Origin of the sequence: Neobacillus vireti (genome assembly GCF_036962465.1) — a bacterium.
Taxonomy (GTDB): Bacteria; Bacillota; Bacilli; order Bacillales; family Cytobacillaceae; genus Neobacillus; species Neobacillus vireti_B.
In genome coordinates this window covers 203,514-261,184 of sequence record NZ_JBALNF010000025.1, presented here as the reverse complement: position 1 = coordinate 261,184, position 57,671 = coordinate 203,514, and the positions used below count along the sequence as shown (strand labels likewise).

51 protein-coding genes and 1 pseudogene (2 of these 52 cut by a window edge) are annotated in these 57,671 nt (G+C 40.2%); 22 read left to right on the top strand and 30 right to left on the bottom strand.

The window, feature by feature from the left end; translation table 11 throughout:
• From V7077_RS11735 to leuD, 11 genes are all read left to right on the top strand, one after another.
• Positions 1-959, top strand: the 3' portion of a protein-coding gene (locus tag V7077_RS11735; RefSeq protein ID WP_335501619.1) for an ammonium transporter. The gene continues 304 nt to the left of window position 1, outside the view; 959 of the gene's 1,263 nt are visible here — the last part of the coding sequence; its start codon lies beyond the left edge, outside the window; the stop codon is at positions 957-959.
• Positions 960-1,026: 67 nt separating this feature from the next.
• On the top strand, positions 1,027-2,016 hold the full coding sequence (locus V7077_RS11730; RefSeq protein ID WP_335501617.1) for a DUF294 nucleotidyltransferase-like domain-containing protein: 990 nt from the start codon (positions 1,027-1,029) through the stop codon (positions 2,014-2,016).
• Positions 2,003-2,737, top strand: a complete 735-nt coding sequence (locus V7077_RS11725) for an exonuclease domain-containing protein (RefSeq protein WP_335501615.1) — start codon at positions 2,003-2,005, stop codon at positions 2,735-2,737. The genes V7077_RS11730 and V7077_RS11725 overlap by 14 nt, the downstream gene beginning before the upstream one ends.
• 364 nt (positions 2,738-3,101) lie before the next feature.
• Positions 3,102-4,772 (top strand): dihydroxy-acid dehydratase, encoded by a 1,671-nt coding sequence (ilvD, locus tag V7077_RS11720; protein ID WP_335501613.1) that lies wholly within the window; start codon positions 3,102-3,104, stop codon positions 4,770-4,772.
• Positions 4,773-5,460: 688 nt separating this feature from the next.
• On the top strand, positions 5,461-7,188 hold the full coding sequence (gene ilvB / locus V7077_RS11715) for a biosynthetic-type acetolactate synthase large subunit (RefSeq protein WP_335501611.1): 1,728 nt from the start codon (positions 5,461-5,463) through the stop codon (positions 7,186-7,188).
• Entirely contained in the window at positions 7,185-7,706 is a 522-nt protein-coding gene (gene ilvN, locus V7077_RS11710) for an acetolactate synthase small subunit (protein ID WP_335501609.1), read from the top strand. The genes ilvB and ilvN overlap by 4 nt, the downstream gene beginning before the upstream one ends.
• Positions 7,707-7,732: 26 nt before the next feature.
• Positions 7,733-8,764: a ketol-acid reductoisomerase gene (gene ilvC, locus V7077_RS11705; protein ID WP_335501607.1), complete on the top strand. Its 1,032-nt coding sequence runs from the start codon at positions 7,733-7,735 to the stop codon at positions 8,762-8,764.
• Positions 8,751-10,295, top strand: a complete 1,545-nt coding sequence (locus V7077_RS11700; RefSeq protein ID WP_335501605.1) for a 2-isopropylmalate synthase — start codon at positions 8,751-8,753, stop codon at positions 10,293-10,295. Before ilvC ends, V7077_RS11700 begins: the two co-directional genes overlap by 14 nt.
• A 190-nt stretch (positions 10,296-10,485) precedes the next feature.
• On the top strand, positions 10,486-11,592 hold the full coding sequence (gene leuB, locus V7077_RS11695) for a 3-isopropylmalate dehydrogenase (protein ID WP_335501602.1): 1,107 nt from the start codon (positions 10,486-10,488) through the stop codon (positions 11,590-11,592).
• Positions 11,593-11,682: 90 nt separating this feature from the next.
• Positions 11,683-13,101, top strand: a complete 1,419-nt coding sequence (gene leuC / locus V7077_RS11690) for a 3-isopropylmalate dehydratase large subunit (RefSeq protein ID WP_335501600.1) — start codon at positions 11,683-11,685, stop codon at positions 13,099-13,101.
• A 1-nt stretch (position 13,102) separates the two neighbouring features.
• Entirely contained in the window at positions 13,103-13,687 is a 585-nt protein-coding gene (gene leuD / locus V7077_RS11685; protein WP_335501598.1) for a 3-isopropylmalate dehydratase small subunit, read from the top strand.
• Positions 13,688-13,726: 39 nt separating this feature from the next.
• On the opposite strand, the gene V7077_RS11680 is transcribed toward leuD, so the two are convergent.
• A complete protein-coding gene (locus V7077_RS11680; RefSeq protein ID WP_335501706.1) occupies positions 13,727-14,041 on the bottom strand; it encodes a DUF3892 domain-containing protein in 315 nt (104 codons plus the stop codon).
• A 153-nt stretch (positions 14,042-14,194) separates the two neighbouring features.
• Here V7077_RS11680 and V7077_RS11675 point away from each other — a divergent pair, with 153 nt between their 5' ends.
• A complete protein-coding gene (locus V7077_RS11675; protein ID WP_335501596.1) occupies positions 14,195-14,941 on the top strand; it encodes an RDD family protein in 747 nt (248 codons plus the stop codon).
• Between the two features lie 45 nt (positions 14,942-14,986).
• On the opposite strand, the pseudogene V7077_RS11670 reads toward V7077_RS11675, so the two are convergent.
• Positions 14,987-15,550, bottom strand: a pseudogene (locus V7077_RS11670) (substrate-binding domain-containing protein); the annotation flags it as partial.
• A gap of 56 nt (positions 15,551-15,606) precedes the next feature.
• Complete coding sequence (locus V7077_RS27720; protein WP_420489640.1) at positions 15,607-15,735, bottom strand: hypothetical protein; 129 nt, start codon at positions 15,733-15,735, stop codon at positions 15,607-15,609.
• Positions 15,736-15,779: 44 nt separating this feature from the next.
• Here V7077_RS27720 and V7077_RS11665 point away from each other — a divergent pair, with 44 nt between their 5' ends.
• Complete coding sequence (locus V7077_RS11665) at positions 15,780-16,298, top strand: mannonate dehydratase (RefSeq protein ID WP_335501594.1); 519 nt, start codon at positions 15,780-15,782, stop codon at positions 16,296-16,298.
• Between the two features lie 192 nt (positions 16,299-16,490).
• Here the strand turns inward: V7077_RS11665 and V7077_RS11660 are convergent, their stop codons facing one another.
• Positions 16,491-17,369, bottom strand: coding sequence for a hypothetical protein (locus V7077_RS11660; RefSeq protein WP_335501592.1), 879 nt, complete (start codon positions 17,367-17,369; stop codon positions 16,491-16,493).
• Between the two features lie 193 nt (positions 17,370-17,562).
• Between V7077_RS11660 and V7077_RS11655 the strand changes: the two genes are divergently transcribed.
• The gene (locus V7077_RS11655; protein WP_335501590.1) at positions 17,563-19,107 is read left to right on the top strand and encodes a glycosyl hydrolase family 28-related protein; all 1,545 of its coding nucleotides are present in this window, start codon (positions 17,563-17,565) and stop codon (positions 19,105-19,107) included.
• Positions 19,108-19,146: 39 nt separating this feature from the next.
• Here the strand turns inward: V7077_RS11655 and V7077_RS11650 are convergent, their stop codons facing one another.
• Positions 19,147-19,737 (bottom strand): DUF1836 domain-containing protein, encoded by a 591-nt coding sequence (locus V7077_RS11650; RefSeq protein ID WP_335501589.1) that lies wholly within the window; start codon positions 19,735-19,737, stop codon positions 19,147-19,149.
• A 131-nt stretch (positions 19,738-19,868) separates the two neighbouring features.
• On the opposite strand from V7077_RS11650, the gene trhA reads away from it, so the two are divergent.
• Together trhA and V7077_RS11640 are read left to right on the top strand one after the other, a co-directional pair.
• Positions 19,869-20,516 (top strand): PAQR family membrane homeostasis protein TrhA, encoded by a 648-nt coding sequence (gene trhA, locus V7077_RS11645; RefSeq protein WP_335501587.1) that lies wholly within the window; start codon positions 19,869-19,871, stop codon positions 20,514-20,516.
• 217 nt (positions 20,517-20,733) lie between these two features.
• Entirely contained in the window at positions 20,734-21,555 is an 822-nt protein-coding gene (locus V7077_RS11640) for a YitT family protein (protein ID WP_335501585.1), read from the top strand.
• Between the two features lie 151 nt (positions 21,556-21,706).
• On the opposite strand, the gene V7077_RS11635 is transcribed toward V7077_RS11640, so the two are convergent.
• The 4 genes from V7077_RS11635 to V7077_RS11620 all read right to left on the bottom strand — a co-directional run bounded on the left by V7077_RS11635 (position 21,707) and on the right by V7077_RS11620 (position 23,924).
• Positions 21,707-22,084 carry a DUF488 domain-containing protein gene (locus tag V7077_RS11635; RefSeq protein WP_335501583.1) on the bottom strand — a complete coding sequence of 126 codons (378 nt, stop codon included), beginning with the start codon at positions 22,082-22,084 and terminating at the stop codon, positions 21,707-21,709.
• Between the two features lie 121 nt (positions 22,085-22,205).
• Positions 22,206-22,436 carry an excisionase family DNA-binding protein gene (locus V7077_RS11630; protein WP_215041323.1) on the bottom strand — a complete coding sequence of 77 codons (231 nt, stop codon included), beginning with the start codon at positions 22,434-22,436 and terminating at the stop codon, positions 22,206-22,208.
• 24 nt (positions 22,437-22,460) lie between these two features.
• The gene (locus V7077_RS11625) at positions 22,461-23,396 is read right to left on the bottom strand and encodes a dipeptidase (RefSeq protein ID WP_335501579.1); all 936 of its coding nucleotides are present in this window, start codon (positions 23,394-23,396) and stop codon (positions 22,461-22,463) included.
• A gap of 72 nt (positions 23,397-23,468) precedes the next feature.
• Positions 23,469-23,924, bottom strand: a complete 456-nt coding sequence (locus tag V7077_RS11620) for an SRPBCC family protein (RefSeq protein ID WP_335501577.1) — start codon at positions 23,922-23,924, stop codon at positions 23,469-23,471.
• 394 nt (positions 23,925-24,318) lie between these two features.
• Between V7077_RS11620 and V7077_RS11615 the strand changes: the two genes are divergently transcribed.
• Together V7077_RS11615 and ade are read left to right on the top strand one after the other, a co-directional pair.
• The gene (locus V7077_RS11615; RefSeq protein WP_335501575.1) at positions 24,319-24,789 is read left to right on the top strand and encodes a nucleoside deaminase; all 471 of its coding nucleotides are present in this window, start codon (positions 24,319-24,321) and stop codon (positions 24,787-24,789) included.
• An 18-nt stretch (positions 24,790-24,807) separates the two neighbouring features.
• Positions 24,808-26,550, top strand: coding sequence for an adenine deaminase (ade, locus tag V7077_RS11610; protein WP_420489639.1), 1,743 nt, complete (start codon positions 24,808-24,810; stop codon positions 26,548-26,550).
• A gap of 35 nt (positions 26,551-26,585) precedes the next feature.
• On the opposite strand, the gene V7077_RS11605 is transcribed toward ade, so the two are convergent.
• Positions 26,586-27,557 (bottom strand): bile acid:sodium symporter family protein, encoded by a 972-nt coding sequence (locus V7077_RS11605; RefSeq protein WP_335501571.1) that lies wholly within the window; start codon positions 27,555-27,557, stop codon positions 26,586-26,588.
• A gap of 83 nt (positions 27,558-27,640) precedes the next feature.
• Positions 27,641-28,003 carry a YnfA family protein gene (locus V7077_RS11600; RefSeq protein WP_335501569.1) on the bottom strand — a complete coding sequence of 121 codons (363 nt, stop codon included), beginning with the start codon at positions 28,001-28,003 and terminating at the stop codon, positions 27,641-27,643.
• A gap of 170 nt (positions 28,004-28,173) precedes the next feature.
• Here V7077_RS11600 and V7077_RS11595 point away from each other — a divergent pair, with 170 nt between their 5' ends.
• From V7077_RS11595 to V7077_RS11585, 3 genes are all read left to right on the top strand, one after another.
• Complete coding sequence (locus V7077_RS11595; protein WP_335501567.1) at positions 28,174-28,563, top strand: hypothetical protein; 390 nt, start codon at positions 28,174-28,176, stop codon at positions 28,561-28,563.
• A 194-nt stretch (positions 28,564-28,757) separates the two neighbouring features.
• Positions 28,758-30,119, top strand: coding sequence for an MATE family efflux transporter (locus V7077_RS11590; RefSeq protein ID WP_335501564.1), 1,362 nt, complete (start codon positions 28,758-28,760; stop codon positions 30,117-30,119).
• Between the two features lie 192 nt (positions 30,120-30,311).
• A complete protein-coding gene (locus tag V7077_RS11585; protein ID WP_335501562.1) occupies positions 30,312-30,830 on the top strand; it encodes a DoxX family protein in 519 nt (172 codons plus the stop codon).
• A 69-nt stretch (positions 30,831-30,899) separates the two neighbouring features.
• Here V7077_RS11585 and V7077_RS11580 read toward each other — a convergent pair whose 3' ends face one another.
• From V7077_RS11580 to V7077_RS11560, 5 genes are all read right to left on the bottom strand, one after another.
• Complete coding sequence (locus V7077_RS11580) at positions 30,900-32,570, bottom strand: glycoside hydrolase family 13 protein (protein ID WP_335501560.1); 1,671 nt, start codon at positions 32,568-32,570, stop codon at positions 30,900-30,902.
• A 36-nt stretch (positions 32,571-32,606) separates the two neighbouring features.
• A complete protein-coding gene (locus V7077_RS11575; protein ID WP_335501558.1) occupies positions 32,607-33,575 on the bottom strand; it encodes a sugar phosphate isomerase/epimerase family protein in 969 nt (322 codons plus the stop codon).
• A 94-nt stretch (positions 33,576-33,669) separates the two neighbouring features.
• A complete protein-coding gene (locus tag V7077_RS11570) occupies positions 33,670-34,695 on the bottom strand; it encodes a Gfo/Idh/MocA family protein (RefSeq protein ID WP_335501555.1) in 1,026 nt (341 codons plus the stop codon).
• 1 nt (position 34,696) lies between these two features.
• Complete coding sequence (locus tag V7077_RS11565) at positions 34,697-35,422, bottom strand: ThuA domain-containing protein (protein WP_335501553.1); 726 nt, start codon at positions 35,420-35,422, stop codon at positions 34,697-34,699.
• A 101-nt stretch (positions 35,423-35,523) separates the two neighbouring features.
• The gene (locus V7077_RS11560) at positions 35,524-36,294 is read right to left on the bottom strand and encodes a sugar phosphate isomerase/epimerase family protein (RefSeq protein ID WP_335501551.1); all 771 of its coding nucleotides are present in this window, start codon (positions 36,292-36,294) and stop codon (positions 35,524-35,526) included.
• A gap of 126 nt (positions 36,295-36,420) precedes the next feature.
• On the opposite strand from V7077_RS11560, the gene V7077_RS11555 reads away from it, so the two are divergent.
• Entirely contained in the window at positions 36,421-37,194 is a 774-nt protein-coding gene (locus tag V7077_RS11555) for an AraC family transcriptional regulator (RefSeq protein WP_335501549.1), read from the top strand.
• Positions 37,195-37,247: 53 nt separating this feature from the next.
• Here the strand turns inward: V7077_RS11555 and V7077_RS11550 are convergent, their stop codons facing one another.
• The 14 genes from V7077_RS11550 to V7077_RS11485 all read right to left on the bottom strand — a co-directional run.
• Positions 37,248-38,324 (bottom strand): Gfo/Idh/MocA family protein, encoded by a 1,077-nt coding sequence (locus tag V7077_RS11550; protein ID WP_335501546.1) that lies wholly within the window; start codon positions 38,322-38,324, stop codon positions 37,248-37,250.
• 150 nt (positions 38,325-38,474) lie between these two features.
• Positions 38,475-39,302 carry a carbohydrate ABC transporter permease gene (locus V7077_RS11545; protein WP_335501544.1) on the bottom strand — a complete coding sequence of 276 codons (828 nt, stop codon included), beginning with the start codon at positions 39,300-39,302 and terminating at the stop codon, positions 38,475-38,477.
• A 42-nt stretch (positions 39,303-39,344) separates the two neighbouring features.
• Positions 39,345-40,574: a carbohydrate ABC transporter permease gene (locus V7077_RS11540; protein ID WP_335501704.1), complete on the bottom strand. Its 1,230-nt coding sequence runs from the start codon at positions 40,572-40,574 to the stop codon at positions 39,345-39,347.
• A gap of 207 nt (positions 40,575-40,781) precedes the next feature.
• A complete protein-coding gene (locus tag V7077_RS11535; RefSeq protein WP_335501541.1) occupies positions 40,782-42,095 on the bottom strand; it encodes an ABC transporter substrate-binding protein in 1,314 nt (437 codons plus the stop codon).
• Between the two features lie 10 nt (positions 42,096-42,105).
• Complete coding sequence (locus tag V7077_RS11530; protein WP_335501539.1) at positions 42,106-43,119, bottom strand: LacI family DNA-binding transcriptional regulator; 1,014 nt, start codon at positions 43,117-43,119, stop codon at positions 42,106-42,108.
• A gap of 395 nt (positions 43,120-43,514) precedes the next feature.
• On the bottom strand, positions 43,515-47,306 hold the full coding sequence (locus tag V7077_RS11525) for a GH32 C-terminal domain-containing protein (protein ID WP_335501537.1): 3,792 nt from the start codon (positions 47,304-47,306) through the stop codon (positions 43,515-43,517).
• 59 nt (positions 47,307-47,365) lie between these two features.
• Positions 47,366-48,490 (bottom strand): Gfo/Idh/MocA family protein, encoded by a 1,125-nt coding sequence (locus tag V7077_RS11520; RefSeq protein WP_335501535.1) that lies wholly within the window; start codon positions 48,488-48,490, stop codon positions 47,366-47,368.
• A gap of 154 nt (positions 48,491-48,644) precedes the next feature.
• On the bottom strand, positions 48,645-50,120 hold the full coding sequence (locus V7077_RS11515) for a glycoside hydrolase family 32 protein (protein ID WP_335501533.1): 1,476 nt from the start codon (positions 50,118-50,120) through the stop codon (positions 48,645-48,647).
• A gap of 6 nt (positions 50,121-50,126) precedes the next feature.
• Entirely contained in the window at positions 50,127-51,107 is a 981-nt protein-coding gene (locus V7077_RS11510) for a carbohydrate kinase family protein (protein ID WP_335501531.1), read from the bottom strand.
• Positions 51,108-51,201: 94 nt separating this feature from the next.
• Entirely contained in the window at positions 51,202-52,836 is a 1,635-nt protein-coding gene (locus tag V7077_RS11505; RefSeq protein ID WP_335501529.1) for an ABC transporter substrate-binding protein, read from the bottom strand.
• A gap of 119 nt (positions 52,837-52,955) precedes the next feature.
• The gene (locus V7077_RS11500; RefSeq protein ID WP_222429641.1) at positions 52,956-53,840 is read right to left on the bottom strand and encodes a carbohydrate ABC transporter permease; all 885 of its coding nucleotides are present in this window, start codon (positions 53,838-53,840) and stop codon (positions 52,956-52,958) included.
• Between the two features lie 24 nt (positions 53,841-53,864).
• Positions 53,865-54,767, bottom strand: coding sequence for an ABC transporter permease (locus V7077_RS11495; protein ID WP_235744243.1), 903 nt, complete (start codon positions 54,765-54,767; stop codon positions 53,865-53,867).
• A gap of 396 nt (positions 54,768-55,163) precedes the next feature.
• Complete coding sequence (locus V7077_RS11490; protein ID WP_335501524.1) at positions 55,164-56,495, bottom strand: ABC transporter substrate-binding protein; 1,332 nt, start codon at positions 56,493-56,495, stop codon at positions 55,164-55,166.
• Positions 56,496-56,531: 36 nt separating this feature from the next.
• Positions 56,532-57,671, bottom strand: partial view of a response regulator transcription factor gene (locus V7077_RS11485; protein ID WP_335501522.1) — the 3' portion only. It continues 453 nt past the right edge of the window; the window shows 1,140 of its 1,593 coding nt (coding positions 454-1,593); the start codon falls outside the window, past its right edge; the stop codon is at positions 56,532-56,534.

Here is a 57,671-nt window from a genome sequence, read left to right as displayed (position 1 = left end):
TTGCGGGTATTTCATTAACGATTGCGTTTGGCGGGTTCGCCGAGCGGGCTAAATTAAGTGCTTACCTCGTATTTGCCGTTCTTTTCTCAGTTATTGTGTATCCGCCTATCGCCCACTGGATTTGGGGCGGCGGCTGGTTAGCTGAGCATGGTAAACAAGACTTTGCAGGATCAACGGTTGTTCACTTAACCGGTGCGATGGCAGCACTTGCTGCTACCATTCTATTAAAGCCGCGGATTGGAAAATATAACAAAGATGGTTCCGCTAATAATCTCGCAGGACACAACCAAGTGTTCACAGCTTTAAGCGTCTTACTATTATGGGTTGGCTGGTTTGGATTCAATGCAGGCAGTACGTTATCTGTTGACAAAGGGTTCTTTGGATTTGTTGCCATGAATACAAATCTTGCCGCTGCAGCTGGAACCATCGCAGCCATGATTGTTTCTTGGGCCGTATTAGGGAAAGCAGATGTTCCCATGATGTTAAACGGTGCTTTAGCAGGTCTTGTAGCCATAACAGCATCTTGTGCTTTCGTAGAAACCTGGGCAGCCGTACTTATCGGATTTATCGCTGGATTATTAGTGTTTTATAGTATCAGATTTTTTGAGAAAGTAAAAATTGATGATCCGATTGCAGCTCTATCTGTTCACGGAACCGCCGGGGTTTGGGGAACCTTATCGAACGGGTTCTTCGCAACAAAAGAATTAGCCACTGTTGGTAAACCGGGTTTATTTTACGGCGGCGGATTACATCAGCTTGGCGTTCAAGCATTAGGAGTTTTCACCTGTGCCGCCTTCGCTTTTATCGTCTCCTTTATTCTTCTAGCTGTAATGAAGAAAGTAATGAACGGTTTACGTGTCACAGAAGAAGAAGAAATCATCGGTCTAGATATGAGTGAGCACGGCAGCTACGGTTACCCTGAATTAGTAAAAGCAGAACAGCAATTTAAAGTTCAATAATCGAAGGAATCAACAGCGGTCATTCCTTTTTACAGGTATGACTGCTATTTGAATTTAGGGGGTGCACATGTTGCAGCATGATCCATATTCAGCATTAATTCAGATTAGAGACGAAAAACTGAGGAATGTTTGTTATAACCATTTTGAACTTAACGAACTGCATGATGATTTAATTCACCGGGCAACCGCTATTGCTATGAAACAGGTTTCGAGCCAACACGGACCTCCCCCATCACCATTTACATTCTTCGTCATGGGTAGCGCTGGCAGGATGGAACAATCGGTATGGAGCGACCAAGACCATGGATTGATTTATCTTGATTCATCGGACGATGTCAAATCATACTTTTTAACATTAGGAAAAGAAATTTCCAAAGGGCTCTATCATGCAGGATACAGATATTGTGACGGGGGCGTAATGGCCAGCAACCCGTTCTGGTGTAAATCGCTTAGTGAGTGGGAGCAGCAATTATCAAACTGGATGATGGAATCCACTTGGGAATCAATCCGTTATCTCCTTATATTTCTAGACGGAAGATCGATCTACGGAGAGGATGGCTATGTTGGAAAGCTAAAAAACTATATTTATCAAAACATGAATCAACATCATTTACTAAATAAATCACTAAGCAATACTCTCCATCTCAAAAAAGGAACAAACATATTAGGTCAGTTTCTAACAGAAACACACGGAATGCATGCCGGTAAACTAAATATCAAAGAAATTGGTCTTTTTCCATATGTAAATGCCATCCGCCTCCTTTCGATGAAAGAAAGATTGCACGAAACCTCATCACTCTTGCGTCTTGACAAAATACCAAAGGTGTATTTCCCTGCAAGTGACAAAGCTTTTTTTAAAAAGCAATTCTTAAAGCTGCTATCCTACCGATTATTATTTTCTGACCATAAAGACTATGATTCAGGCCATTATTTATCTGTCAGCCAACTGACAAAAGAACAGTCTAGAGAGGTAAAGGAAATCATTAAAAATGGTGCAGCTCTCTTTCATCATATGAAAAGGTTACTAGAAAAGGATGATTCAGATGAGAATAAATAATATGATCCAATTTTTCCGCCAATTATCTGGAAGAGCAAATTCAAACCTATTCGCAAGTTTACCGAATCAATCCTCGCTGCAGCAAATGGCTTTTCTTAGAGAAATACAAAGAGAAATGAAAGAAAAGAACAGCTTAGACGTTCCACTGAAAGAATTAAGGGTGGTTGTCTTTGATCTAGAAACTACCGGTTTTTACCCCGAAAAAGGTGACCAAATCATTTCGATTGGTGCTGTCAAAATGACAGGCGACCAACTAAAGGAACAGGACACCTTTTATACATTAGTAAAATCAGACTTTCAACTATCGAATGAAATTTCTGCCTTAACCAATATTTACGATGAAGATTTAAGCACTGCCCCGATAGCTCAAGAAGCACTAATGCAATTCTATCAATTCATCAAAAGTGATCTTCTAGTTGCGCACCATGCCAGTCACGAGCAGGCCTTTATGAAAAAAATCACTAGCGACGTATTACGAACAAGATTCGACCATCGAATTGTCGATACTTCTTTTCTCATCCGCCTTTCAAACCCTAATATGAAATCTGCTCCACTAGAAGAGGTTTGCGAGATTTGCGGTATTGAGATAGAGAATCGACACCACGCTTTAAGCGATGCCATCATGACAGCAAAGGTTTGGAGATATTATTTACGGCTGGCGGAAGAAAAAGGCTTCCACTATCTACGTCAGGTTTATGAATATTTGGCAAAAATTGGTTGATAAACTACTATACTAGTCTAATATTTTCACCTGGCAGCATAGTAGTTTACAACTGGTCTTTTATTCCCCTCTCCCCTACTTACTACTGAAATTTCTCCGAATTTCCTCTACTCACTAGTAACGAATAAAAAATTTTTTAAAAATTTTTTATTTACAAATTCCTTATCAGACCAATGATGAAAACGCTATCAGCTAATTTAATTTGTTAGAATTGTCAGATTTCTATATTGACCATGTTTTCAATTGGTTGTATGATTATCGAAAATAAATCATCAATCATTTACAGACGATTTGTAACAATCGACGGAATGACTTGTTACCCAGAAGGGGCAAACCATGCTATTGTCAGTTAGGAGCTAAAAAAATGCGAAGCGATATGATTAAAAAGGGAATTGATCGTGCTCCCCACCGAAGTTTATTATATGCAACAGGGGTAAAAACGAGTGATCTAGAAAAACCATTTATCGGAGTTTGTAACTCGTATATTGACATTATCCCAGGACATAAACATCTTAATCATTTCGGGGAAATTGTGAAAGAGGCGATTCGGGAAGCCGGTGGTATTCCATTTGAGTTTAATACAATCGGCGTTGATGATGGAATTGCGATGGGTCATATTGGGATGCGCTACTCCCTTCCCAGCCGTGAAATTATCGCCGACAGTGCTGAAACAGTCATAAACGCACACTGGTTCGATGGTGTTTTTTATATCCCAAACTGTGACAAAATCACCCCAGGGATGTTAATGGCTGCCGCAAGAACAAACGTGCCATCTGTTTTTGTATCTGGAGGTCCAATGGAAGCTGGCGTTTCACCATCAACAGGAAAAAATCTTTCCCTTACTTCAGTTTTTGAAGGCGTTGGTGCTTACCACAACGGTACAATCAGCCAACAGCAGCTGCTTGAAATTGAAACCAATGCTTGTCCTACCTGCGGCTCCTGTTCCGGAATGTTTACAGCAAACTCCATGAACTGTTTAATGGAAGTTTTAGGAATGACGGTTCCTGGTAACGGTACAATGGTTGCTACATCCGAGGAAAGACATGAACTCATTAGGCAAGCTGCCAGACATCTGATTGAATTAGTTAAAAATGATATTAAACCACGTGACATCATTACTCGAGAAGCCATCGATAATGCCTTTGCACTAGATATGGCCATGGGCGGCTCCACTAATACCGTGTTACACACATTAGCAATCGCCCATGAAGCCGGGATTGATTATGATCTTCGCGATATTAACAAAATTGCGGAAAGAGTCCCTTATCTAGCAAAGATTATGCCAGCATCTGACTATTCTATGGACGATGTACATCGTGCCGGAGGCGTTAGTGCTATCATTAATGAGCTTTATAAAGTGGAAGGTGCCTTACACGATAACTGCTTGACTATTACAGGAAAAACTCTTCATGAAAATGTGAAGGAAGCAACAATCACAAATGAAGCGGTTATCCGGACAAAAGATAATCCATATAGCCCAGTTGGTGGACTATCCATCCTATATGGAAACATTGCTCCAGATGGTGCCGTCATCAAGGTTGGTGCAGTTGATCCTTCGATTAAAACATTCTTGGGTGAGGCGATTGTCTTTGATTCCCAGGAAGAGGCTCAAGAAAACATTAATAACGGCAATGTGAAGGCAGGACACGTCGTGGTTATTCGCTATGAAGGACCAAAAGGCGGACCAGGAATGCCGGAAATGCTCGCTCCAACCTCAGCCATTATGGGCCGGGGCTTAGGAAAAGAAGTTGCCCTAATAACAGACGGCCGCTTCTCAGGTGCAAGCCGCGGGATTTCAATCGGACATATCTCACCAGAAGCAGCAGAAGGCGGACCAATCGCCCTTGTTGAAAATGGTGACAAAATTTTAATCGACCTTGAAGCTCGTTCAATTGAACTTGTTGTTGATGATGAAATACTTTCTCAAAGACGTACGGCATGGGTAAAACCTGAGCCGAAAATTAAAACTGGTTATCTAGCAAAATATGCAAAGCTTGTTACATCTGCCAATACTGGCGGAATTATGAAAATATAAAGTTTAGCAATCGTACTGGTTCTGCGGTTTACCGCTGAGGTACCAAGCTAAACGGGAAAAGTTAGTGCCCCTCCCCTTCCCTAAGGAAGCTAAGGTACTAGAAGTGTTAAGAGAAGATCATTTGACAAAATAATAGTTAAATCGATGACGGGAATAAAGGAATAAGAACTTGTATTTTCAGAGAGCTGGGGTTGCTGGAAGCCCAGTAATACAACTTATTCTGACATCATCCCTGAGTGTTGGGCTGAAATAGGTTAAAAGTAGGCTCAATCAGGTGTATTTTAAGCACCTGTTACCAAAAGAAGCGGCTCTATTTAGTTGTCGCTTCCTAAGACAGTATTCGTAAGGATACTGTAAAAACCGGGTGGTACCGAGAAATGAAAGGCCTTTTCTCCCCGATTATTCTGCTATGCTTTCTTGATTGCAGTTAATTCGAGGAGAATAGGCCTTTTTTACTATGGTAAAGCAGATCAAATGGTAGGCTGGATTTGGGTTCTACAAATTACTTTTGAATTCTACAAATTATTAAAAGATTCTATAAATTTTGTAGATTATTCTAGAAAAATAAGATATGATTCTACAAAATAGAGATTATTCCAAAATAAGAACAAGCATCAAACAAAATAAAAGACAACGTTCTACCGTGAATTTTTCAAATTTTCAAATACCCTTAAGGAGGGATTATGACGTGAAAGTAGAAGCAAAAAAGCTTGAGGTCCAAACAACTACAGAGCCGAGAACCGGTGCAGACCTTCTCATCGACTTACTGAAAGAAGAAGGTGTAGAAACCCTGTTTGGATATCCCGGTGGTGCAGTGCTTCCAATATATGATGCCATTTACCGCGCACAGGATAGAATCAAGCATGTTCTCTTCCGACATGAACAAGGAATGATCCATGCAGCTGAAGGGTATGCCCGGGTTACCGGCAAACCTGGAGTCGTCATTGCCACTTCTGGACCAGGAGCAACCAACCTTGTAACAGGTATAACCGATGCAATGATGGATTCTCTGCCACTTGTTATTTTCACTGGGCAGGTTGCAAGAAACATCATCGGAACAGACGCCTTCCAAGAAGCGGATATTATGGCGATCACTACGCCGATTACAAAACATAACTATCAGGTACAATCGATCAAAGACCTACCGCGTATTGTCAAGGAAGCCTTTCATATTGCTTCCACCGGAAGGCCAGGGCCTGTCTTAGTCGATGTCCCTAAAGATATCTCCGCCGGATTTTTAACAGAAGAACCTGAAGAAGCGAGCATTAATTTGCCTGGATACCAGCCGACAACAAAGCCAAATCCATTACAAATTAAAAAACTTGCCGAATCTATTTCAAAGGCAATCAAGCCTGTTATTCTTTCAGGTGCCGGTGTTCTCCATGGAAGAGCATCAGCTGAATTAACTGCTTTTGCGGAAAAACATCAAATCCCAGTAGTCACTACTTTACTTGGACTTGGTACTTTTCCTGCAGATAATCCCCTTTCGTTAGGAATGGGAGGAATGCACGGAACATATGCAGCTAACATGGCTATTTACGAGTGTGACCTGCTTATCAACTTCGGGGCCCGATTCGATGACAGACTAACAGGAAATCTTAAACACTTCGCCCCATTTGCGAAGGTTGCTCATATTGACATCGATCCAGCTGAAATTGGTAAAAATGTTCCCACACAGCTTCCTATCGTTTCTGATACGAAAGAGGCACTTAACGAACTGCTTAATCAGGAAATTGAATCACCAAAAGCTGCTGAATGGCTGGAAAAACTGAGCCAGAACAAACAGGAGTATCCGCTTTGGTATAAACATGATCCGAATGGAATGTGCCCGCAATGGGTGATTGAAGCAGTCCATAAAGTAACCAATGGTAATGCCATTGTCGCAACTGATGTCGGACAGCACCAAATGTGGGCCGCACAATATTACACCTTTAAACAGCCGCATCGCTGGATTACTTCAGGTGGACTTGGAACAATGGGCTTTGGCTTCCCAGCTGCAATTGGCGCACAAATCGCCGATCCGGATAGTACAGTCGTAGCGATTGTGGGTGATGGCGGCTTCCAAATGACACTACAGGAATTATCGATTATTTATGAAAGAAATCTTCCGGTAAAAATTATTATTGTCAATAACGGTGCACTAGGAATGGTTCGCCAATGGCAGGAATTATTACACGGAAACAGGATTTCTGAATCGATTCTTCATACACAGCCTGATTTTGTCAAACTGGCTGACAGCTATTCGATTAAGGGTTATCGGGTGAACAATCAGGAAGAATTAATTACCGTTTTACCGGAAGTATTTGCTCATAATGGTCCGGTATTAGTTGATTGCCGTGTTCTTCAGCAAGAAAAGGTATTCCCGATGATTGCCCCTGGTAAAGGAATTCATGAAATGTTAGGGGTGAAACCATGAAACGGATCATAACAGCAACCGTTCAAGACCGGAGCGGTGTCTTAAACCGGGTCACCGGCCTCTTGCAAAGACGCCAGTTCAATATTGAAAGCATTTCAGTTGGTCCATCCGAAACTGAGGGTATTTCAAAAATGACCTTGGTGGTTGAAGTGGAAGACGAACAACGTCTTGAACAGGTAACGAAACAATTAAACAAGCAAATTGATGTTTTAAAAGTTTCTGATATTACTGATAAGGCAATTGTTGCTCGTGAACTGGCCTTAATTAAAGTAGCTTCAAGCAGCCATTTGCGCAGTGAAATCAACGGGATTATTGATCCGTTCCGTGCCTTAATTATTGATGTAAGTAAGGATAGTCTTGCTGTTCAAATTACAGGTCGTCCTGATAAAATTGATGCCCTGATTGAAATGCTCCGCCCTTACGGTATTAAAGAAATTGCCAGAACCGGACTGACTGCCCTCCAACGCGGGCACCAGCCACAAGTAAACGAACTAGCAACATATTCACTATTAAAATAACACTATATTTGAGAGGATGATTCATAATGGTAAAAGTACTTTATAACGGAGATATTCAAGAGGCAGTTTTACAAGGAAAGAAAATCGCAATAATCGGATATGGCTCACAAGGTCATGCTCACGCACTAAACTTAAAAGAAAGCGGCTTTGATGTTGTTGTCGGTTTACGTGAAGGAAAATCTTGGGATAAAGCAGTTGAAGATGGATTAGACGTTCGCACTGTTGCAGAAGCAACTGCAGCTGCAGAGGTAGTAATGGTTCTTCTTCCAGATGAAATGCAGCCAAAAGTATATGAAGAAAGCATCAAAGCAAACCTTGAAGCAGGAAATGCTCTAGTTTTCGCTCATGGCTTCAACATTCATTTTAGCCAAATCGTCCCTCCTGCTGATGTTGACGTATTCTTAGTAGCACCAAAAGGCCCAGGACATTTAGTACGCCGTACTTACACTGAAGGTGCTGGAGTTCCTGCGCTATATGCGGTTTACCAAGACTACACTGGGCAAGCTCGTGATGTTGCACTAGCTTATGCAAAAGGAATCGGTTCTGCTCGTGCCGGAGTATTAGAAACTTCTTTCCAAGAAGAGACAGAAACAGATTTATTCGGAGAACAAGCGGTTCTTTGCGGTGGTGCCACTGCCCTAATCAAAGCTGGCTTCGAAACCTTAGTAGAAGCAGGTTATCAGCCAGAAGTAGCTTATTTCGAGTGTTTACATGAGTTGAAATTAATCGTTGACCTTTTATATGAAGGTGGATTAGAAAACATGCGTTATTCTATCTCTGACACTGCACAATGGGGAGATTTCGTTTCTGGACCACGTGTAGTTAACGAAGAAACTAAAGCACGCATGAAAGAAGTACTAAAAGATATCCAAACTGGTAAATTTGCTCAGGGATGGATCTTAGAGAATCAAACGAACCGCCCACAATTCAATGCAATTAACCGTGCAGAAAATAACCACCAAATCGAGGTTGTTGGCCGCGAGCTTCGTGCATTAATGCCATTTATTAAAAAGCCAGTAAATGCAAAGAAAGAAGTGGTGGTAAATGGTTCACGTTAACATCTTTGATACAACCTTACGTGATGGAGAACAGTCACCTGGTGTAAATTTAAACCAGCTTGAGAAATTAGAAATTGCCAGACAGCTAGAGCGGTTTGGGGTTGACATTATGGAGGCCGGCTTTCCGGCTTCCTCTCAAGGCGATTTTGACGCAGTAAGAGCCATTGCTCAGACGATTAAAAATTCATCTGTTACAGGCTTGGCACGTGCAACTAAATCGGACATTGACATTGCGTGGGATGCGTTAAAAGATGCAGCCGAACCAAGATTGCATGTATTTCTTGCTACCTCCCCTATCCATATGCAATATAAGCTGATGAAAACTCCAGAGGAAGTCGTTAATACTGCAGTAGACATGGTTAGATATGCGAAACAGAGATTCCCGCAGATTGAATGGTCTGCAGAAGATGCCTCCCGCTCAGATCTGGATTTTCTAGTTAAAATTATTACCAAGGTCATTGATGCCGGAGCAACAGTTATTAATCTTCCGGATACGGTAGGATATACCACACCTGAAGAATATGGCCGGATGTTCCGCTACATCAGAGAAAATGTACCTAATATTCATAAAGCCGCCCTCTCCTGTCATTGTCATGATGATTTAGGTATGGCTGTTGCCAATTCTTTGGCGGCAATTGAAAACGGCGTAACGCAAATAGAAGGTACTATTAACGGTATTGGTGAACGTGCCGGTAATGCCTCTTTAGAAGAGGTTGCCGTTGCCTTGAATATCCGTAAAGATAAGTATCCATTTACTACGAATCTAGTATTAAAAGAAATCAAACGCACAAGCGATCTGGTCAGCCGTTTAACAGGCATGATTGTTCCGCCTAATAAAGCAGTCGTAGGAAGAAATGCCTTCGCACATGAATCAGGAATCCATCAGGACGGCGTATTAAAAAATACGTTAACTTATGAGATTATTACCCCTGAATTAGTCGGGGTTAAATCCAATGATTTAGTCTTGGGAAAACATTCCGGCCGCCATGCTTTTAAAGATAAGATTGAGCAAATGGGCTATTCCCTATCTCCTGAAAAATTAGCTGAAGCATTTACTGCCTTTAAACAATTGACTGATCGTAAAAAAGAAGTGACAGATGAGGATCTTTTTACCATTCTGACTGATATTCAAACTACCACGATCGATGTGAAAAAATATGAATTGGTCGCCTTCCAAGTACAGTATGGTTCCGCAAACCTTCCTACCGCAACCGTTGCGCTAACGACTCCAGATGGAAACCGGGTTGAAACAGCAAGGACGGGGTCTGGAAGTGTTGAGGCATTGATGAACACTCTTGAGGCACTCATTACAGAAGAAATTCATTTGACTGATTTCAGGCTAAGCTCTGTCGGTCAAGGACGTGATGCACTTGCTGAAGTCCATGTAAAAATGACTGTTAACGGAACTTCTTTCTCGGGCCGTGGATCTGCACAGGACGTATTAGAAGCCTCAGCAAAGTCTTTCTTAAATGCAGTCAATCGCGTATTTTTTAACCAATCAGCCGTCGTTCAAGAACCAGCAACCATATGAGAAAAGCGGAAGCACCCATTAGCGCATTGACAGAACTGGAGCCCATCGACTGAGATAAAGAAAGCACGAAGAACAACAGCGATTCAATGTTTACTTATCGTAGGGAGATGGGCAAAGTACACTAATCGCTGGGTGCTGGAGCTGGATAATTATATACTTATTACCTAAAAAAATGAGGAGGTTGCTTCTAATGAAAAAACATATTGTCTTACTTCCCGGGGATGGGATTGGCAAGGAAGTTATTAATTCTGCAAGAGATGTGTTACATGCGATTGCGGAAGAATTTAACCACAGTTTTAGCTTTGAAACCCATGAAATCGGAGGAGCAGCCATTGACCAGTATGGCACTCCCCTTCCGGATTCAACAGTAGATGCCTGTAAACAAGCAGATGCAGTTTTACTAGGAGCGGTAGGCGGCCCCAAGTGGGATCAAAATCCCTCTCATCTTCGCCCCGAACGTGGTTTACTAGGTATCCGAAAGGCACTGGACTTATATGCAAATTTAAGGCCAATTAAAGGATTTAAGAACCTGCTCCATGCCTCCCCTCTAAAAGAAGAAGTGGTGTCAGGAAGCGATCTCCTCATTGTACGTGAATTAACAGGCGGGCTTTATTTTGGTACACCAAGTGAACGGCGTGATAATGGAAGCTCCGTTGTCGACACCCTTTCCTATACTCGTAAGGAAATTGAACGAATTGTAGATAAAGGCTTTCAGGCTGCCCAGCAGCGCCGCGGTCATCTTACTTCAGTTGATAAGGCCAACGTCCTTGAATCCAGCAAGATGTGGCGTGAAGTCGTGGAGGAGAAAAAAGCTCAATATCCTGATGTTGTGGTTGAACATCTGTTAGTTGATGCAGCTGCAATGAAATTAATCACAAACCCAACACAGTTTGATGTAATTGTGACCGAGAACCTATTTGGGGATATTTTAAGTGATGAAGCTTCCGTTTTAACTGGCTCGATTGGTATGCTCCCTTCGGCGAGCTTACGTGAAGACGGTGTTGGTCTGTACGAACCGGTTCACGGTTCGGCACCTGATATTGCCGGTAAAGGGATTGCCAATCCAGCTGCCATGATTTTATCAGCTGCCATGATGTTAAGATACTCCTTTGATTTAAATACCGAAGCAAAAGTGATTGAAGATGCTGTTCAGTCAGTGCTCGATGCCGGATTCCATACAGGGGACCTTCAAATCTCAGAAGGACGCCAAGTAGGAACCGCAGAAATGACGAAATTGATTGTTGATTATATTAAATCACAGCATGCATCCAAGTGTATCGCCAGCTGTTATTATTAATTCAATTACGGGGTAAACCATTGTCTTAATGGTTTACCCACAATTTTTCTATCTTAAAAAAATAAATCTATTATCGTGAGGAAGTGTGCTATGCAAACGCCAAAAACGATTATCCAAAAAATTTGGGAACAACATGTCGTTCATCAAGAAGAAGGAAAACCAGATTTACTATATATTGATTTACATTTAGTTCATGAGGTAACTTCCCCTCAAGCGTTTGAGGGCTTACGGATGAACGGGCGCAAGGTTCGCCGCCCTGACCTTACATTTGCAACAATGGATCATAACGTACCAACCCGTCAGAGGCTGACTATTAACGACCCTGTTTCAAAAAATCAGATCGATACCTTACAAACAAATTGTCAGGAATTCGGAGTAACACTTGCTGACATTCATCATCCCGACAATGGTATTGTCCACGTTATCGGACCAGAGCTTGGTCTTACACAGCCTGGTAAAACGATTGTCTGCGGCGATAGTCATACTTCTACTCACGGTGCATTTGGGGCTCTTGCCTTTGGAATTGGAACCAGCGAAGTGGAACATGTTCTTGCAACTCAAACGCTTTGGCAGGCAAAACCTAAGACCCTTAATGTAAAAGTAAACGGAAAACTTGGGACAGGTGTTACCGCGAAGGATCTAATTCTAGCGATTATTGGTAAATTTGGTGTTCAATTTGGCACTGGTTATGTAATTGAATACACTGGTGAAGCCATCCGCTCTCTTTCCATGGATGAGCGCATGACAGTCTGCAACATGTCGATTGAAGCTGGTGCTAGAGCAGGATTAATTACGCCGGATGAAACTACTTTTGAATATTTACGCGGCCGCAGACATGCCCCTCAAGGCGAAGAGTTTGAGAAAGCTGTCGCAAAATGGCGTGCCCTAGCAACCGATGAAGGTGCAGTCTATGATACAGTCGTCGAAATAGATGCAGCTGAAGTTGAACCCCAAGTTACATGGGGAACCAACCCTGGTATGTGTATCCCGGTTACAGCAAACGTACCAAGCCCTGATGATAGCGATAAGCCAAGTGAGAAAGACGAAATTAATCGTGCCCTTGAATATATGGGACTTGAAGCTGGACAGCCTCTTTCAAGTGTGGTTATCGATCACGTATTTATTGGTTCTTGTACAAATTCAAGATTAAGCGATTTACGTAAAGCTGCTGAAGTTATTCGCGGCCGCAAAGTAAATCCTGGTGTTAAAGCGATTGTTGTTCCAGGATCATTTAGTATTAAACTTGTCGCTGAAAAAGAAGGTATTGATCAGGTGTTTATCGAAGCTGGTTTTGAATGGCGTGAAGCTGGCTGCAGTATGTGTCTTGCAATGAATGATGATATTGTTCCTCCAGGTGGACGCTGTGCTTCTACCTCTAACCGTAACTTTGAAGGACGCCAAGGAAATGGTGCCCGCACCCACCTTGTAAGTCCAGAGATGGCAGCTGCTGCAGCGGTAGCTGGTCATTTTGTAGATGTCCGTCAATTTACTGCACAGGAGGTAATTTAAAATGGAACCGTTACGCGTCCATCAAGGCCTTGTTTATCCACTAAATCGTTCTAATATTGATACTGACCAGATTATCCCTAAGCAATTTTTAAAACGGATAGAACGCAGTGGTTTCGGCCAATTTCTATTTTATAACTGGCGTTTTGATGACAACGGGAATCCACGTCCTGATTTTTCATTGAATGAGCCGAAATATAAAGGCGCATCAATCATTGTTGCCGGAGAGAATTTTGGCTGTGGCTCATCTCGTGAGCATGCCCCATGGGCAGTTCAGGATTATGGCTTTAAAGTCATTATTGCTCCCAGTTATGCCGATATTTTTAAAAACAACTGTGTAAAAAATGGTATACTCGCAATTGTAGCCAGTGAGGATCAGGTTCAGACCATTATTAAAAAGGCAGAGTCCACTGAATATACATTAACAGTAGACCTTGAGGAACAAAAAGTATACGACAATGAAGGTTTTGAGCTATCCTTCGATATCGCCCCATACCCGAAGCAAATGCTGCTTAATGGCTGGGATGAAATTGGCGTTACTTTAACTTACGAGGATAAAATTAAGCAATATGAAGCTGCAAGCAAATAAAATGCGCTGGGCATTGCCCTAGCGCATTTTTTCTGCCTATTAAAATTCTGGCAGATGATCCAGATTGTTCTCCTTAATGCCGTCCGGCTCACTCCGAATAATGTCCCGGCCATATTTATGAAATACATCTACATGGGCGAGTTTACCTGCCTTCGCTTCATCTAAAGCCGTTAGATAATCTAATTCCCGCCCAGAACTGGTTCTGAACGCGATAATGTCGCCATCATTATTTTTCCTAACTGCAACAAATTCCTCTTTTCCCGAACTATTCCCTTGATCTGCCTCAACGTGTGCCTGCTGTTCTCCTTGTGCCTTGTACTCTTCATAAATTTTTTGAAAGTCCTTCTGTTCCATCATTCCCACCTCCGAACATTTGTTAGTATTTTTCATTTTCTGTAATTTATCCTTTAGTAAAAAAGTGTCAAAAAGTTTTCAAAATTACTTAAAATGATTAAAATCCTTTTGGGAATCTGACATGGTATAATTTACCTGATTAGGGGTGATGACATGGAATTACCAAAAGAAAATGCTTGGTTTTACATCCGCGATCATCAACAACAAGGGCCTGTTGGTTTTTTTGAATTACGGAAACTATTTGAACAGGGCATCTTACCTGCTGAAACTTACATTTGGAACAAGGATCTGGATGATTGGCAGATGGCTAATCGTCTATATTTGCTTCCTGAATCCTCTTTTAAATATAAGCTTGCCGATTCAACGGTAAATTTAACTGGCACTTGGAGGGAACTGCATAAGGATACGTATCCAACTGGAAGACCTTTTGTCCGCTATCTGGCTAGATTTTTTGATTTATCGTTATTTTCTTTCTTCCTTATTACCTTTGTCTCGATCTTTTCCCCATCGTTTCTATTTGAATCATCTGGTTTATTTATCTTTATTCTTAATCTGATTCTCTATATTTCAGTAGAAGCTGTCATCCTCTCAATCTTTGGAAACACCATAGGTAAAGCTATTTTAAATCTTCGATTATATAAAATAAATGGAGACCGACTTGACTTTTTAACAGCCATAAAAAGAAGTATTTATGTAACTGGCGCTGGAATGGGCTTTGGTGTACCAATTATTAATTTAGTTTGCTTTTATTTCTCATACCTTGATCTTAAAAAGAATGGAAAATCGACTTGGGATAGGGAAATTGAAACCATCGTATTATATGGACAAGTTAGTACTGCCCGGATCTTATTTGCATGTTTCTTACCCATGGCCTTGTTTATTGCAGGTTTTGTTGTATAGAATAAATAAATTGACGCTCCCTTATAAATTCTTAAGTAAGGTTATTTAGATTCGGTCCATTATGAATCGAATAAATTCTCTTACCACTGATAGTGCTACTGTGGATTCCCGGTAATTCATCCAGCTTTCCATGATAAATTCCTCATTTGTCATTCCATCTAGTTCGAGAATATGGACTGGATCAGTTGGTTCTAAGCAAAAACCTGGAACAAAGGCTACACCTAATCCATTCATAACCATCCTTTTACACGTTTCAACATAATCCGTTTCCATCGTGATAACTGGCGCGGTTTTAAACATGACAGGCCACCAGTTGGTGAACACCTTTTTGATGGCTGGGGTAGCAATATAGATTATGTTTTTTCCAGGCAGCTCTTCCCAGGTAATTTTCTCCTTAGAGATTAAGCAAATCTTACTCTTATCAATTAATACCTTCTGCTCGGTCCATTTATGCCCCGCACTTTCAATCCCAATATGGATGTCCCCTTCTTCCAACAATTTCATAATTTCGATTCCTAAACCAGTTTTAAGCTGGATTTTTACCTTTGGGAAGGTCTTGTTAAAACTGGCTATAATCGGTGGGAACTTTGAAATAGCAAAGTTATTCGAGACCCCAAGCCTTCAAGTACCTTGCACATCTTCCGCTAGATTTTGAACCTGTTCAATCATGATATCCTGTCGTGTATAAGCCTTTTTGTACTTTCGACTAGAAATTCTCCCTGCAGCGTGAATTGAACTCCCTTATTCCCCCTAATTAGAATGGAAATGTCTAAATCCTTTTCTAATTGATTAATCCGATAAGTTACAGCGGCAGCGCTTCTGTGATGCCTATCGTGAAATGGTTCCAGTGGCGGAAGATGCTAATGTGTTACTCGGCATGCATCTATCTGATGCCCCGCACCCTGAAACACTGTTTGGCGGGCTTGGCTACCATCGGTTGATGGATGCTTTTCCAAGTAAAAACGTTGGCTATATTTACTGTATTGGCACAAGGGCTGAAGAGGGCGGGAGCCCGCTTGTCCTCAATGAAATCAATCATTATGGAAGAAAGGGGAAGATTTTCTTAGTTCATTTCCGAAATGTGAGAGGCAGTCTCCCTACCACTAAAGCGTTTGAGGAAGCGCTCCTCGATGATGGAGATTTAAATATGTTTAAGATTTTATTAGAGTTAGATAAAGTCGGATATGACGGCTGTTTAAATCCGGACCATGTGCCAATACTTGAAGGAGTCCAAATCGCAGATAACCCGAGCTGGCCAAACACTTGCATCAAATGGAATTACAACAACATCGGATATGCCTACTCAGTTGGATACATTAAAGCACTCCTTGCTGCACTTGTTGAATTTAAAGGGTAAAGCCGTTAATAGGGCCCTTATGGAAAGTGGATTTGTGGCATCAATGATTTACATCGGTGCGTTATCCTATATCTTTATCGTAAATAAACCAAAACGAATCGAACTCCCACAGACCTTACACCACACAAAAAACAGTCTAGGCCAAGTTACATAAGCGACAACTTGGCTTATCATTATTTTAACTATCACAATTCACTTATTGGTGCCTGACACCTCTTTTACGTTTTTCAAGATGAGAACCATGGTATAGAGGAATACGATGTTGATGAGAAGGACGATTACGATCATGACAGGACTGATATTTATCCCTGTTAGGTATTGCAGAATGACCATGGCCGAAATGGCGGTTAAAAGGGTCACATCTTTAAAGGTGATTACTGCTGCAAGGAGATAGCCAAATGGTCTTCGTTTGATGAGTAATATGGCAGCTAAGAATCCAACTGGAATAACAAAGCCTAGATCTAGTGCCTGTATAATAAGGGTTGTGTAATGTTCCAAGCCGTCAGGTTGAGTACCGTACATCACCCCGGACACTACTTTACCGAGCCACATCAAGCCAAACACAGATGAAACAACGAGTAAGAAGCTGCTGATGAATGTAACAGGAAGTGTCTCGTTAAATAAATATGGTAACTTAGGAATATCAAAGGTCATCATCATAAGTATAAACGCAAAGAAACTAGCTGACATGATAATGACATAAACTAGGAACATGGAGTTGTACATCGAAAGGAACGAATATGAGGCGTAGGTGTATAAGAAGTAGCCAAGCGTTCCTGTAAGAAGCAGCTTCCCCTTTACCAATCCTTTTGCGGTTAGAACAAGTGAAATAATGAGCAATGGTATTCCTAAAAATAAGGTCACATAATCTTGTGCAAGTGCTTGTGTTGCCATTGAAACGGAATCATGCTGATAGAGTCCTCTTCCATAAATGTCCACATTTTCACTAAATATTGATTTATATACGTATGGACCCTTACCTTGATTTGAAACAAATGCATATGCCGTCGCAGCAAAAGAAAAGATCGAAATTAGTACAGTCAAAAAGCTAATCGACTTTTGATTTTTCATGTTCTTTACTCCTCCTTATGAAAAGTGTTTTTCAATCCCCTCTTTATCGTAAACTAATTAGTTCCAATAACCTACATACATTATCTCGGTTCACAAAAGATTCAGAAATTAAACCACGTTTGAATGACCCATGCTTTTTGACAAAGGCTGAACAGGGTATACTAGTTTCATAAGCTTTTACGGAGTGAAAAATATGCTGAATTTTGATAAAACACATGATCCGCGTCAGAATAAGATGCTGATTGACCAGATCACAGGAAACAAACTACCTATAAAAGAGCTGATCCAAGAAACCGAAACCCTTTTTCAGCAATCACTAAACCTTTCAAGTGACTCCCAACCCAAAGCAAGTACACCCCCTTCTAATTCTAAAAAAGTGGAAGGCGGGGTTTTTCGTCTTACAGCAGAGCGGTCTCAGATACTAGAACCCACCCGCGTTTTACTGGACCAGGATGATGGAAATGTCGTTCCAGATTGGAAAGACAAGCTTGATGCAGAGTACAAGCGATTACTATCCACTATCACAAAGGAAATAAACGTGGTAGATTGTGGTGCGGTTGGGGATGGAAAAACGGATTGCACCACTGCTTTTAAAAAAGCACTCGGCAACGGTCGCGTAAAAGTAATCGTTCCTCCCGGGATTTATGTCACGAAGGGAATCAAACTACCGTCTTGGACATGGCTTGTTGGCTCAGGCCCCGGTATGACCACGATAAAATTACATGATAAAGCCCCAAGGGGTACAAGATTACTCACAAACGCTAACCACTGGAAAGGCAATCATCACCTGCTCGTCCAAGGCTTAAGTTTGGATTGGAATGTCGAAAGGCTCGGTAATATTCCAAAAACAAGTACATGGGGCAACCATTCAAGCTGTTTAACCTACGCCAATGTTACCTACGGATGGGTGAAAGAGGTGGAAGGAATTAATCCTGGGCTTCATTGTTTTGATATTTCTTCAACCCTTTACAATTATGCGGGTGACGGATTTCGGGGCCGCAGGGGCAGCAAATATGTCTGGCTCGATCATGTAACTGGGTATGGTTTCGGTGACGATGGCATTACCACACACCACAGTGATTATATTTTTATCTCTAACTCTCATATGTGTGATCCAAGCGGCCGAGCCCATCAACAAGGATTCTCTAATTCAAACGGATTTGAAATCGATGATGGTTCTAGGAATGTTTTATTAGTGAATAATTCAAGTGCCAGGTGCTTTGGCGGGGTTGAAATAAAGGCCCACCAAAATTCCTCAGCGGCCTCAAACGTAACAATCATTGGACACCTATCGATAAATGATAACCGGGCTTTTAACTTCCGGCATATTGGCCATCATAAACTAAATGATGCTGAATCAAGGACTGCCTACAATATTATTGCCGCCAATCTCGCAGTAATTGCACCGGTATATTCTGATTTATATAAAGACTCAGCGCCGCGTGGAATGGTCATTTCCGCTTATAAAAATGTGGTCATTAATCAACTTACCATCGTTGGCAACCCTGAGTACGACTTTAAAGGTAATCCGGTTATTGCGGTACAATATCGGGCACGAAATGTAATTCTGAACAAAATCACAGTTAAGAGTTTTACGAATCGTGGAGCATGTATAAAGGTTTACGGCGGCGATCATCGGGCTGATTCACTAAAAATTCAGGCTTGCGTTCCGGAAGAAATTGAGGTTGGAAAAGCTGTACAAAACGTTAGGATTGAATCAGCAGGCACGATATATTGACCAGTTGCAGCATTAGAAAGATAAAAAAAGCGTCAAGCCTTACTTTTGACGCTTCCCTTCTTTTTCAACAACCATTTCATCTACTAGTCTTTCAGCTATTTTTCTGTATAAATTACTCATATGGACTAACGACGAAATCATCAGCACCTGCTCTAAATAAGCTGCATCTTCCTTGTTATTCTCAGTAATTTCTTCCGTTACAGCCCTTACCCGTTCTTCAATATCTTCCTTAAAGTCAGTAACGTTTTGGCCGGCTAGATGTAAGTAACTCGTATAAAAAGAAGCTAAATCCATTTCATCATTTATTATTTTTTTGTTCATTCCACTAAGAGTAATTTTAATATCATTAATCGACAGTGCCCCTTTTAGCTGGTAAATCAAGCTCATTAGGATTAGATGCTCTTTTGAATACTTTTTATTTTGGATCGGAAAAATCAATTTTCCCTTTGCGTAGTTATTGATCATCGTTTTAGTAATAATCTTATCTTCTTGATTCCGCTTGGACATATTGAATTTATTTTCGAATAACTGAATAACCTGGTCCATATATAAATCGATATTTGGAATATCATCCAGCGTTAAATTTGTCTCAAGACCTAATGAATCAATGATATGTTTGATATTTTCCATATAAAAAGCCCCCGCTAACTTAATCGATATTCTTATTATACATATTGAGATAAAGATTGACTAGATTTCGTTTTGTTAGTATCATTAGAAGTAGTTATTAAAACTACATATTGTGTTAGGGAGGTAAAAAAATGCATAATTATATCCGAGAACCCATTAATGGGTTAACCCATTTAGCGGGAGCTGTTTTATCATTCGTCGGCTTACTGGCAATGGTCATAAAAGCGTCGATGACCACTCCCACCCCGCTTGCTATTTCTGCCGTAATCATTTTTGGTGTCAGTATGATTCTGCTCTATTCTGCTTCAGCAACTTATCACATGGTGATAGCTCGGGATAAAGTGATTGCCTTTTTACGAAGACTTGATCATTCAATGATTTTTGTTCTGATTGCGGGAACGTATACGCCTTTTTGTTTTATCAGTCTGAACGGAAAGACAGGCGCTATTTTATTTTCGATTATCTCTGCCGTTGCGCTTAGCGGCGTTGTTTTTAAAATGGTCTGGTTTGCATGTCCGCGTTGGATTTCGACAGCTTTGTATATCGCAATGGGCTGGATGATTGTGTTTGTCTTCTCACCACTGACTGGAAGTTTAAACCCAGTTGGACTGTTTTTACTGATTCTCGGAGGAATTTTCTACACGATAGGCGGCGTTATTTACGGGGCAAAACCGAAGTTCCTTGAAACAAAATATTTAGGCTTTCACGAGATCTTCCATATCTTTATTTTACTCGGAACCCTGTCCCATTTCTTATCCGTATACTTATATGTGATTTAAGTTTAGACGCCTCTGACCCCAGGCGTTTTTTGATTTAGAAAAATAATTTTTTATTCAAATTTATAACATTAATTTTTTTAGAAGGCTCAAACTAAAATGAGGCTTAAATTAGGCAAACTTTTTCTACTACTAATGTTTTTGCCTACTTGCATTTTTGACCTTGAAAACTGTCAAGTAACCGTGGACAAATGGCTTAAATATGACTGAGGTGTTTTCTTTGTTTCGATTACTTTTTCAAATCATCGTCATCGGACTATCGGCCATGCTTTTCGGCTTTTCCTTTAATTCCTTCCTCATTCCGCATAAGCTGACTTCGGGTGGTGTAACGGGGATCTCCTTCTTGATTCAACACTTTACCCATATCAATACGGGATTGATTATTTTAGCCATTAATATTCCATTATTTTTCGTTGGGATTAAATATTTAGGGAAAAGATTTGTCCTGTTTACTGGTTATGCTGTATTGGTTTTATCGCTTAGTATGCGATTCATTCCAATTCGGGCGGTTAGTCCTGATATTCTTTTGTCTTCGATTATTGGCGGTGCCCTTTATGGGGTCTCTGTTGGGCTGATTATCCGCCAAGGCGGATCGACGGGCGGGACTGATATTATCAGCTTAACACTGGCTAAAAAGAAGAACATACAGGTTGGCTTTTTAAATACGATTATGAATCTTTTTGTCGTGGGGAGCTCGGGGCTGATTTTCGGATGGAATATTACCCTTTATACAATTATTGCGATCTATGTGGCTGGCCGTGCTGTCGATATGGTTTATACAAATCAAAATAAGTTGACGATCACAATTATTACGGATAAGTACCACGAAATGACCGATTCATTATTTAAGCTCCATGCTAGAGGCGTAACGGTAGCGGATGTTGAGGGTGCATACACTCATAAACAACGGAAGATGTTAACGACGGTGATTACTAAATTTGAGCTTAATGAAACTAAACATACGATAAAAAATGTCGATCCACATGCATTTGTAAATATTATGCAAACGATGGAAGTCATGGGACGATTCCGGAAAAATTAAAAGCAGAGAGCCGTTGAATTTTGGCCTTCTGCTTCTTGAAGACAGTTTCATCATTTTAGTTCTTGGTTTTGTCCTCATGAACGCTCCATGAGGACTGATTTCTCTTTTTATTTCTTGTCTTTGTCCGCATGAACGCTCCATGAAGTCAGATTTACTCATTAGTCTCTACTATTTGTCCTCTAAGCTCCTCCATCAACACTTGCGCATGATTATAAATAGGTTCCTTAGCTCCATATAAAAGAGTCACCCGCTCCTTCTCCGCGAGATCAAGTATTTGCCTGACTAACCCACGCTTTTCGTCATCCGTCCGAAGCTCTTCAAGGTAGTTTGTACGAAACTCTTCAAAAAGCTCTGGCACATGACAAAACGACTTCCGCAGCTCATTACTAGGAGCGACCTCTTTAAACCAATAAGACAGACGCGCAGCATCCTTCGAAATCCCCCGCGGCCACAACCGGTCAACCAAAATCCTGCATCCATCTAACTCATCATACGGTTCATAGATCCTTTTAATAAAAATATTAGCCAAAAGTTAATCACCTCACTAAGCTATAAACACCCCGCTGTACTCTCCACACGGACAGTGTCCACGAATGGTGTCAGGCACCAACAGAGGCACCATAGGCACCACTCACAACATCTAGCCACTATTAGTCTTCGTCCTTTACATCGATGCTTTCTGGGATAGGTTCGTTCAGGTATTCTTCGACGAGCTGTTTGTATTTTTCCACTTGTTTTAAATGGGTGGCAAATTGTTCTTTGTAGATAAGGTATTGTTCGCCGTCAAATAAAGCTCGGATTTTCTTTTTTTGAATCAGGCTCTTGACGGTTGCCTCTGGTACCGCTAAATATTCCGCTGTTTCTTCTATTGTCAGATACAATGTAATATCTCCTTTTAATCTAAATTACCGCTCCATTCCCGGCCGGTGATTAAGAAAGTTTTCGTAGGCAAAGCCTCGTACCTCTTCCTCTTTAAAATGCTTTAACAGCTCATTAATCAGATTTTGACTCTTAGAGGCATCATCCAAATCTCTTACAAAAGTAGTGATGCCATCGAAGTCAGAGCCAAAGCCAATCTGTTTCACGCCGCCTAAACCACAAAAATGATCAATATGTCTGACCAAGTCCGAAATGGTTGCTTCACCATTTTCCTTAATAAACGGAGGATTGTAAACTACATGGACCAATCCGCCTCGCGCAAACATCGCTTTCGCCTGTTCATCCGTTAAATTCCGTGGATGGCTGCAAATTGCCCGGGCATTGGAATGGCTGGCAATCGGATATTTTGCTAATTCAATCACATCCCAAATTCCTTTGTCACTCAGATGGGAAACATCCGTAAGGATTTGATGCTGATTATTAAACTCCACAATCTCCTTGCCAAACACGGTCAGCCCTCCACCGCGAGGTTCCCCTGCACCATCGGCAGCAAGATTCGCCTGGTTCCAAGTCAATCCCACCGACCGTACTCCCAGCTGATAGAGGATATGAAGCTTGGCTAAATCATTCCCGATGGCATCAACACCCTCAAGCGTTAGCATCGCTCCTATCTGCCCAAGCTTCAAACGGTCAAAGTCCGACCAGTCTTTAATATGAACCATATCAGGATTACGACCGAGAACTTCCTTATAAAAATAATCGATTTGCTCAATTGCAACCTGAAACTTCTGATCGCCTTTAATGTCCGGCTCAATAAATATTGCAAAGCATTGCACTTTTACTTGGCCTGCTTGTAACCGATTCTTATTAGTATCCAGTTCTTTTGCATCGGCAAATCGTAAAGCTCCCTTTGCTTCCTGGAGTTTCATCAAGGCATCACAATGCAAATCAATAATATTCATGGTTTCCAAAACTCCTTTTTATAAAAAGTGTACCATAATAAAAAAAAGCCAAGTATAAAAAATACTTAGCCGCTAAAAGTCTTCCGCTATCCTTTTAATCTTTGGCAGGACCTTATCCCAGATTTCTGCACTAGCATCTCGATAGAACTGGCCATTCGTCATCGCAGAAAAATCCCCTTGTAAAATATGAAGGATTGTCTTTCCTTCCACTTCAGCTAATTGAAAGGTGATCCCATCTTCCTCTGTAAGCTCGGGTCTTTCTGCCATTCGAACATCAAAAACAGTAAAACGAAGAAGCTTATCCTGCTCAACAGCGGTTACATTCCCTTCGACAATCACGGTCCCATCCTGACCTTTCCAATAAACCGGACTTGCTAACTCCCAAGTTGATTCCAGGTGAAACTCCGGCCCGCCGCTCGAAAACTCGACCGCCCAGTGGCGATTTAATTCACTTCTAGTTAAGACATCCCAAACAGTTGAAGCAGAAGCATTCATTTCAATCGTCTTGTCCACAAATAATTTAGTCATATGATCCTCCAAAACCGGAAATAGTTATCTTTATTATATTGAAAAAATCGGAGATGGTCCAAGCCATCTTCTTAGAAATACTGGATTTGTTTTCAATATTTTCGGTCAGATGGTTTTATGAAAGATTATTTTTAGATTCCCATAATAAATTTAAAAACAAAAAAAGACTGGAACGATTATTTCCTTAGGATTACATGATTTAGAAGTTTGCCGAACGAGATTCACTTTTAAAAAGGCTGTCAGATATCCTTCCAACAAAGGAGAAAATATACGGAAGTTATAGAATAATAAATCACAAGTTTAAATGGGAAAATTTTGTTTTCCCCTTTAACACAAGGCAGGTATAAACCGATAATGACAAACGTTTAATATAGAGTAGATTGGAGAGATTGTGATGTCAGCTGACAAATTTATAGAAGAAGCCATCAATGAGGCTCTGACCAATGTGATGACCGGTCACGGGGGACCATTTGGAGCGATTGTTGTCAAACAAGGGAAAATTATCGGCAGGGGCCGGAATGAAGTTACTGCCTCAAATGATCCAACAGCCCATGCCGAAGTTCAAGCTATTCGCGAAGCCTGCCAGTTCCTTAAAAGCTTTCAACTTGAGGACTGTTATATCTATACAAGCTGCGAACCCTGCCCAATGTGCATTGGCGCCATCTATTGGGCGCGTCCAAGGGCTGTTTATTATGCCTGCACCAAAGAAGATGCAGCAAAAATTGGCTTTGATGACCAATTTATCTATGAACAACTCGCATTACCTTGCGAGGCACGAAAAATCCCAATGAAACAAATTTTTCCTGTTAATGGTGACTTGCCGTTTAGAACCTGGGAGAGATCTCATACTAAGGTTGAATATTAATCTACTAAAAAGAGGATGTTGAAGATGGAGAGAAATCAATTAGAAAGAAGAATCTCTGTGGCATCTGGAAACGAGCTTGCAGATACTGTCATTAAGAATGGAAAATTAATCGATGTCTTTAACGGTGAAATAATCGAAGCTGACATTGCCATTGTAGATGGATATTTTGCAGGAATAGGAGAATATAGCGGAAAAAATATCATTGATGCAAGTGGCAGTTATGTTTCTCCAGCTTTCATAGATGGCCATGTCCATATTGAATCCTCTACAGTAACAGCCGGGGAATTCGCCAAAGTCCTTCTCCTCCATGGGGTAACAACCGTCATTGCGGATCCCCATGAAATTGCAAACGTTGCAGGAGCGGCAGGTCTTCAATATATGTTGGATTCTACGGAGGACCTCCCTTTTGACTTTTACTTTACGCTCCCCTCCTGCGTACCGGCAACAGCCTTCGAACATTCCGGTGCCATTCTTATGGCTGAGGATTTAAAGCCTTTTTATCAGCATCCGCGTGTCCTAGGGTTAGCTGAAGTAATGAATTACCCAGCTGTCGTAAACAAAGACCCAGATATGATTCAAAAAATATCGGATGCCAAGAACTTAGGAAAAAAAATCGATGGTCATGCGGCCGGACTAAAAGCTAATGATTTAAACGTATATATGTCCGCGGGCATTCGAACGGATCATGAAAGTACAACTGCTAATGAAGCAAGAGAACGTCTTCGTAGAGGAATGTACTTGATGATTCGTCAAGGGACCGTTGCCAAAGACTTACATCAGTTAATTTCTGTTGTGAACGAACATAATGCCAGACGCTGTCTGTTTGTAACTGATGATAAGCACCTAGACGACCTTGTTCAGGAAGGAAGTATTGACCATAATGTTCGTCTGGCGATTGCCTCTGGGCTTTCCCCATTAACTGCTATTCAAATGGCTTCCATTAATGCGGCCGAATGTTTTGGTCTTGAAGATAAAGGAGCTATTGCCCCCGGTTACAAAGCGGATTTCATCCTTTTTGATAACCTCGAAACCATCCAAATAACGGATGTATATAAAGATGGACTGGCGGTTGTTATGGATGGCTTGCTGGCCAATGAACAAGAAAATCCAATCCCCTCCATCCCTGCATCCATAAGAGAATCGGTTCGCTTTCACGAACTTGAAGAGGATAGTTTTCAGTTCCTTATAAAGAACAATAAGGCGAATATCATTGAAATTATCCCTAACAGCCTAGTCACGATTCAACAAATAGAACAGGTGGATACCTGTGGACTTGGATTATTTCAACCATCCATTAAAACGGATCAATTAAAGCTGGCAGTCATTGAACGACATCAGCTGACAGGAAACATTGGCTTAGGGATTGTGAAAGGCCTGGGTCTAAAGTCAGGAGCCATCGCCACCACTATCGCCCACGATTCTCATAACATCATCCTCGCAGGCACCAATAATAAGGATATGGTTGTGGCAGCAAACGCGGTCAAAGATATGCAAGGCGGGATGGTTGTTGTTAATCAAGAGAAAGTAATTGCTTCATTAAAGCTTTCTATTGCAGGGTTGATGTCTGATCGCCCTTATCAGGAAGTGTACAGTAAATTAAATGAAATAAATCTGGCTCTTCGTACATTAGGAGCGAACGAACACTTTAACCCCTTCTTAACGCTTTCCTTTTTATCACTGCCGGTGATTCCGGAGTTAAAGCTGACGGATCAAGGGTTATTCCAAGTTTCAAAATTTAAGCATATTGGAATAGATGCATAATAAAAAGCCAGTTTCTTCATAACTGGCTTTACCATTTATAATGCAATCGATTCCTGACTATCGACGGCTTTCTTACTATAATACCGTTCAACAAAATGACCATTTAACGAAGCCAGCACTTGCTGGAATAGCATTGCAACTACAACCGGAACCGCTACTGCTGCTGGAAAAAACGAAACCGCTAAAACCGCACCGGCACTAATATTTCTCATCCCGCCTGTAAACGTCAAAGTAATAACAGTTCTTTGCCTTCTCTTCATCAAGCGCCCTATAAGGAAGGAAAACAAGTAACCCGTTAAAGCAATAAAAAAGACAACTACTATAATACTAACCAGCTTAAGGCTAAAATTTTTCAAATATGGGGCCACAACAGCCCCATTCAGCATCACAACAATGCCTAAACAAAGTTTTGAAAAAGGGGCGAGACTTGGCCCTATTTGTTCTTTCACTTTCCCTTTTGTAAGCTGGTTTAAAGTCATCCCAATCAATGACGGAATCACAACCATTCCCAGCATACCTTTCATGATACTCATTGTATCCATATCGACCTTTTGACCGATAAATAATGTCAATGTTAATGGAACAATAATCGGTGATAATAAAGTATCAATTAATATAATGGATAAAACCAAGGGAATATTTCCTTTATAAATCGATACCCAAATGAAACTCGTGACACCCGTTGGTATGACCATGCCCAATACAAGACCGGTGATCGTATAGGCATCTCCTGAAAAAGCAGCATGACCAATCCCCCAGGCCCAAAGCGGCATAAGGACGTGTAAAATCATCAAGGCTAGGAATATAGGGAATGGATGTGTAATGACATCCTTTAATGATTTGAAATTTGAACTTAAACTGCCTTCAAAAGTCATAAAGGCAAAAATCCAAGGAATTAAATAAGAAAACTCTTTTATATGAGTGCTTAAAAGGACACCTAAAATCACACTAACCGGAGTGATCAACGGCATAATTTTGACAAGTCGTTTATTTAAACTCTGCAGCATGTAAATCTCCTCCCTACCAAAGGATACCATAATTTCTTTAGAGGGAATGAAAAAACCTTCGTAAATCGAAAAAAGAAAATTTCTTAATGTCTTGGTGCCCAAAGGATTACCGTAACCCCAATCAAACACATCAACGCACCAATCCAATCATACACATCAGGGGTCTTTTTATCGATACCCCATCCCCAGAGTATAGCTAGAAGAATAAAGACTCCCCCATATGCGGCATACACCCTTCCAAACGAAGGGAATTTTTGAAACGTGGGGATTACGCCGTATACGACTAAGACAATTGCGCCTAAAATTCCAAACCACCATGGCTTGTCCTCACGCAGCCACTGCCAAATCAAGTACCCTCCGCCAATCTCAGCAATTCCAGCTAGAATAAATAAAATAATGGCCTGATTAACAGAAATCACGCACCTCTCTATATCCTCATCCTTCAATTTTAGCTCAATTCTCCATTTTATTAAAATTAAGAGGATTTAAATATACACGTAAAGTCTTAGATATCCTTCATATCTATCCTCACTGTCGCCTTTTTCCTCGGAACAAAAGTCCCCCTTATGTCATACCGTATATTGCCTTGTGTTTTTATTATGGAAGGAGAGAAAGCATGTACTACAATCCTTTTTATTATCCGGCTATTCCTCCCATTCAGGTTTATTCGACCTATTCACTAAACGCTCCGTTCCCCCGTATGTATCCACCTGTTGATATCAATATATTTGAAATGTCCGTTAAAACCTTTCGTCAGTTAATGGCGCAAGGAAGTATTCTATTAGACCGACTTGGTGATGCACAATTTGCCCGCAAGGTTATGAGTGCTGCCCAGCAAGGAAAACACGCTGAAGTTGATCAATTGATAAAATCAATTGGTTTAAGAGTGCCTGTTCAGTCTAAGTTCACACCTACTGGCGTAAATTTTACCCTTGCAACCCATCCTGACCAGCTGCAATCAGTCAACTGCTGCACCTTAACCATTGCGATGAAATGGGGGAGATAATCCCTTCTCCATTTTTTCAAGACCTAGCTGACTCTTTGATTAAGGAGTCAGCCTATTTTTTTTTATGTCTTATACAAGCCTATATCGAATATGGTAAGAGAGACCATGTGAGATTTCCACTATTTTTATCAGTCAGTAGGGTGTACAATGGAAGTTATGTTTGAATAAGTTACTTGAGCAAAGGAGTATAAAATTTGGAGGAAAAATCTTATAAATATCAAGAACAATCCCTTTTCAGTATTTCTTGGCCGCTTTTTATTGAACTTTCCCTGCATATGGGAATCGGTATTATCGCGACCTTCATGTTGGGGCATTTCTCGGATTCAGCAGCTGCCGGTGTAGGTGTTGCCAATCAGCTATTAAATATATTTATACTCGTCTTTAATGTGACCTCGATTGGAGGAACAGTTTTAATTAGCCAAAAACTCGGTGCCAATCGTTTGAAAGAAGCTCGACAGTTAGGACGCACAGTCTTTGGACTAAACGTTTGGTTTGGACTTTTTGTAGCATTTATCGTTTTCTTCTTCGGCGAACAGCTTTTACAACTATTTGATATCCATGGAAAAGTATATGACTACGGACTGACCTTCCTTCGTATATGCGGAATCTCGCTTTTCTTTGAATCTATTTCTCTTGCATTAAGTGCTATCTTACGAAGCCATGGGTATACAAAAGAATCAATGTTTGTAACGATGATGATGGATTTTATCAGTATAGGCGGAAATATCCTTGCTATAACAGGTATTTTCGGTTTACCGATTACGGGTGTCACAGGTGTGGCCTGGGCGATTGTGGTGGCACGTGCCTTTGCCGTTTGTGCTTTACTTTACTTTGTTTATAACAGGCTGGCTTTAAAACTGGAATTAAAAGATGTTATGTCTGCTAAGAAAGAAGATATTAAGGGTCTTCTTGGTATTGGAATTCCCTCAGCTGGTGAGAATCTTTCTTATCAATTCTCGCAGTTGATTATTACCAGCTTTGTTGTATCCATGGGTACCGCTTCCCTTGCGGCACGTGTCTATGTCTTAAATATAAACTATATTTGTTTTCTATTTACTGTGGCAATTGCCCAAGGGACACAGTTGTTAGTGGCCCGGTACATTGGCGGCCAGCAGTACGACCGGGCCTTAAAGCGAGGTATTAAGACCTTGAAAATTGCCATGGCTGCCTCCACGATAACATCGCTAATAATTGCTTTAATTGGGTCGCCTTTACTAGAAACGTTTACAAAAAACCCTGAAATTATCGCTGTTGGCCTGCCTGTCTTATGGGCCATTGTCTTTGTGGAACCAGGCAGGGCGATGAATATTGTTTTAATGAATTCACTTAAATCGGCGGGTGATGTTCGTTTTCCAGTGGTGATTGGGGTACTGTCGATGTGGGGAATAGCCGTTTCCCTCAGCTATCTGCTTGGAGTCCACTATGGACTTGGATTATTAGGTGTTTGGCTTGCCCAGGGTGCAGATGAGTGGCTGCGCGGTTGTTTCGCATTAAAACGCTGGTTTATGAAACCATGGGAGCGACGCAGGGCAGCAAAAGCAGAACTTTCGGTATAAACAAAAAGTGGTAATCAGTTTAAAGAACTGGCTGCCACTTTTTTTATTTAATAGATTGTGCGTTCAATAGTTTGCCATAACATTTCGAACAAACTTTGAACTTATCCCTATTGCCATGTTATTTAAGTGAAAAAGGAATATAGTAGAACCATAAAGAACAAACAAACAAAAAAAAGAAGGGCGGAATCATTTATGTTTAACAAATTTTTAAGAGAGAATAAAATTGCAACAGTGATCTTAACTGTTTTACGTTTATATCTTGGTTACTCTTGGGTTACAGCCGGTATAGGAAAATTAACAAGTGGGGGATTCGATGCTTCTGGTTTCATAAAAGGAGCGATTGCAAATCCAGTAAAAGGTCCGGACGGCGCAGTCGTTTTTGGCTGGTATGTTGATTTCTTAAAACACTTTGCATTGCCAAACGTTGATATCTTTAATATAGTCGTACCGGTTGGGGAAACTTTAATAGGTTTAGGTTTAATCCTTGGCTGCTTAACAACTGCAGCAATGTTCTTTGGTCTAGTCATGAACTTTACTTTCTTCCTAGCAGGAACTGTATCTCACAATCCTAGAGACATTTTCATAGGTTTCATTATCTTAACCGCAGGCTATAACGCTGGTAAAATTGGTTTAGACCACTGGGTTGTTCCTTTCATTAGAAAGATGAGTAACAAAAATGCAAGTCCTGATAAGGCAAAAGCAACCGTGTAGAGATAAATAGATATACAAAAGACGATTCGGATTTTCGAATCGTCTTTTGTTATGGTAAAAGCCACATTCCTACTTCAACAGATATACTCTTGTTTCATAAGGCTTTAGGGTAAATTCTCTTCTTAATGTCTTGTCCGCTGTGTCATAATTGTTTAATACCAATTCAGAAACCGTATAGGAGACACTTGTTGGAACTTTAAATCTAGTTGCTTTTTCACTAAAATTATTAATCACAATCGCTTTACGGCTTCCATGACGACGAGTGTAAACAAATAAATGTTTATGGTTTGGTACTAACAACTCGTAGGTTCCATATACAAACAGTGGGTGATCTTTCCGCAGTCGAATTAACTTTTTATAGAATGATAAAATAGAATCTGGATCATTTAGTTGAGACTCAACATTAATCACTTTATAGTTTGGATTAATCCCTAGCCAGGTTTGATTTGCGGAAGTAAATCCTCCCATATTGGAAGCATCCCATTGCATCGGAGTCCGAGCGTTGTCACGGCATTGTTTCCAAATAATCTCCATAATCTCATCATGGGAGCGGCCATTTGCCGTTTCAACCTTGTAATAGTTAAGCATTCCCACATCATTATAATCCTCAATGGATGGGAACTGGACATTGGTCATCCCTATTTCTTGGCCTTGATAAATAAATGGCGTTCCTTTCATTAGGAAGTATAAGGCACCCAGCATTTTGGAGCTTTCTTTCCAAAGCTTGCGGTCATTACCCCAACTTGAAACACGGCGCGGCTGGTCATGGTTTTCAATGAATAAGGCATTCCATCCTCTGCCCTCCAACCCTTTCTGCCATTTGGTCAGATTCTTCTTCAATGCACGTACATCCACACGGTCATCTGCATCTTTATCCCAGAGACCTAAGAATTCAAATTGGAAGATCATATTAAAGTAGCCGTTGTCTTCACCGACCCATTTATCCGCATCGTCCAGCCCAACACCATTAGCTTCCCCAACCGTCATAATGTCGTAGTTTTTAATCGTTTTTTGTGAGAACTCGGTTAGGAACTCATCAATCCCGTCCACGTTCATCATTTTTGGAAAGCATGGGACAAAGTCTAGATTCTCAGGGTTCGGCATATCGGGGAATCCAGGTTCTTTTTTAATGTGAGAAATCGCATCGACCCGGAATCCATCTATTCCCTTTTCGAGCCACCAATTGACCATGTCATATAAGGCATTTCTGACCTCGGGGTTTTCCCAATTTAAATCCGGCTGGCGCGGTGAAAAGATGTGCATGAAATATTGTTCCGTTTCCTTATCATATCTCCATGCCGGCCCGCTAAAAATGGATTCCCAGTTATTTGGTGGCTTTATGCCTTTTCCATCTCGCCAAATGTACCAATCGCGCTTTGGATTATCCTTGGAAGAGCGAGACTCAATGAACCATGGATGCTCGTCACTTGTATGATTAATAACCAAGTCTAAAATTAATTTCATCCCGCGCTGATGAACCCCTTCAAGGAGTTCATCAAAATCTGCCATCGTTCCAAACTCGTCCATAATATCTTGATAATCGGAAATGTCATAGCCATTATCATCATTAGGAGATTTGAACATGGGCGATAACCAAATCACATCGATGCCAAGCTCTTTTAAGTAATCTAATTTGGAAGTAACACCTTTTAAATCGCCAATCCCATCCCCATTGCTATCCATAAAGCTTCTCGGATAAACTTGATAAGCAACGCTTTCTTTCCACCATTTTTTATTCATATGGCACCTCTAATTCTTAGATGTTTTTCTTAGGAGTTATACCCACCACATTTGTGAAACAGGCTGTTCGATTAAGACAGATTTCAAATTGCTTACAGCTCGTGTGAATCCTTCCTCAATCGACATGATTGGATCTTCATGTTCGATACTAACGACATAATCATAGCCATATGTGCGAAGGGCGCTCATCATGTCAGACCATTCTTTTAAACCATGTCCACAGCCAACGGAACGGAACGTCCACGCCCGTGAACGTACTTCTCCATATGGCTGCATATCTGTTAATCCATACATATTCACATTTTCTTGATCAATGTATGTGTCCTTTGCATGGAAATGATGGATGGCATTTTCTTTTGCTAAAATCTTAATGGCTGCTACAGGGTCAATTCCTTGCCACCATAAGTGACTTGGGTCTAAGTTAGCTCCAATTGCATCACAGGTTTCTTCACGTAATTTTAACAACGTATATGGAGTATGGACTAAAAAGCCGCCATGTAGTTCAAGACCAATTTTGACATTGTTATCTTTTGCATATTGGCCAACTTCTTTCCAATAGGGAATCAGCTTTTCTTCCCATTGCCATTTTTTAACGTCACCATATTCATTTGGCCAAGGCGTAACAGGCCAGTTCGGATACTTTGCGCCTTCATGGTCTCCTGCTGTTCCTGAAAAACAATTTACTACTGGTACATTCAGTAACGATGCCAATTTAATCGTTTTTATAAGTGTTTCATGTGAACTTTGAGCAAATTCTTTTTCTGGGGAAATTGGATTACCATGGCAGCTAAACGCACTGATGGTTAATCCGCGCTCCTCCACTTTTTGAATATATTCACTTCTTGCGTTCTCGTCTTCTAGTAGCAAATCTAAATCACAATGGCTGTTTCCTGGGTAGCATCCGGTTCCGATTTCAACCGCATGTAAGCCCGCTTGTTGAACAGTATCTAACATTTCCTCGAATGTTTTTTCAGCAAATAATACAGTAAAGACGCCTAGTTTCATATTATAATCTCCTCACTTTTTTTAACATATATTGATTACAATAAATAGTACAGAGCTGACCGCTATGTTTGCTGCCAACTCTAGTTTTTAATAGTTATATTTTAACAATTTGTTTCGTTTCGTTTGACTTGAGTGCTCCTAGAATTACTTCTAGTGATTTCATTCCTTCCTTACCAGGTACCGCAGGCTCTTCATCTAGCAGAATAGCATTTACAAAATGCTCGATGACATGGGTATTGTTTTGCCCCCCCGCCTCATTGGATTGAATTTTCCCTAGTTCATATTTCACTACTTCTCCATTGCTATATTGAACAACAAGAGAATTTATTGGGTCATCTTCTAAGCGAAGGATTGCCTTCTCACCATAAATAATGGTAGAGTTATCCTCCTTGCTGGTATAAGCCCAGCTGGCGGCAAGAGTACCGATGATGCCGCTTTCTGTTTTCAATACACAAACGGCATTATCATCCACGTCAGCAAAATCCTTTGCATTTGTTTCCACAAAGGCACCTACTTCAACCATTTCTTCCCCTAATACATAGCGTAATAAATCCGTTTTATGGACACCTAAGTCACCCATCGCACCGACAAACGCTTTTTCTTTTTCGAAAAACCAGCTCTCTTTTCCGTCAACACTCCAGCCTTCAGGGCCGCCGTGACCAAACGCTGTACGGAAGCTGTAAATTTTGCCGACTTCTCCGCTGGCAATCAGCTGGCGAGCCTTTTGGTGGGAAGGAACGAAGCGCTGATTATGGCCAATCATTAATTTTTTCCCGTTCTTCTCAGCTGCCGCAATCATCGCTTCGGCTTCTTCTTTAGAGGTTGCCATTGGTTTCTCGCAAAGGACATGCAGACCTGCCTCTAAGGCATCAATAGTGATCGGCGCATGGAGATAGTTTGGTGTACATACACTTACTGCATCCACCTTTCCACTTTTCAGCAGCTCTTTATAATCTGTAAAGAAAAGAACTCCGTATTTTTCAGCTGTTTCGATTGCCCGCTCTTGATTAATATCACAAACGGCTGTAAGCTCTACATTTGGATTTACTTGATACTCTGGTAAATGACGATGCTGGGCAATACTGCCACATCCGATTACGCCTACTCTTATCTTTGTCATATTAGTTTCCTCCTATAATTACTTCAAGTGGTTTAGAATTTCCATAAACCGGGCGCTCTCGTTTAACAGGCTCGGCCCATTTTACTGCATTGCTAATGACACGCTGAATCTGCTTGTTATGATAAGTTGGATAGGTTTCGTGGCCAGGTCTAAAATAAAATACTTTTCCGTTTCCGCGCTTGTATGTACAGCCGCTGCGGAAGACTTCGCCGCCTTCAAACCAGCTCGTGAAAATGAGTTCATCTGGCTGCGGAATATCAAAATGCTCACCGTACATTTCCTCATGCTCTAACTCGATATATTCAGGGAGCCCTTCTGTAATTGGATGGCTTGGGCTTACGACCCAAAGGCGTTCCTTTTCACCTGCTTCGCGCCATTTTAAATCACAGCTTGTTCCCATTAAGGTCTTAAAGATTTTTGAAAAATGACCGGAGTGAAGAACAATTAGCCCCATTCCTTGAAGAACTCGGTCTCTAACCTTTAGCACAATTTCATCATTTACTTCATGATGAGCGACGTGCCCCCACCAAATTAAGACATCGGTGTTGCTTAGAACTTCATCTGTCAGACCATGCTGTGGTTCATCAAGAGTAGCCGTTCTTGTATCAAATCCTTCCGATTGAAGGAATTCTGAAATGGCACCATGGATCCCATTAGGATAGATATCCCTTACGACTGGATCTGTCTGCTCATGACGGTTTTCATTCCATACCGTTACCTTTACCATAATTGGTCACTCCTTTTCGTTGTCCACCTTTTATTTTAAAGAATGCTAGAATAATTGAAACTGCTTACATTGACAAACAGGGTGAAAAATATTGAACTATTTTATTTATCTATTAGATGCGGGAGCCTTGTTTTTAAATAATTGATACTCATTTCAATACTTTCAAAAGGTGTACGCCTGCTTGCGTCTTGCTCAACAACCCACCACTGGATATCAACTTGTTCCCCCATCTGAAGGACAGCTTCGAGGTCCACACCGCCTGTTCCAAGTTCTGCAAAGAATTGTTCCTCATCTGTTGTCATGTCTTTCAAATGAATGAGCGGTGTCCGATTTTGATATCGTTCAATCCACTCTGCCGGCTTTTGGCCCGCTTTAGTCAGCCAGTAAATATCAAGCTCTGCCTTGACTAAGTTAGGGCTTGTTCCATCAAAAATCGCTTCAAGTGCCATTTTTCCATCAGATAAGCGCTCAAGTTCAAAGTCATGATTATGGTAACAAAGGGAAATCCCTTCCTGACGACAAATCTCACCCGCATGTTCTAAAAACGAAATAAGGGCTATGTAGTCACTTTCACTGCGTCGATCTGGCATTAGATATGGACACACAATATACTTACTTCCTAAAATCTTTTGGTCTTCAATTACCTGTGCCAAATTGTTTTCCAATTGGTCAAGCGGCACATGGCAGGCAGCTGTTTTAAGTCCAAGCTGATCTAATAATTCTTTTATTTCCATCGGACTTAACCCATGGTAGCCAGCAAGCTCAACACCATCAAAGCCAAGCTCTGCCACTTTTTTTAGAGTACCTGCAAAATCTTTTGCACTTTCTTCCCTTAATGTGAACATTTGTACCGCTACTGGAATTTTTCTCATCCTTAGTCCTCCATTTCTAAAAAACGAGCTTATTTGATTACATCTTATATCTTATTTCTACTGATAAACATAGATGATATAATTAAAACATCTACTATTCTGCAATCTTTTTTGAAGAGGAAAATTATGACCATAAACATACTTTTTTGCGGCTACTCCTATCATACAAAGGGATATCACTCCCAACATAAAGCGGGATACCCATCCTACCTTTTCCGTCTGCAAACAGAAGGGTTATGCGAGGTAGTCGTAAAAGGAACCAAACTGGAACTTGAGAAGGGTGATCTTCTCCTTATTAAACCAGGCGACCATTATGAACTCTTAGTTAATGAAGGGCAAATTAGCGGGGACTATCACATCGGATGTGAGGGTAAATGGCTCGACGAATGGTGGAACCGTTCAGCTAAGCCTCCCATTTCCCGTATTGAATTGGATGACAAACTGCTGTTCCTTTGGCGCCAGATTTTAATTGAAAAAAGGCGTCCTGGTTCCAATCAGAATGAGGAACTTGCCGACTATCTAGTCCGGGCACTTTGTTTAACACTTGAACGTGCTGTTAGTGAAACAGTCCCTTCCTACCATTATCCCTATCCAGTAACACGGATGATGAGGTACATCGAGGAGCATGCGACAATCCAGTTTAAAGTCGAAGATGTAGCACGCCATTCAGGATTGAGTGTCTCCCGGTCGGTTCATCTATTTAAAAGCAGTGTGGGAAAAACAATTATGGAATACACACAGGAAATCCGCTTGTCCGCTGCCCTTGAACGGATGAAGTACACTACACTAACACTCGAACAAATAGCTGAAGACTGTGGTTTTGGCACCTATCCCTATTTTCATCGAGTGTTTAAAAAGAAGTATGGAATTGCTCCTGGTATGTACCGCCGGCTTGAATAATATATGAAAAGGGGTAGAATACACCAGTTCTATCCCTTTCCATTTCTTCTTAACTAACTTAATTTTGAAGGTACAAGATCAAAGTCCTTAATGACTTGGTTAGTTTCCGCTGATTTAAAAATCGTTTCCATTAATCGCAGGACACGTAAAACTTCCTCGTTTTTCACAATTGGTTCTGCATTTCCTGCCACTACTGAAACTACATTTTCATAAAAACTTTCCATTGTTTTTTCTACTTTAGGTAAATCAGATGTACTCACAGCTTTTTCAGAAGGAGGCGCCATTGTCTTCGTTAAGCCCTGTCCAGCTTTAATCGGTTTAGGAGCTTCTACTTCGCCTAGATTCTGAGTGACAATTTTACCATTAATATCCCAATCATTAATGACTGCTGTACCTTTGGTTCCTTTTGTATACCAACGCGGCAGTTGAATGAAATTGGTTGTTCCAACCTCTATCAATGAAGTGATACCGTTTTCAAATGTAATAAACACTTGAAATCCATCATCTACTTCGTCCCCCAAAATGTAACTTAAATTAGCAAAAACACTGGTAATCTTGCTATCAACCATAAATAAGAGCTGATCTAATAAATGGACACCCCAGTCAAGAAGCATCCCGCCGCCATATTCTTTTAAATGACGCCAGTCACCAGGAATCCCATTTGCTCCTTGAACACGTGATTCGATATGAAAAACATCCCCAATGATCTGTTCGTCATAAATCTTTTTCATTGTTAGGAAGTCTTCATCCCACCTGCGGTTCTGGTGGACAATAAAGGCACGGTCATTAATTTTTGCCGCCTCCATAATCTCAAGCAACTCTTCACTGTAAATAGTAACCGGCTTTTCACAAATGACATCCTTACCTGCGTTCAAAGCGGCGATTGCAATTTCTTTATGTACATCATTAGGGGTAGCAATTAGAACAAAATCAACAAGTTCGTCAGACAAAACAGCAGATAAACTTTCATAGACCTTGTAGCCGTCTGCCAAAGAAGCTGTTCTTCTATCCTCAGATATGTCATAGGTTCCAACGACCTCAATGTTTTGGTTTTCTTTTAATAGCTTCGCATGATAGCTTCCCATGCCACCATAACCAACAATAACTAAATGATAGTTTTTATTCGTCATCTTATTGTCTCCTTTTTTACACCTTTTCTCCTACAGGCATTTTTGATATTTTCATTAACTTATAAAAACATTTCTTATTTGACTCCATCATATTATGACCATGCGAATTAAAACATAGATTATATAGTTAAAAGATGAACTATTTTGCTATTATTCTTTCACTGAACCCGAGGTTAAACCGGATACGATTCTCCTCTGGAAAATTAGAACCATAATGACTAACGGTACACTTACTACAACTGTAGCAGCTGCAATTTCACCCCATGGAATGGTAAATTGCCCTTGAAACATGGCAATTCCAATCGGTACAGTCTTATACTTATCATCCGTATTTATAGTAAGGGCAAAAAAGAACTCATTCCAGGCGGCAATGAAAACAAGGATCGCAGTTGTAAATATTCCGGGCAACGCTAGCGGCATGATGACCTTCCAATAAGTTTGCATTAAAGTCGCTCCGTCAATTTTTGCTGCTTCTTCAAGATCCAGCGGTATCTTACGAAAGAAAGTGACTAAAATCCAAATAGACAGCGGCAGCGTAAAGGTTGAATAAGGAATAATCAATCCTAAATAGGAGTTCGTTAATCCCAGGTTTTTCAAAAAGATATAAATCGGTGTAATGGTTGCAATTTGTGGAAACATCGAAACAGATAGGACTATCCCAAGAATAAATGTTTTTCCTCTAAATTGAAGTCTCGCAATTGCATAGGCAGCAAACGAAGCAACCGTCACGGCATACACAGTTGTAACCGTTGATACCACTGTACTGTTCCATAAATATTTTAAAAACGGATGTTCAAAGAAGACAGATTTATAATTCTCCATTGTCGGATGTGAAGTATAAGGAGTAAAAGCCTTATCTCCAAAAAGTTCAGTTGCTGGTTTTATTGAACTAATCAGCATCCATAGAAACGGAAACATGACAACAAAGACAAAGACGATCAGAAACACATAAAAGAATGGACTTGCTTTTTTCTGCATGTTAAAATTCCTCCCTCAAAAATGGTGTTCTGTCAAACTCCCTTATCTGTCATTTAGCAGGTCTCTACCCAGAAATTTGATATAAATCATTGAAATGATGGCTACACAAATAAATACAATGACAGAGAGGGCAGATCCATCACCAAAATTCGTTTGAGAAAACATCACTTTATAAGCGAGGATAGAAATAGTTTCGGTAGAATTGGCAGGCCCTCCACCGGTTAGAACGTAAATTAAGTCAAAAACACGGAATGCATCAAGCGTTCTAAAAAGAAGTGCAACAAGTATACTTGACTTTAACAGTGGTAAAGTAATTTTTGTGAATTGCTTCCACTTTCCTGCTCCATCAATGGAAGCTGCTTCGTATAATGAATCTGGTAGGGTTTGAAGTCCTGCCAATAACAGTAATGACATATATGGAGTGGTCTTCCAAACATCAGAAAAGATAACCGAAAACATAGCACCTGTATCTGTTACCAGAAGTTTTTCCATCTTATCAACCAAGCCGAAATCAGCAAACAGTTTGGCGATAATCCCATTTTGCCCATCATATAAAAACTTCCACATAAGGGCAGAAACAGCGGTCGGTATAGCCCAAGGGATCAGAATACTTGCCCTAATCAGCCCTCTTCCAATGAACGCCTTATTGATTAATAGGGCAATAGCCAGTCCTAAAACTAGTTCCGCAAGAACAGAAAAGATGGTAAATGTAGTAGTATTTCCAATCGCTTTCCACATCCTGCTTGAGCTTAAATTATCTTTGTAATGCTGCAAACCGATAAAATTAGGTTGAATGAGAGCATCGCCATATCCTGAGGCTAAACCTAGAAGTTTCTTCTCCTGCGTAAACTTTACTTTAAGTGATAACGCCCTGATTCTTTTGTTCATGTTTAACGAGGTTTTTTCATATTCATTTGCCATTGTTCGATCAATCTTTGCAACGCTAATATCAGAGTTAACCTGTTCAAAATTCATTAACTTTTCATTTACAGTGGTATATTTTGAGCTAATTTCAGATTTGCTTTGAATCCTTTTATCCAATGATTGCAGTTGATTTTTTATAGCTTGAAGCTCTTCAACTCCGTTCCCACTCTTGATTTCATTGTCAATCGTACCAATTAAAAACGGATAGTTATTCAGATATCGTTCTAGGTCGAGATTATAACTTAAGTGGACTTCCGATTTAGTGGGGTTGTTTAACTTTAAATCAAACAAACTGAAATAAAAGGATTGCAGAACAGGCCATATCGCAATGAGGAAAATTAATATCATAGCAGGTGCGACAAGATAATACCCTGCTGTTTTCTCTGTAAAAATTTTCTTTCTTTTCTTTTTCGGGGTAATAGAAGTATTTGTAACTGATGTTTGATATTCATCTGTTTTTATATTAAGGTCATTATTTTTCATGTTAACCCCTCCTTTTTAGGGATAAAAGCGGATTAGCCTTCAAAGTGAAGGCTAATCTCCTAGCTTCTAATGTTATTGATTAAGGGCTGCCTTCATTTCTTTTTCCATAGTTTGAGCCGCTTGTTCAACGGTTTGTTCCCCTGCAATTGCTTTTGATATATTAATTTGAATAATCTCAGAAATTTCCGGATAATTCGGAGCTACTGGTCGAGAAACTGCTGCACTTAAGCCATCTACGAAGCCTTTATCAGCAAAAGTTGGGTTAGCTTTAAGAATCTCTTGATCTTGGTAAAGCTTAGTAATCGTTGGAGCATGTCCGCCATAAATTGCATCAATCTTTTGACCTTCAGCACCAGCCATGAACTTTAGGAACTCCCAGGCTTCTTTTGGATGTTTAGAATACTTATTGATACCAGCCATCCAGCCGCCTAGTGCAGCAGCGGATCCTTTGTCACCTGCTGGAAGAGGTGCTACACCTACCTGGTCTACAATTTTGGATTTTTCTTTGTCGTTGGCACTTGCGTATTCATATGGCCAGTTACGTAAGAACACGGTTTGGCCTTCAATAAAGGCTTGGTCTGATTCAACCTCAGTAAAAGTAGTAACGTTACCAGGTACTACATCAGACTTAGCCACTTCCACTAATTTCTTTAAACCTTTGATTGCTTCAGGACTATTCACGGCTACGTTCCCACTTTTATCGATAAACGCTCCGCCGTAAGAAGCAACAAATTCTACAGCGTTGCACACAAGTCCTTCATACTGTTTCGATTGGAAAACATAACCAAATTTAGTGTTGCCCTGTCCCTTCTTTTCCTTTGCCTTTGCCAATAGCTCATCCCACGTCTTTGGTACTTCGTCTGCTTTAACTAAATCCTTTCGATAGAAAAGAAGTCCTGCATCAACAAATTTAGGAAGGGCCCATTGTTTTCCGTTAAACTGGGCTGCCCCTAAAGCCCCCTGGTTATATTCATTTAAGTTAATTCCATCTTGCTGGATAAAGCGGTCAAGTGGAAGCACATAGCCAGCTTGTGCAAATTCAGCAGGCCAAATTACATCCATATCAATAACATCAATTTCAGAGGATTTTGCATTAAAAGCGGTTATATATGCATCATGCTGCTTTCCTGTATCGGAGGGCATTTCCCGGAACTGGATATCAATATTTGGATGTGTCGCTTCAAACGCTTCGACCATTTTTTCTGTTCCCTTTGTAACATCCTTTCCGCGTGCATACACGAGTTTTACTTTTTGCTCGGCCGCGGTCTTTGTCTTGTCACCAGCTGGCTTTTCCTTTGTGCTTGTTTGATCGGAACTACAGGCAGCAAGTGCCAAGGATAAAGTAGCAAAAACGGCTAAAAGTTTGGCTTTATTAGATTTTTTCATGTTCTTCCCCCTATATTGAAATCGATTTCAATTTTGACATTGTTGAATCTCTAATTACCAAATCATAGGGTAATAGAATCTCTTGGTGGTTGAGTTCTTTCTTAAAAGCAATAAGATCAATCATTACTTCCATGGCTGTTTTTCCAAGTTCTTCAATGGGTTGTTTAATGGTTGTGAGTGCGGGTTCTATCACTTTGCAAATTGGCTGGTCATCAAAGCCAATGATCGCAATATCATCTGGCACACTTTTACCTACCGCCTTAGCTGCCATGATCATTCCAGCCGCCACTTGGTCACTTCCCGTAAAAACTGCTGTAGGTACATCTTTCAAATACATCATCGATCTAAAAACCCTTTTACCATCTTCAAGGTCGAATACATTTGAAAAAATCCATTCGTCTTGAACCAATAGTCCTTTTTCCGCCAGCGCTTTCCTGTACCCCGCTTGTCTATCCTTAGCTAAGTTACTTTTATCGCCACAGGTGCATGCGATTCGCTCATGGCCCTGTTCGATCAAGTGCCGTGTTCCTATGTAGCTGGCCTCAAATTGATCCATTCGAATGATCGGCACTTTTGTATTTCTTTCATATTCATTGCACAAAACCATGGGGCCAAACGCTGCAAATGGTTCAATTTTTCTCCACTCATTTTCATAGGAAGTTAAGATTAAACCGTCTACTTGTTTTCTTCTTAATAGCTCCAGAAAATCAAGTTCTTTCTGTTTGCTATATCTCGTTTGGCAAATAAGTAATTGAAGATGGTTCTTTGTTGCTACCATATCCATCGATTCCAGTAAGTAAGCAAAAAATGGATTTGTAAGGACTGGAACTATTATGGCAATGGTATCTGTTCTTTGATTCCGAAGCCGCTGAGCAGTTGTATTTGGAACATACTTTAACGACTCCATTGCTTCACGAACTAACTTTTTTTTATCTTCTGTAACATTTGGGTGATTGTTAAGCACCCTTGAAACGGTTGCTCTTGATAGCCCTGCTCGTTTTGCTACATCAGCAATGGTTGCCAAACAAAATTCCCCCTTTTCCCTCCTTTAAAAAGATATTCTCTCTAGTTGTAATCGTTCTCAGTAAGCGATTACATTTTTACTTTAATGGATTACCCTTCCAATTTCAATACATACTTTCAGAAAAGTTATAGATTTCAAAAAAATATTTTTATACTGTAAAATCTAGCTAGTAAAAAAAGAAAATGACCTAGTTTGATAACAAACAAACCAAGGTCATTTTCTTTTAATTACCATTCTATTAATTTTGAATAATTCTTCTTGCTACTAATAATAAGACATAGACCATCTAATGAAAACATATACTATTCTGCTATTTTTGTAATCGGGCTTCCTACGAATACAAAAGAAAAAGCATTCCACGCTGTACGTACTTCGAATGCTTTTCTTTTGGAACTTTATTTAATTGCAGTTGAAAAGGTCCACTGCTGGCGCTCTAGATCCGGGTTCCTATCGTTTAGGGTCAAAATGCCCGCTTCTGATATTTCAAGTGCCTTCCCGTTATGAACAGATGTAATGGTTACCGTACCATTATCATTTTTTGTAAGAATCCAGCGCTGATTGTTATAGCCAAGATAATTGTAGAGCTGAATTTTATTTTGCCCTGTATCCAGGTCAAGTGCCTTTCCCTCCTCAGTGCGAATTGAATAAGAAGCGTATTCGTCACCCGTTGGTACTAAAGTCCAGCTTACAGCTTTGTCAGAATCAATTATTGTTACAGGCTCACCATTCTCTGACTTAGCTGTATAAAGCGCTTTGCCTAATGCCTTATTTGTAAAGCTTGTAACGGTTAAATCGGCCGAAGACAGATTGCTGACATTCACATTCTGATAGGAAACTTGCCCTCCAAATACATTTAACCCAAAATGTCCTTCTGCAAAGGTCCCATCCTGTAAATCGATGACTTTCTGGCCATCCACATAGATCTGGATGTGAGGACCTTTTGCTTCGATTTTCACCTTATATGTCTTTCCTGGTTGAATAAAGGCGGGGACTTTCGCAATGGTCATTCGGTCCTCAAAGCCACCATCAATCTTGTAAAATAATCGAAAAGCCTTCATATTAGGATCAAGATTGAAGTAATAACCGCTTCTGCCATCTTCACTTGCCCGGAAAAGAATAGAACCTGCCCCTCCTGATTGTCCCAGCATCATATCTGTTTCATACGTAAAGTCTCCCGCTGTTTCCTTGGCCACATAGTTGGCATCACTTGTATACGTACCACGAATTCCATTTTCGGTAACGGTCCAGTGGGAGACTGAAAGATCAGATTTCCATCCTGTTAGATTCGTATAGAATTCACCCTCATACACTCTTACCACAACACTTGCAGAAGCCTTTCCATTTGGTTCAGAGGCGGTAATAATGGCTTCTCCTTTGCTTCCCGCTTTAAGTACAGCTTTGGAGTTAGCTGAGGAGGCAACCTTCACCACATTCGGATTACTCGATTTCCACTCTATTGGCTGCGTTCCCTTTCCTTTTCCGTTTTTCACGGAAGCAAATAAAGTGAGAGAATCACCTATATTCATCTCTCTTTGATTTGAATCCATAACAATACTGGTGCCCTCATCACCGTATGGGTTCCAGGTATTGGATAGCGAATGGACTTTTAAGGATACAACCTTCACCTCGCCGCCCTTTGTGTAGAAGTTGATGCTGCGACTTGATGGATCAGGGAAAATGACATCAGAAAAAACTACTTTTCCATCATTAGCAAATACCTCAATCGAAGAATCATCTACAAATAGATTCAGTTTGATACGTTTATTATCTAGTTTTAAAGGTGCTTCATGTAAAGTGGAAAACAGGCTTGAGAAATCAGTTTCTCCTGAATCAGCACGATCGACAAATAATTGGTTTTCCTCTGTTTTGTACCCAACAACCGTTTTTTGGCCAGCCCCTTCACGAACATGAAATCCAAATTCGGTTGTTTTACTGTCAGCAGGGATTTCAATCTCCGCTTCTATTTCAAAAGCGCCTGAATAGATTCCCTTCATCAAATTCGAAGCATTGATTGGACTGACTACCTTATTTTGCGCTTGAAAAATGGTACTTCGAATGGTCTGAAGTTCCTGAATCGGTGTCTGTGCAAGTCTGAGTCCATCATCTGTTTTCACCAAACTTACCTCTCTTGGAATGGTCAGTTCTCCCTTCCAGCCCGTCGTTGGGAATGCAAATGGATAATCCCAGTTGGTCATCCACGCCAACATTACACGGCGGTTTTCCGGCATATTGGCAAAGGACGTCGACGCATAGAACTCCTTCCCGTAATCCGTTTTCAGCACCGCACCCGCTGGATTATCATTAATAAATTTTCCCTCTGCTGTTAGATTACCAATAAAATACTCCGCATCGGATCCTTGGGTCTTCGGATTGGCTCCTGTACTGATCATCAGAACCCATTTCTTCTCCCCTGTACCGTCTACTAAAAGTTCGAAAAGATCAGGGCATTCCCAGACACCACCGCGAACATAATCTCCATAACCAAAATTATCGGTAAGCTTCCAATCTATTAAGTTAGTTGAAGTAAAGAAACGAATGTGGTCTCCTCCAGATACAACCATAATCCACCGATTGTTCGTCTCATCTCGGACCACTTTTGGATCACGGAAATCCCACCCGCCTAGATCGTCACCATTTTTACCCGGATTCTCGATAACGATGGGGTGCTCTGTTGAATACTTCCATGTACGCCCTTGATCGGTACTATAGGCAAGACCAACCCGCTGATTACCATTAGGTCCATCTGGGTTAAATGAAGTATAGTAGGCAATCAGCCCTTTACCACCAGCATTAGTGAATAAACCTGAGGCATTTGTTACATCTGCTATGGCAGAACCGGACCATACATGTCCGTAATCATTCCATGGTAACGCAATAGGAAGCTGCTTCCAATTTATCAGATCTTTACTTACTGCATGAGCCCAAGTTCCTCCATCCTGATGGAACAAATGATACTCACCTTCAAAATAGACGAGTCCATTTGGATCACTTACAGAGCCGCGGGCTGGAGTATAATGATAATCTGGCCGATATTTTTCCGTATAATAGCTTGATGCTGGAACAAGATAAGTATCTTGGAAGTATGCAGTCCCTGATGCAACGGTAAAACCGGCAAAGCCTGTGCTGTAACTCGTATCCGTCACAATTATCGCTGCATCCGTATACCCATCAACATAAAGTTTAATTTGATTGCCGTTTGTGATAATTTCAAGATGGTGTATGGTACCTTCTTGAGTCTGAAAGTCGCGGGCTGATGTTTTAAGTACAGTACCGTCCGCTTTCTCTAATTGAACTTTGACCGAGTTTCCTTCTTTGATAAGTACCGCTTGATACCCCGTAGTTCCTTGCTCATTTGTACGAAATAATAGGCCAGCTTCCGCTAGATCTTGGTCAAATGATATATTTCCTTCAAGAACAAAGTCGCTTTCACTTCTTTTAAAGATTTGCTTGGCTTTCACCCAATCAACGGCAATTCCCTTCAACCCTTTGATGTTTGGTTCCCAGCTTCCTTCCTTATATTGAAAAGATCCTAGATTGCTAGATAGTTTGCTAACGTTTACATTTTGGAATAAGGCAGATCCGTCCCATACGTTAAGACCAAGAAACCCTTTCTTATATAAATCGTTATGGACATCAAAGACAGGAGCATAATGATCCCCCCAATAAACCTGGAGATGATCACCAACCGCTTTTACCTTCAGGTGATAGATTCCTCCTTCTTGCAGGTTCACTTGGTGTTCGACTTTTAATCTCGACTCATCACGAGCATCACGAAGACGAATAATTCCCGCATTTGGCACGATTTGCAGCATGTACGAGTCCCAGCCATCTTCATTTGATCGGAACACTAATGTGGAGTCTGCGTTCTTGTCGATGATTTTTACATCGGCTTCATAAATAAAATCTTCAGTTGTAATACCCGATATCGCCATGACATTTTCTTTAGGTTCTGAAGTGAGCAAAAGTCCCTGCTCTGTGTCTTCTAATGTGCCTTTCCCTTTCACTTGCCAGTCTCTTAGATTCGTATTTGCTTTGGTTGCGTTGTCAATAATAGTTGAACCCTCCCCGCTTTCTGACGATTCAGTTGCCCTTCCTGTCGTAGGATGAGTAAAAATCGTTCCCATTGCAGCTGCGATAAGCACGATTGACAAAAATACAAAAGTCCATTTTTTCAAAGTCCATTTCATCCTTTACCCTCTCTTCCAAATACAATAATTACTAGATTCATATTTTTATTTGAGCTCGATTATAATTTCACTTCTTTAGATTCCATCTCATCAAAAACTGTACTTTCATACTTGTGCTTTTTACCAGTTAGGATGTCTTTAACTTTGACTGGCTGGCCAATTGTTGCGGATTCTAGCGCAGCAAATACAACTCCTAATGCTTCTAGGCCTCTTTGGGCACAAGAAATAGGTATCTTGTTTTTAACTATTGCATCCCATAACTCTACATAGGAGTGGGCTAATGGATGTTTAACAATATCCGATGCATATCTTTCAATTAGCTCTGGTATTAATATTCTTTTTCCATCTTCAAGTGCTACATGCTGCCCCGGACGAAGACATCCTTTATTCCCATAAATCCACACACCTCCGGTTCCTTCACCATGGGCTGATGTGGCACACATCCAATGTCCAAGTCCCCCATTATTAAATTTGAATACTGTTACTGCCGTATCCTCTCCAGTAGGTTTAATTGTCACTTCACCATTACTTAATTCTTTTTCAAAAATTTCTGTATAGGCAAAAACCTCATCAATCACTCCGTTAATTTCAGTAAAGAAGTGTGTTCGATGTACACCGTGATCATTAATCCAGCCAGCCCCAGCTTTACCCTTCATATGCCTCCACGGAGTACCAGCGAAAAATCCTCGATTTAGGGAAACTGTCGCATAATCCATAATTAAAGAAACAGAACCAATTATTCCATCTTTTACAGCCTTCACCATCGCAACATTTGCTGCACCTAACACACTTGGTTCTGAAACTGTTAGAACACGATTATACTTTTTGGCATCAGAAATCATTTTCTGACCAAAAGAAGGGGAAATTGCTAACGGCTTTTGCATTTGCACATTTACCCCCGCAGTAAAACAATCTTCAGCTACTGTATGATGCAAATCATGGTTAACCAGAACAGATACGGCATCTAATGGTTCTTTTTCTAACATCACACGATAATCAGCATATACAGCCGGCCGTTTTCCTAACCGTTTTTCCACCTCTAAGGCAAAATGTTCAGCTCTTTCTATCTGAATGTCACATACTGCTGACAATTCAAATGTTTCGAGTCCTTTGTTCTTTAACTCCGCTAATCCTTCAACATGTTCAATTGCAATAATTCCACATCCTATAAAGCCTAATTGCATGAAATGCCCTCCTATTATGTGATTTATGCTCAATTAATGAAAGAAAAAGGGCAGGTTCACTCAGGTTGAAATCTGCCCTTACTCAAATAAATCATTTAATTTGAAATAACAATAAACTTCAGCAGTTCAGAAAAAGCAAGACTGGATGTAGTCATTAAAAAATCGAAGCCAATTGAACGATCGCTAACGAGGCTAATTTAACTTTCTTATCTGTGGTATATAATTCAATCGCCGTGCTTTTAGGATCAGGGAAGATTAAATCCGTGATCACCACTTGGCCATTGTTCGCAAAAATTTCGACAGATGAACTATCAACAAAAATTTGCAGTTTAATTCTATTATTTTCCGACTTTAACGAAGCTCCATGCATACAAGGAAAATATTCGTTAAATTCAGTAACCCCCGAGTTAATCCGATTAACAAAAAGGAATTCATTTACAGCGTCATATCCTATTATGGTCTCCTTTGAATCAGAATTGCGAAATTTGATACCAAATTCTGTTTCCGACTGCAGTTCAAATTCAGCAATAATTTCTAAAAGATTTCCACTAACGTCAACTGAAACATTTTTCTCTGGTTTAAGAATGAACTGATCCCATGACCGTTTTTCCCCTCTGATTTTTTCAAGCTCAGCCACTGGAGCTTGAATAAGTCTAACGCCATCGGAGGTTTCTTTTAATGATAACTCCCTCGGAAGGGTCATGGCACTTCTCCACCCGACGGTTGGGGTTTCATTCGCATATTTCCAATTACTCATCCAGCCAATAAAGAGCCTCCGTCCATCTTCATGTGGAATATCTGACCATGTTACTCCAGCATAATTATCTCTTCCATGGTCAAGCCAAAGAACTGTGTCATCAGAGTTATCATTGGTGAACGAGATACCATCAAATTCACCGATAAAGTACTGTGTTCTTGAACCCTCAGCAAATGCAGTATCATTACCAATACTTACAATCATCACCCATTTGCTCGAATCCTTATTTCCGTCAACCGGTAACTTAAAGATGTCAGGACACTCCCAGACACCAGCATGGGATCCAGCTTGAGCACCGAATTCACTAGCAAACTCCCAAGATATTAGGTTGTCTGAACTATAAAACCTTACATGGTTCCCCGCAGCCAGAACCATTATCCACTTATTCTTATCCTCATGCCAGAATACTTTCGGATCACGGAAATCAGTGATAGATTCCTCCGTTAATACGGGATTCTCCTCATATTTAGTCCAAGTACGGCCATGATCCGTACTATAGGCAAGACTCTGTCTCTGCCTTGATCGATCTGAATCCGGATATTGGTCAGCATGTGTAAAAATCGCTACTAGACCAGAAGCACCTTGAAAAAATCCTGTTGAATCATTCCAATCAACTACCACACTGCCAGAAAAAATATCACCATGCTCGTCAGGTTCCAATGCGATAGGAAGGTGATTCCATTGGATTAAATCCTTACTAACGGCATGGCCCCAATGCATCGGACCCCATGTTGTTCCGTAAGGATGATGCTGATAAAACAAATGGTACTCCCCGGCATAGTAAACCATCCCATTTGGATCATTCATCCAGTTTGATTCCGGTGAGAAATGATACTGCGGACGAAATTTTTCTTTCACATCAGTTTTATTCATTATGATTCAATTCTCCTGTTCACATAGAATTTGGTTGTCTCTTAATGCATTAATTTCTTCCAGGGATGGCATAGCAGGGATCGCCCCTTTTTTCGTTGTTGCTAATGCTCCTACTGCATTTGCAAATGATACCATTTGCTCTACATCTTCCAAACTCAAATTAGATAGCAAACGATTATTCTCAAGTATTTGATAAAGGATGCCCGCTAAAAAGGCATCTCCTGCACCTGTTGTATCGATTGACTCTACCTTATAACCACTGCATTTTCCTACTTTTTCTCCTAATCGAAAATAACAACCCTCAGCCCCCATCGTAACGAAGATTAATTCGGTATGGTATTGTTTATAAATATAATCTGTTCCCGTATGAGGGTCTTTCGAGCCGGAGATAAATTCAAGCTCCTCTTCAGATATTTTTAAAACATTGGCATATTGTAAACCTACATTAAACATAGCCTTTGCATGACTTAAACTCTCCCAAAGATTCACTCTTAAATTAGGATCAAAAGAGATGAGATGACCCTTTTCTTTCGCATACTTAAGCGCCATTAAAGTGGCAGAAGCAGCAGGTTCGTGTGTCATTGATATCGACCCGAAATGGAAGATACGCGTATGATCTAGTAACTCTAGATTGACTTCTTGCTCTTTTAACATCATATCCGCCCCAGGATTACGATAAAAACTGAAAGACCGATCCCCCTGTTCATCTAAATGTACAAAAGCTAGTGTTGTATTTGTCTCATTCGAGAACACAAGACCCTTCGTGTTGATGTTATTCTTCCCTAAAACAGAATGTAAATAATGACCAAACTGATCATTACCTACCTTACCAATAAACGCAGTTTTTTTTCCTAACTTAGCTAGTGCTGCAAGAACGTTTGCTGGGGCTCCTCCTGGATTCCTTTCAAACTGAACTTCACCAGTTTCTGATTTACCTGCTGGCGTAAAGTCTATCAATAATTCACCCACTGCCGTTACATCGAACATGTCTACTCACCTAACTTTATAAAAAATAAGCCGAACAGAAACGAAATTCTGTTTCGGCTTGGAAGGTCATTCTTTCATTTAATAATCTACTAACTTATTCCCCAGCATTATACTTATCTAGAGCTTTTTGTTTAATGTCTAATAGCTTTGGAAGTCCGTTTTTGTCCAATTGTTTTAAATAGTCGTCCCATTGTTTTTCAATACCACCTTTTAAAATCCATTCCGCTTTCTTTCTTTCCACATATGGTTTTACTACTGTCTCTAGTTGTGTTAATTGATCTTGATCCTCTTTATTTAAGAAAATTGGTGGATAATTATAGGTTGCTTTCATAAAAGGAACATATATTTTATGCAGGATATCAAGTCTCCATGCAGCATCATCTGGCATGGTCGTAACCGTTCCATAGTAGTTATTTAAAACGGCCAAAGGTCCATCAACATTTGTTTTTTGTCTAATATCCCAAGGTGAAGCGGAACCAAGCGGTAAATGTTTTAGAGAACCATTGCTGGTAAGTTCAAAGATATTTTGTTGCTTCTTATCTCCATAAGTACCCCAGTTATTTTGTACAGATTGAATTGGTTCATAAGCCTTGTCAATCCATTTTGCTGTTAATTCAAGATTCTTGTTTGCACTTGTAACGACCATTCGGCCCCTATCAAAACCATATCCATTGGTCCTTGCTACATTGATCTGCCCATCTGGTCCTTTTAATGGAGGAAGTGGAACATAATCTTCATTATTACCAGAAATATTGGCTCTGTCCCACGTAAAGTATAAGCCGTAGCGACCGTTTTTCCCTTTGGCCACATACGTATTCCAATCTTGCGTAAAGGCCTCCTTATCGATTAAACCCTTTTGTTGAAGCTGGTGAAGCCATTCAATTCCCTTTTTATATCCCTCTTGGTTTGCTGTATACATGACTTTTTTATCTTCAGATACTACATAATGATCATAGTTATCGCCTGATCCGAAGGCACCTAAGAGCATAGCCGGATCTTCACCGCCATGGTTGATCATGAACGACATTGGAATGATATCATTTTTCCCCTCAGGCTTCTTTTCTTTAAACGCAATTAAGACTTTTTCTAACTCATCAGTAGTTGTCGGCATTTTTAAACCTAACTCATCTAACCATTTCTTATTAATCCAAGGTATGTCATCTAACGCTTGAATCGCTTCTTTCCCACTGCCAAGTTCCTCGATCCATGGGAAGGAATAGATATGTCCATCCGAAGCAGTGATTAATTTTTTATATTCCGGACGAGTATCTAGAACTTTCTTGAAATTTGGCATATATTTTTCAATTAGTGTTTCTACAGGGACAATAACTCCTTGTTTCGCGTATCTCAGAATATCATTATCGCTTAAGCCAGCATGAAAAACGGCATCCGGCAGGTCGCCGCTAGCAAGCTCCAAGTTTCTTTTATCTCCAAATTGTTCCCAAGGATAATTCGTCCAATCGATATGAACATTTGTATCTTTTTCTACTCTTTTCCAAATTAATTTATCATTTGGATCCTTTGGCGCAATTGGTGAACTTTGTGTTAAAAATTTAAGTGTCACCTTTTTATCTAATGGAAAATTGATATTTTTCAGTTCATACTTTGGTGATGAATTGGCCCCATCTGCCTCTTTTTTCGAACTGGCGGAATTCGAACAACCTGAAGCTAGTAAACTTGTAACAAGCGCTGCTGTTATTAAAAAACTCATCTTTTTCTTTTTTTTCATAATCCCTTCACCCCATTTATTAATTTGGCTGTGTTAATGGTTATTGTTGATTTTCAGCGTTGATTGGAGCGGAAATCAACATTCAAGATTAACAGAGCCATTAATTTAAAATTAATTTTTTAACCCTTTATTGAACCCACCATTACTCCTTTTTCAAAGTACTTTTGGAAGAATGGATAGATTATTATTAGCGGCAAACTGGAAATGACAATACTTGAATACTTGACCATTTCCGCAATTTGCTGCAGCTGGGCTGTGTTTTGTGCGTCTTGAATCATGCCAGGTCTAGGCTGCATTTGAACAAGAATTGATCGAAGGACAATTTGTAAGGGCTGTAAATTCTCGCTTTTTAAATAAATCATGGCATCAAAATAAGAATTCCACTGTGCGACAAATTGATATAACACTAATACCGCTATGATTGGTTTACTTAATGGAAGCAGTATTTTAAAGAAAAACTGGATTTCCGATGTACCGTCAACAATAGCGGCTTCTCGTAATTCATCTGGGATGCCTTGAAAGTAGGCTCTTGCTAAAATAATGTTCCATACATTTACAGCACCTGGTAATAAAATGGCCCAAATCGTATCCAGCATATTTAAATTTTTGACTAGCAGATACGTTGGGATTAATCCCCCGCCAAAAAACATCGTTATAATAAAGAGAGTCATCATTAGTTTTCTGCCGACAAAATCCTTCCTTGATAATGGATAAGCGGCGAATAACGTGATTGTAACTGAAATAATCGAAAAAGCCGTGGAGTAAAAAAGTGAATTCCTAAAACCTATTAATAGTGATCCATCTTTAAATACTCGTGAATATCCCTGAAGTGTCCATTTGGATGGATTAAGGGTAATCCCACTGTTTAACAAAGTTGCTGGATTTGTAAACGATGCCAAAATGACATAAATTAAGGGGATTAAAATAGCAAATACGATTAAGGTCAGGATAATCCCGTTTGTTGTTAAGATGACTTTATCAGCCCTCGTTTGATGCTTAAACATACCTCTCACCTCCATCTAGTAGATTTATATACCTTCTCCTTCATTTAACCGTTTTACGATTTGGTTAACGCTGATTAGTAAGATGACATTAATCACTGCGTTGAAAAGGCCAATTGCTGTTGAGTAACCATAGTCCCCCATCTGCAAGCCAATTTTATAAACATAGGTAGGCAATATTTCAGATGTAGGAAGGTTCATTGATGTTTGCAATAAATACGCTTTTTCAAACCCAAGGCTCATGATGTTTCCGGCAGCTAAAATAAATTGAATCACCATAATCGGTTTAATCGTTGGCAAATCGATATGACGTATTTGCTTCAATATATTAGCTCCATCTATTTTTGCAGCATCAATTAAGTCCTGGCTTACATTGGAAAGTGCTGCTAAGTAAACAATCGAGGCCCAACCTGCAAATTGCCAAATATCACTTATAATATAGATCGACCTGAAATAACTAGGTTCTGTCATGAAAGAGATACTGTCTCCACCCAAAAAAGTGATGAAACGATTAACAGGTCCAACCGGTGATAGGAAAATAAAAACAATCCCAACTACCACAACGACTGAAATAAAATTTGGAGCATATAAGACTAATTGAATATTTTTCTTAATGGACACTCTTTTAATTCGATGAATCATAAGTGCTAGAATAATAGGTACAGGAAAGCCAAATATTAATCCAAAGGCACTTAATTTTAGGGTGTTCTTTAAGAGATCCATAAAATCTGGGGTGCTCATGAACTTCTCGAAATTCTTCCATCCAATCCACGGACTACCCATAATTCCTTGTAGTGGATTAAAATCTTTGAAGGCAATAATGGCTCCGTACATGGGTACGTATTTAAAAATAATAAGCAGGATTAAGGCTGGAAGAACAAGTAGATATAATTGATAGTTGGTCTTCATATACTTTAAATTCCTCGACATTTTGGTGCCCGCTTCTGCTTTCCTTACTTCGTTTGAACCATTCTCTACCTTTTGGTATATCTGTTCCACAATTGTATCCTCCTCTCAGGGGTATTTTCTTCTTCTGGCTTTACTTTAACAAAATGGCTCCTATGAATATTTCAATATTTTCGGTTTAAGGTATTTAATAATTTCGGCACTTTGAAATCGGTTACTTTTTTGAAACAAATGGCTGTGTTAATCTTAATTGTTGATTTCCTCTACAGGCGCTTCGCTTTCCGCGGGCGGTCCGGAGACCCCGTACTCCCGCAGGAGTCTGCGCGCCTTCCGCTCCAATCAACATGCTTAAAATTAAAATAACCTTTAACACAGCTTAATAAATAAAAAAACCTCTAGTTTTGAACTAGAGGTTACTTTTTATGGGTTCTGGATTTGTTTTAAACTAGTGTTAATCTTCTCCACCGCTTCTTCGGCCGAAGTTCGAACATCATACCCACCAAGCCCCACTTCTTCAAATAAGGTCTTTAGGGCTTCGCTGATCACAGGATAAGCCGGGGTAACCGGGCGGTTTTTAGAAAATTTTTGTGCTTGTTGTAAAAAGATATTTTTAGGATATTGATTAAATTCAGGAAAGTCTTTCGCAACAGAGTATCTAGCAGGTATATCACCTGTTTCCTCGACATACATTTTTATCCCTTCATAACTTGTAACATATTTGATAAACTCCCAAGCTTCCTTTGAGTATTTAGTTTTGGAGGAGATACCGAGGGCCCATCCTCCATTTGGAACAACTTGATACTTCTCTTTTGGCAAAGGGGCAACTCCAAAATCTTCACCTAATTTAAACTCAGAACTATTTTCCAAATCCTTCAATGCCCAAGAGCCAAGAACAGTCATCGCGAGTTTCCCTGATATAAATGGATCTGGTGGTAATTCAAAACCGGCAACTTTATCTTTATAATATAAATCTTGATAGAATTGCAGGGCTTTTAATGCCTCTTTTGAATCCAAATACCCGCTTGCAGTTGTACCATCTGGACTTAGCGCGTCCGCTCCAAACTGCCAAAGGAGAGGCATTTTAAAATAAGCAGGAGACTCGCCATCATTAAAGCCATCTGCTGGATCAATCCCATACACTCCCTTTTCAGGATGGGTTAGTTTCTTGGCAATCTGCAGCACTTCCTCCCATGTCATTGGCTTATTGGGATCGCCTGACGGAAAAGGTATGCCTGCCTTTTTAAAAAGCCGCTTATTATAAAATAATGCAATACTAGATTCAACGAGAGGAGCCAAGTAAATGTCCCCCTGAAAACTCATTCCTTTTAATGTCGATTCAGGAATATCCTCAATATTTCCCTCGTTTCTCATATATGAGTCGAGTGATGATAATGAACCTGTATTGGCATAAAGCGCCAAGGTTGGGCTGTCAATCGTCAGGACATCAGGAGGGTTTCCAGTGGCAAGCTCGGTTCGCAGTCTTATTTCATAATCACTATAAGGAAATGATTTCATATGAACTTTAATAGCAGGATGAGCTGCTTCGAAAGAAGAAACTATTTTTTCATAAGCTCTATTTTCTGCTGCATTTCCATTATTGCGCCAGAAGGTTAGCACGATTGGGTTGGTTTTATTTGGTTTTTCAACATTTTCTGTTTTACTGCTAGAGAATGTACCAAGGAAAGATAGCGCATACAAGGAACTACTTATAAGTAAAATGGTAAAAGTAATCAAAGATAACCATTTTTTCATCTACATTCCCTCACCTTCCTGCTTTAAAAAGTAAACTTATGAATCTAGTGAGTTTCGGAACTCAACAGGGGTTTGTCCAAAATACTTTTTAAAAACGGTACTAAAATATCCTGAGTTAGAAAAGCCAGTCAAGTTTGCCACATCAATGATTTTAAGCTGTTTATCTTCCAGGAACTGCCGGGCCTTCTGTAGTCGTAATTGAACAAGATAATCGCTGAAATTCTGTCCAACAGTATGTTTAAACGTTTCGGATAAATGTGCACTATTGATATGAAAGAGTTCTGATAGCATGGAAAGGGAAATTTCACTTGCGTAATGCTGTTCCAAATATTGCTGAACACTTGCTACGATAACCTTTCCGTTCGAAAAACGCGCTACATGGACCTTCTCGATAATTAGCTTCGCTAATTGAAGAAGATGCTCAATTACTTTAGTTTGCGAATTGAGTTCCCAAATGCTTTGCTGACAATTCCACATTACCCTTTGAAAATCATTTGTTTCGATATTATATTTTCTTGCGAGTGAGCCTAACAAAAATAACACTCGATTAGCCGCAAAGGTAAAGGACATAATTGAGAGGTTTCGGTTCCCTTCCAATAAAATGTATATATTTTCTTTAAATGCCTCGTAATTGACACTTTCAATTCCATTAGTTAACTTCCTTTCAATCTCGGGTGAAAACTCAAATACTTCTTCTTTTACATTCGCCCCATCCAATACCTGTGATTGTGAGCCGAGTTGGCTTTGGCTCCATGCAAGTAAACTTGAAATATAACCAGTCTTAAAATTTGTAATTCCACAAATAACATTTCCAATTCCCACAACCGTTTCTAATTTCAAGAGTCTCTTAACCGTCTGCTGTATTTCCTTTACTAGTCTTGAAGGACTGTCTCTATTGTCGGAATCGAGAACCTTTAAAAATTGAATCATATTTGCATAACTAGGGTCATAAAATGAAAACGTTTTGGGATGATCTTTTGCAATTTCTTTACATAACATCTGAAAGGGAAGCCATAGTTCCTTTAATCGATTCGAATTGTATTCCTTTTCTCTTATTTCTACCGTAACAAATTGTACTTCTGCTTTTTCATTCACAAGATCTTCTAACTGCAATTGGCGCAATCTCTCTGTTACCATGTTTAGCTCTAGCCATTCCTCTTTTACAAGGTAGAGTAA

What these genes read in the sequence shown, in the direction of transcription:
- leuD (WP_335501598.1), top strand. Translation starts at nt 13,103, where the DNA reads ATGGAACCGTTACGCGTCCATCAAGGCCTTGTTTATCCACTAAATCGT.
- V7077_RS11620 (WP_335501577.1), bottom strand. Translation starts at nt 23,924, where the DNA reads ATGACTAAATTATTTGTGGACAAGACGATTGAAATGAATGCTTCTGCT.
- V7077_RS11700 (WP_335501605.1), top strand. Translation starts at nt 8,751, where the DNA reads ATGGTTCACGTTAACATCTTTGATACAACCTTACGTGATGGAGAACAG.
- ilvN (WP_335501609.1), top strand. Translation starts at nt 7,185, where the DNA reads ATGAAACGGATCATAACAGCAACCGTTCAAGACCGGAGCGGTGTCTTA.
- V7077_RS11505 (WP_335501529.1), bottom strand. Translation starts at nt 52,836, where the DNA reads ATGAAAAAAAAGAAAAAGATGAGTTTTTTAATAACAGCAGCGCTTGTT.
- V7077_RS11580 (WP_335501560.1), bottom strand. Translation starts at nt 32,570, where the DNA reads ATGAATAAAAAATGGTGGAAAGAAAGCGTTGCTTATCAAGTTTATCCG.
- leuC (WP_335501600.1), top strand. Translation starts at nt 11,683, where the DNA reads ATGCAAACGCCAAAAACGATTATCCAAAAAATTTGGGAACAACATGTC.
- V7077_RS11540 (WP_335501704.1), bottom strand. Translation starts at nt 40,574, where the DNA reads ATGATATTAATTTTCCTCATTGCGATATGGCCTGTTCTGCAATCCTTT.
- V7077_RS11535 (WP_335501541.1), bottom strand. Translation starts at nt 42,095, where the DNA reads ATGAAAAAATCTAATAAAGCCAAACTTTTAGCCGTTTTTGCTACTTTA.
- V7077_RS11730 (WP_335501617.1), top strand. Translation starts at nt 1,027, where the DNA reads ATGTTGCAGCATGATCCATATTCAGCATTAATTCAGATTAGAGACGAA.
- V7077_RS11665 (WP_335501594.1), top strand. Translation starts at nt 15,780, where the DNA reads ATGGTTCCAGTGGCGGAAGATGCTAATGTGTTACTCGGCATGCATCTA.
- V7077_RS11605 (WP_335501571.1), bottom strand. Translation starts at nt 27,557, where the DNA reads ATGCTGCAGAGTTTAAATAAACGACTTGTCAAAATTATGCCGTTGATC.
- V7077_RS11595 (WP_335501567.1), top strand. Translation starts at nt 28,174, where the DNA reads ATGTACTACAATCCTTTTTATTATCCGGCTATTCCTCCCATTCAGGTT.
- V7077_RS11660 (WP_335501592.1), bottom strand. Translation starts at nt 17,369, where the DNA reads ATGAAAAATCAAAAGTCGATTAGCTTTTTGACTGTACTAATTTCGATC.
- V7077_RS11500 (WP_222429641.1), bottom strand. Translation starts at nt 53,840, where the DNA reads ATGTTTAAGCATCAAACGAGGGCTGATAAAGTCATCTTAACAACAAAC.
- V7077_RS11585 (WP_335501562.1), top strand. Translation starts at nt 30,312, where the DNA reads ATGTTTAACAAATTTTTAAGAGAGAATAAAATTGCAACAGTGATCTTA.
- V7077_RS11650 (WP_335501589.1), bottom strand. Translation starts at nt 19,737, where the DNA reads ATGGAAAATATCAAACATATCATTGATTCATTAGGTCTTGAGACAAAT.
- V7077_RS11495 (WP_235744243.1), bottom strand. Translation starts at nt 54,767, where the DNA reads ATGTCGAGGAATTTAAAGTATATGAAGACCAACTATCAATTATATCTA.
- V7077_RS11625 (WP_335501579.1), bottom strand. Translation starts at nt 23,396, where the DNA reads ATGAATATTATTGATTTGCATTGTGATGCCTTGATGAAACTCCAGGAA.
- V7077_RS11525 (WP_335501537.1), bottom strand. Translation starts at nt 47,306, where the DNA reads ATGAAATGGACTTTGAAAAAATGGACTTTTGTATTTTTGTCAATCGTG.
- V7077_RS11490 (WP_335501524.1), bottom strand. Translation starts at nt 56,495, where the DNA reads ATGAAAAAATGGTTATCTTTGATTACTTTTACCATTTTACTTATAAGT.
- V7077_RS11560 (WP_335501551.1), bottom strand. Translation starts at nt 36,294, where the DNA reads ATGAGAAAAATTCCAGTAGCGGTACAAATGTTCACATTAAGGGAAGAA.
- V7077_RS11680 (WP_335501706.1), bottom strand. Translation starts at nt 14,041, where the DNA reads ATGGAACAGAAGGACTTTCAAAAAATTTATGAAGAGTACAAGGCACAA.
- ilvC (WP_335501607.1), top strand. Translation starts at nt 7,733, where the DNA reads ATGGTAAAAGTACTTTATAACGGAGATATTCAAGAGGCAGTTTTACAA.
- V7077_RS11615 (WP_335501575.1), top strand. Translation starts at nt 24,319, where the DNA reads ATGTCAGCTGACAAATTTATAGAAGAAGCCATCAATGAGGCTCTGACC.
- V7077_RS11510 (WP_335501531.1), bottom strand. Translation starts at nt 51,107, where the DNA reads ATGTTCGATGTAACGGCAGTGGGTGAATTATTGATAGACTTTACGCCA.
- trhA (WP_335501587.1), top strand. Translation starts at nt 19,869, where the DNA reads ATGCATAATTATATCCGAGAACCCATTAATGGGTTAACCCATTTAGCG.
- ilvD (WP_335501613.1), top strand. Translation starts at nt 3,102, where the DNA reads ATGCGAAGCGATATGATTAAAAAGGGAATTGATCGTGCTCCCCACCGA.
- V7077_RS11655 (WP_335501590.1), top strand. Translation starts at nt 17,563, where the DNA reads ATGCTGAATTTTGATAAAACACATGATCCGCGTCAGAATAAGATGCTG.
- V7077_RS11515 (WP_335501533.1), bottom strand. Translation starts at nt 50,120, where the DNA reads ATGAATAAAACTGATGTGAAAGAAAAATTTCGTCCGCAGTATCATTTC.
- V7077_RS11555 (WP_335501549.1), top strand. Translation starts at nt 36,421, where the DNA reads ATGACCATAAACATACTTTTTTGCGGCTACTCCTATCATACAAAGGGA.
- V7077_RS11520 (WP_335501535.1), bottom strand. Translation starts at nt 48,490, where the DNA reads ATGCAATTAGGCTTTATAGGATGTGGAATTATTGCAATTGAACATGTT.
- V7077_RS11675 (WP_335501596.1), top strand. Translation starts at nt 14,195, where the DNA reads ATGGAATTACCAAAAGAAAATGCTTGGTTTTACATCCGCGATCATCAA.
- V7077_RS11565 (WP_335501553.1), bottom strand. Translation starts at nt 35,422, where the DNA reads ATGGTAAAGGTAACGGTATGGAATGAAAACCGTCATGAGCAGACAGAT.
- leuB (WP_335501602.1), top strand. Translation starts at nt 10,486, where the DNA reads ATGAAAAAACATATTGTCTTACTTCCCGGGGATGGGATTGGCAAGGAA.
- V7077_RS11550 (WP_335501546.1), bottom strand. Translation starts at nt 38,324, where the DNA reads ATGACGAATAAAAACTATCATTTAGTTATTGTTGGTTATGGTGGCATG.
- V7077_RS11570 (WP_335501555.1), bottom strand. Translation starts at nt 34,695, where the DNA reads ATGACAAAGATAAGAGTAGGCGTAATCGGATGTGGCAGTATTGCCCAG.
- V7077_RS11545 (WP_335501544.1), bottom strand. Translation starts at nt 39,302, where the DNA reads ATGCAGAAAAAAGCAAGTCCATTCTTTTATGTGTTTCTGATCGTCTTT.
- V7077_RS11725 (WP_335501615.1), top strand. Translation starts at nt 2,003, where the DNA reads ATGAGAATAAATAATATGATCCAATTTTTCCGCCAATTATCTGGAAGA.
- V7077_RS11575 (WP_335501558.1), bottom strand. Translation starts at nt 33,575, where the DNA reads ATGAAACTAGGCGTCTTTACTGTATTATTTGCTGAAAAAACATTCGAG.